The sequence below is a fragment of the Oceanobacillus sp. B139/18 genome (assembly GCF_055524595.1).
On record NZ_JBVFXI010000006.1, the window covers coordinates 1 to 57671 of the forward strand.

At 38.6% G+C, this 57671-nt stretch carries 59 protein-coding genes and 1 pseudogene (1 of these 60 running past the window's edge); 24 read left to right on the plus strand and 36 right to left on the minus strand.

Going from position 1 to position 57671, the window contains the following annotated elements; all coding sequences use genetic code 11:
* Positions 1-528, minus strand: a 528-nt coding sequence (locus ACZSMY_RS16610) for a LysM peptidoglycan-binding domain-containing protein (RefSeq protein ID WP_465148003.1), incomplete at its 3' end; no start/stop codon positions are given.
* A gap of 561 nt (positions 529-1089) precedes the next feature.
* Between ACZSMY_RS16610 and ACZSMY_RS16615 the strand changes: the two genes are divergently transcribed.
* The 7 genes from ACZSMY_RS16615 (at position 1090) to ACZSMY_RS16645 (ending at position 7723) form a co-directional block, all read left to right on the plus strand.
* On the plus strand, positions 1090-3153 hold the full coding sequence (locus tag ACZSMY_RS16615) for a BglG family transcription antiterminator (RefSeq protein ID WP_256705050.1): 2064 nt from the start codon (positions 1090-1092) through the stop codon (positions 3151-3153).
* Positions 3154-3174: 21 nt separating this feature from the next.
* Positions 3175-3666 carry a PTS sugar transporter subunit IIA gene (locus ACZSMY_RS16620; protein WP_256705051.1) on the plus strand — a complete coding sequence of 164 codons (492 nt, stop codon included), beginning with the start codon at positions 3175-3177 and terminating at the stop codon, positions 3664-3666.
* Positions 3663-3941: a PTS sugar transporter subunit IIB gene (locus tag ACZSMY_RS16625; RefSeq protein WP_256705052.1), complete on the plus strand. Its 279-nt coding sequence runs from the start codon at positions 3663-3665 to the stop codon at positions 3939-3941. The genes ACZSMY_RS16620 and ACZSMY_RS16625 overlap by 4 nt, the downstream gene beginning before the upstream one ends.
* A gap of 64 nt (positions 3942-4005) precedes the next feature.
* A complete protein-coding gene (locus tag ACZSMY_RS16630) occupies positions 4006-5265 on the plus strand; it encodes a PTS galactitol transporter subunit IIC (protein WP_193065475.1) in 1260 nt (419 codons plus the stop codon).
* 174 nt (positions 5266-5439) lie between these two features.
* Entirely contained in the window at positions 5440-6474 is a 1035-nt protein-coding gene (locus tag ACZSMY_RS16635; protein ID WP_341173255.1) for a zinc-binding dehydrogenase, read from the plus strand.
* A 35-nt stretch (positions 6475-6509) separates the two neighbouring features.
* A complete protein-coding gene (locus tag ACZSMY_RS16640; protein ID WP_175296999.1) occupies positions 6510-6662 on the plus strand; it encodes a hypothetical protein in 153 nt (50 codons plus the stop codon).
* Between the two features lie 14 nt (positions 6663-6676).
* Positions 6677-7723, plus strand: coding sequence for a galactitol-1-phosphate 5-dehydrogenase (locus tag ACZSMY_RS16645; protein ID WP_256705054.1), 1047 nt, complete (start codon positions 6677-6679; stop codon positions 7721-7723).
* A gap of 106 nt (positions 7724-7829) precedes the next feature.
* Here the strand turns inward: ACZSMY_RS16645 and ACZSMY_RS16650 are convergent, their stop codons facing one another.
* Together ACZSMY_RS16650 and ACZSMY_RS16655 are read right to left on the minus strand one after the other, a co-directional pair.
* Positions 7830-8405, minus strand: a complete 576-nt coding sequence (locus tag ACZSMY_RS16650) for a GNAT family N-acetyltransferase (protein WP_341173256.1) — start codon at positions 8403-8405, stop codon at positions 7830-7832.
* Positions 8406-8437: 32 nt separating this feature from the next.
* Positions 8438-9034 (minus strand): NAD(P)H-dependent oxidoreductase, encoded by a 597-nt coding sequence (locus tag ACZSMY_RS16655; RefSeq protein WP_256705056.1) that lies wholly within the window; start codon positions 9032-9034, stop codon positions 8438-8440.
* A 155-nt stretch (positions 9035-9189) separates the two neighbouring features.
* On the opposite strand from ACZSMY_RS16655, the gene ACZSMY_RS16660 reads away from it, so the two are divergent.
* Complete coding sequence (locus tag ACZSMY_RS16660; protein ID WP_256705057.1) at positions 9190-9786, plus strand: TetR/AcrR family transcriptional regulator; 597 nt, start codon at positions 9190-9192, stop codon at positions 9784-9786.
* A 152-nt stretch (positions 9787-9938) separates the two neighbouring features.
* On the opposite strand, the gene manA is transcribed toward ACZSMY_RS16660, so the two are convergent.
* From manA to ACZSMY_RS16675, 3 genes are all read right to left on the minus strand, one after another.
* Positions 9939-10895 (minus strand): mannose-6-phosphate isomerase, class I, encoded by a 957-nt coding sequence (gene manA, locus ACZSMY_RS16665; protein ID WP_465148004.1) that lies wholly within the window; start codon positions 10893-10895, stop codon positions 9939-9941.
* Between the two features lie 204 nt (positions 10896-11099).
* The gene (locus ACZSMY_RS16670; protein ID WP_341173258.1) at positions 11100-11987 is read right to left on the minus strand and encodes a protein phosphatase 2C domain-containing protein; all 888 of its coding nucleotides are present in this window, start codon (positions 11985-11987) and stop codon (positions 11100-11102) included.
* A 131-nt stretch (positions 11988-12118) separates the two neighbouring features.
* On the minus strand, positions 12119-13630 hold the full coding sequence (locus tag ACZSMY_RS16675) for a DHA2 family efflux MFS transporter permease subunit (protein ID WP_332094492.1): 1512 nt from the start codon (positions 13628-13630) through the stop codon (positions 12119-12121).
* 330 nt (positions 13631-13960) lie between these two features.
* On the opposite strand from ACZSMY_RS16675, the gene ACZSMY_RS16680 reads away from it, so the two are divergent.
* The 3 genes from ACZSMY_RS16680 to ACZSMY_RS16690 all read left to right on the plus strand — a co-directional run bounded on the left by ACZSMY_RS16680 (position 13961) and on the right by ACZSMY_RS16690 (position 16593).
* On the plus strand, positions 13961-14848 hold the full coding sequence (locus ACZSMY_RS16680; protein WP_193065466.1) for a TetR/AcrR family transcriptional regulator: 888 nt from the start codon (positions 13961-13963) through the stop codon (positions 14846-14848).
* A 166-nt stretch (positions 14849-15014) separates the two neighbouring features.
* The gene (locus ACZSMY_RS16685; RefSeq protein WP_465148005.1) at positions 15015-15725 is read left to right on the plus strand and encodes a DUF6612 family protein; all 711 of its coding nucleotides are present in this window, start codon (positions 15015-15017) and stop codon (positions 15723-15725) included.
* A 319-nt stretch (positions 15726-16044) separates the two neighbouring features.
* Positions 16045-16593: a competence protein ComK gene (locus tag ACZSMY_RS16690; RefSeq protein WP_212928907.1), complete on the plus strand. Its 549-nt coding sequence runs from the start codon at positions 16045-16047 to the stop codon at positions 16591-16593.
* Positions 16594-16951: 358 nt separating this feature from the next.
* Here ACZSMY_RS16690 and ACZSMY_RS16695 read toward each other — a convergent pair whose 3' ends face one another.
* On the minus strand, positions 16952-17740 hold the full coding sequence (locus ACZSMY_RS16695) for an SDR family oxidoreductase (RefSeq protein ID WP_212928908.1): 789 nt from the start codon (positions 17738-17740) through the stop codon (positions 16952-16954).
* A 293-nt stretch (positions 17741-18033) separates the two neighbouring features.
* Here ACZSMY_RS16695 and ACZSMY_RS16700 point away from each other — a divergent pair, with 293 nt between their 5' ends.
* The 4 genes from ACZSMY_RS16700 (at position 18034) to ACZSMY_RS16715 (ending at position 20467) form a co-directional block, all read left to right on the plus strand.
* A complete protein-coding gene (locus ACZSMY_RS16700) occupies positions 18034-18435 on the plus strand; it encodes a MarR family transcriptional regulator (protein WP_193065463.1) in 402 nt (133 codons plus the stop codon).
* 3 nt (positions 18436-18438) lie between these two features.
* Positions 18439-19194, plus strand: a complete 756-nt coding sequence (locus tag ACZSMY_RS16705) for an SDR family NAD(P)-dependent oxidoreductase (RefSeq protein ID WP_332094497.1) — start codon at positions 18439-18441, stop codon at positions 19192-19194.
* Positions 19195-19231: 37 nt separating this feature from the next.
* Positions 19232-19603 carry a nuclear transport factor 2 family protein gene (locus tag ACZSMY_RS16710; RefSeq protein WP_175296998.1) on the plus strand — a complete coding sequence of 124 codons (372 nt, stop codon included), beginning with the start codon at positions 19232-19234 and terminating at the stop codon, positions 19601-19603.
* A gap of 117 nt (positions 19604-19720) precedes the next feature.
* Positions 19721-20467, plus strand: a complete 747-nt coding sequence (locus ACZSMY_RS16715) for an SDR family NAD(P)-dependent oxidoreductase (RefSeq protein ID WP_042529828.1) — start codon at positions 19721-19723, stop codon at positions 20465-20467.
* Positions 20468-20642: 175 nt separating this feature from the next.
* Here the strand turns inward: ACZSMY_RS16715 and ACZSMY_RS16720 are convergent, their stop codons facing one another.
* From ACZSMY_RS16720 to cyoE, 5 genes are all read right to left on the minus strand, one after another.
* A complete protein-coding gene (locus ACZSMY_RS16720) occupies positions 20643-20942 on the minus strand; it encodes a helix-turn-helix domain-containing protein (protein ID WP_193065460.1) in 300 nt (99 codons plus the stop codon).
* Positions 20943-21029: 87 nt separating this feature from the next.
* On the minus strand, positions 21030-21212 hold the full coding sequence (locus ACZSMY_RS16725) for a type II toxin-antitoxin system RelE/ParE family toxin (protein WP_193065479.1): 183 nt from the start codon (positions 21210-21212) through the stop codon (positions 21030-21032).
* Positions 21185-21391: a hypothetical protein gene (locus ACZSMY_RS16730; RefSeq protein ID WP_193065459.1), complete on the minus strand. Its 207-nt coding sequence runs from the start codon at positions 21389-21391 to the stop codon at positions 21185-21187. Before ACZSMY_RS16730 ends, ACZSMY_RS16725 begins: the two co-directional genes overlap by 28 nt.
* A 593-nt stretch (positions 21392-21984) precedes the next feature.
* On the minus strand, positions 21985-22128 hold the full coding sequence (locus tag ACZSMY_RS16735) for a lmo0937 family membrane protein (protein WP_193064652.1): 144 nt from the start codon (positions 22126-22128) through the stop codon (positions 21985-21987).
* Between the two features lie 116 nt (positions 22129-22244).
* Positions 22245-23129: a heme o synthase gene (cyoE, locus tag ACZSMY_RS16740; RefSeq protein WP_465148006.1), complete on the minus strand. Its 885-nt coding sequence runs from the start codon at positions 23127-23129 to the stop codon at positions 22245-22247.
* 123 nt (positions 23130-23252) lie between these two features.
* Here cyoE and moaC point away from each other — a divergent pair, with 123 nt between their 5' ends.
* Complete coding sequence (gene moaC / locus ACZSMY_RS16745; protein ID WP_256705065.1) at positions 23253-23735, plus strand: cyclic pyranopterin monophosphate synthase MoaC; 483 nt, start codon at positions 23253-23255, stop codon at positions 23733-23735.
* A 102-nt stretch (positions 23736-23837) separates the two neighbouring features.
* Here the strand turns inward: moaC and modB are convergent, their stop codons facing one another.
* Genes modB through ACZSMY_RS16765 form a run of 4 tightly spaced genes read right to left on the minus strand, consistent with a single transcriptional unit; the run spans position 23838 to position 26422 of the window.
* Complete coding sequence (gene modB, locus ACZSMY_RS16750) at positions 23838-24497, minus strand: molybdate ABC transporter permease subunit (protein WP_193064650.1); 660 nt, start codon at positions 24495-24497, stop codon at positions 23838-23840.
* Positions 24498-24506: 9 nt separating this feature from the next.
* Positions 24507-25277, minus strand: coding sequence for a molybdate ABC transporter substrate-binding protein (modA, locus tag ACZSMY_RS16755; protein ID WP_256705066.1), 771 nt, complete (start codon positions 25275-25277; stop codon positions 24507-24509).
* Positions 25278-25291: 14 nt separating this feature from the next.
* Positions 25292-25810 carry a MogA/MoaB family molybdenum cofactor biosynthesis protein gene (locus ACZSMY_RS16760; protein WP_042529818.1) on the minus strand — a complete coding sequence of 173 codons (519 nt, stop codon included), beginning with the start codon at positions 25808-25810 and terminating at the stop codon, positions 25292-25294.
* Between the two features lie 12 nt (positions 25811-25822).
* A complete protein-coding gene (locus tag ACZSMY_RS16765; RefSeq protein ID WP_042529817.1) occupies positions 25823-26422 on the minus strand; it encodes a molybdenum cofactor guanylyltransferase in 600 nt (199 codons plus the stop codon).
* A 116-nt stretch (positions 26423-26538) separates the two neighbouring features.
* Between ACZSMY_RS16765 and ACZSMY_RS16770 the strand changes: the two genes are divergently transcribed.
* Complete coding sequence (locus ACZSMY_RS16770) at positions 26539-27261, plus strand: Crp/Fnr family transcriptional regulator (RefSeq protein WP_042529815.1); 723 nt, start codon at positions 26539-26541, stop codon at positions 27259-27261.
* 12 nt (positions 27262-27273) lie between these two features.
* On the opposite strand, the gene mobB is transcribed toward ACZSMY_RS16770, so the two are convergent.
* The 11 genes from mobB to ACZSMY_RS16825 all read right to left on the minus strand — a co-directional run bounded on the left by mobB (position 27274) and on the right by ACZSMY_RS16825 (position 40016).
* A complete protein-coding gene (gene mobB, locus ACZSMY_RS16775) occupies positions 27274-27771 on the minus strand; it encodes a molybdopterin-guanine dinucleotide biosynthesis protein B (protein WP_042529813.1) in 498 nt (165 codons plus the stop codon).
* Positions 27772-28005, minus strand: a complete 234-nt coding sequence (gene moaD, locus ACZSMY_RS16780; RefSeq protein ID WP_193064649.1) for a molybdopterin converting factor subunit 1 — start codon at positions 28003-28005, stop codon at positions 27772-27774.
* A complete protein-coding gene (locus ACZSMY_RS16785) occupies positions 28002-28475 on the minus strand; it encodes a molybdenum cofactor biosynthesis protein MoaE (protein ID WP_042529809.1) in 474 nt (157 codons plus the stop codon). The genes moaD and ACZSMY_RS16785 overlap by 4 nt, the downstream gene beginning before the upstream one ends.
* Positions 28468-29781 (minus strand): molybdopterin molybdotransferase MoeA, encoded by a 1314-nt coding sequence (locus ACZSMY_RS16790; protein ID WP_465148007.1) that lies wholly within the window; start codon positions 29779-29781, stop codon positions 28468-28470. Before ACZSMY_RS16790 ends, ACZSMY_RS16785 begins: the two co-directional genes overlap by 8 nt.
* Positions 29782-29793: 12 nt before the next feature.
* On the minus strand, positions 29794-30801 hold the full coding sequence (locus tag ACZSMY_RS16795) for a MoeB/ThiF family adenylyltransferase (protein ID WP_193064648.1): 1008 nt from the start codon (positions 30799-30801) through the stop codon (positions 29794-29796).
* A 15-nt stretch (positions 30802-30816) separates the two neighbouring features.
* Positions 30817-31827, minus strand: coding sequence for a GTP 3',8-cyclase MoaA (moaA, locus tag ACZSMY_RS16800; RefSeq protein WP_465148008.1), 1011 nt, complete (start codon positions 31825-31827; stop codon positions 30817-30819).
* Positions 31828-31944: 117 nt separating this feature from the next.
* Positions 31945-33432 carry a tetratricopeptide repeat protein gene (locus ACZSMY_RS16805; RefSeq protein ID WP_465148009.1) on the minus strand — a complete coding sequence of 496 codons (1488 nt, stop codon included), beginning with the start codon at positions 33430-33432 and terminating at the stop codon, positions 31945-31947.
* Positions 33433-33566: 134 nt separating this feature from the next.
* Positions 33567-34262 (minus strand): respiratory nitrate reductase subunit gamma, encoded by a 696-nt coding sequence (gene narI / locus ACZSMY_RS16810; protein WP_042529802.1) that lies wholly within the window; start codon positions 34260-34262, stop codon positions 33567-33569.
* An 11-nt stretch (positions 34263-34273) separates the two neighbouring features.
* On the minus strand, positions 34274-34810 hold the full coding sequence (gene narJ, locus ACZSMY_RS16815; protein WP_042529800.1) for a nitrate reductase molybdenum cofactor assembly chaperone: 537 nt from the start codon (positions 34808-34810) through the stop codon (positions 34274-34276).
* 60 nt (positions 34811-34870) lie between these two features.
* On the minus strand, positions 34871-36343 hold the full coding sequence (narH, locus tag ACZSMY_RS16820) for a nitrate reductase subunit beta (protein ID WP_465148010.1): 1473 nt from the start codon (positions 36341-36343) through the stop codon (positions 34871-34873).
* Positions 36333-40016, minus strand: coding sequence for a nitrate reductase subunit alpha (locus ACZSMY_RS16825; protein ID WP_465148011.1), 3684 nt, complete (start codon positions 40014-40016; stop codon positions 36333-36335). Before ACZSMY_RS16825 ends, narH begins: the two co-directional genes overlap by 11 nt.
* A gap of 350 nt (positions 40017-40366) precedes the next feature.
* Between ACZSMY_RS16825 and ACZSMY_RS16830 the strand changes: the two genes are divergently transcribed.
* Positions 40367-41878, plus strand: a complete 1512-nt coding sequence (locus tag ACZSMY_RS16830) for a nitrate/nitrite transporter (RefSeq protein ID WP_042529794.1) — start codon at positions 40367-40369, stop codon at positions 41876-41878.
* A 57-nt stretch (positions 41879-41935) separates the two neighbouring features.
* Here the strand turns inward: ACZSMY_RS16830 and ACZSMY_RS16835 are convergent, their stop codons facing one another.
* The 4 genes and pseudogenes from ACZSMY_RS16835 to ACZSMY_RS16850 form a co-directional block, all read right to left on the minus strand.
* On the minus strand, positions 41936-43330 hold the full coding sequence (locus ACZSMY_RS16835; RefSeq protein ID WP_465148012.1) for a serine hydrolase domain-containing protein: 1395 nt from the start codon (positions 43328-43330) through the stop codon (positions 41936-41938).
* Between the two features lie 121 nt (positions 43331-43451).
* Positions 43452-44400 (minus strand): annotated as a pseudogene (locus ACZSMY_RS16840) (ribose-phosphate diphosphokinase).
* A gap of 332 nt (positions 44401-44732) precedes the next feature.
* A complete protein-coding gene (locus ACZSMY_RS16845) occupies positions 44733-45542 on the minus strand; it encodes a cytochrome c oxidase assembly protein (RefSeq protein ID WP_226895061.1) in 810 nt (269 codons plus the stop codon).
* Positions 45539-46024 carry a DUF2243 domain-containing protein gene (locus tag ACZSMY_RS16850; protein ID WP_193064643.1) on the minus strand — a complete coding sequence of 162 codons (486 nt, stop codon included), beginning with the start codon at positions 46022-46024 and terminating at the stop codon, positions 45539-45541. The genes ACZSMY_RS16845 and ACZSMY_RS16850 overlap by 4 nt, the downstream gene beginning before the upstream one ends.
* A 550-nt stretch (positions 46025-46574) precedes the next feature.
* Here ACZSMY_RS16850 and ACZSMY_RS16855 point away from each other — a divergent pair.
* The 5 genes from ACZSMY_RS16855 (at position 46575) to ACZSMY_RS16875 (ending at position 50751) form a co-directional block, all read left to right on the plus strand.
* Positions 46575-47426 carry a MurR/RpiR family transcriptional regulator gene (locus ACZSMY_RS16855; RefSeq protein WP_256705074.1) on the plus strand — a complete coding sequence of 284 codons (852 nt, stop codon included), beginning with the start codon at positions 46575-46577 and terminating at the stop codon, positions 47424-47426.
* A 167-nt stretch (positions 47427-47593) separates the two neighbouring features.
* Entirely contained in the window at positions 47594-48268 is a 675-nt protein-coding gene (locus ACZSMY_RS16860; RefSeq protein WP_193064641.1) for an RraA family protein, read from the plus strand.
* Between the two features lie 16 nt (positions 48269-48284).
* Positions 48285-49148: a DUF1932 domain-containing protein gene (locus tag ACZSMY_RS16865; RefSeq protein ID WP_193064640.1), complete on the plus strand. Its 864-nt coding sequence runs from the start codon at positions 48285-48287 to the stop codon at positions 49146-49148.
* Between the two features lie 22 nt (positions 49149-49170).
* Positions 49171-50520, plus strand: coding sequence for a TRAP transporter large permease subunit (locus tag ACZSMY_RS16870; protein ID WP_465148013.1), 1350 nt, complete (start codon positions 49171-49173; stop codon positions 50518-50520).
* A gap of 3 nt (positions 50521-50523) precedes the next feature.
* Positions 50524-50751, plus strand: a complete 228-nt coding sequence (locus ACZSMY_RS16875; RefSeq protein ID WP_193064638.1) for a hypothetical protein — start codon at positions 50524-50526, stop codon at positions 50749-50751.
* Positions 50752-50923: 172 nt separating this feature from the next.
* Here the strand turns inward: ACZSMY_RS16875 and ACZSMY_RS16880 are convergent, their stop codons facing one another.
* The gene (locus tag ACZSMY_RS16880; protein ID WP_465148014.1) at positions 50924-51880 is read right to left on the minus strand and encodes a helix-turn-helix transcriptional regulator; all 957 of its coding nucleotides are present in this window, start codon (positions 51878-51880) and stop codon (positions 50924-50926) included.
* Positions 51881-51991: 111 nt separating this feature from the next.
* Between ACZSMY_RS16880 and ACZSMY_RS16885 the strand changes: the two genes are divergently transcribed.
* Complete coding sequence (locus ACZSMY_RS16885; RefSeq protein WP_193064636.1) at positions 51992-52471, plus strand: GyrI-like domain-containing protein; 480 nt, start codon at positions 51992-51994, stop codon at positions 52469-52471.
* A 171-nt stretch (positions 52472-52642) separates the two neighbouring features.
* On the opposite strand, the gene ACZSMY_RS16890 is transcribed toward ACZSMY_RS16885, so the two are convergent.
* From ACZSMY_RS16890 to celB, 4 genes are all read right to left on the minus strand, one after another.
* Positions 52643-54565, minus strand: coding sequence for a BglG family transcription antiterminator (locus ACZSMY_RS16890; RefSeq protein ID WP_193064635.1), 1923 nt, complete (start codon positions 54563-54565; stop codon positions 52643-52645).
* 298 nt (positions 54566-54863) lie between these two features.
* The gene (locus ACZSMY_RS16895; RefSeq protein ID WP_465148015.1) at positions 54864-56252 is read right to left on the minus strand and encodes a glycoside hydrolase family 1 protein; all 1389 of its coding nucleotides are present in this window, start codon (positions 56250-56252) and stop codon (positions 54864-54866) included.
* Between the two features lie 10 nt (positions 56253-56262).
* Positions 56263-56571, minus strand: coding sequence for a PTS sugar transporter subunit IIA (locus tag ACZSMY_RS16900; RefSeq protein WP_193064633.1), 309 nt, complete (start codon positions 56569-56571; stop codon positions 56263-56265).
* A gap of 316 nt (positions 56572-56887) precedes the next feature.
* Positions 56888-57671: the 3' portion of a PTS cellobiose transporter subunit IIC gene (gene celB / locus ACZSMY_RS16905; RefSeq protein ID WP_193064632.1), read on the minus strand. Its footprint extends 500 nt past the window's final position; only the last 784 of its 1284 coding nucleotides appear in the window; the start codon falls outside the window, past its right edge; it ends in the stop codon at positions 56888-56890.

A 57671-nucleotide genomic window follows, 5' to 3' on the forward strand; every position in this document is an offset into this window, starting at 1 on the left:
CTCTGCTTGCGCCGCTTCTTCTGCTTCTGCCTCCGCTTGTGCTGCTTCAGCTTCCGCTTCTTCTTCTGCTTGCGCTGCTTCTATATTTTCACTTGATTGATTATTTTCATTCAATTCATCTTCATTAGCTGATTTATTATCAGGTACTTGTACAACTGGTGCACCTTTTTGTTCAACATTTGATTTCTTTATAGTTAACATTTGATCAATAAAAATAAGATCTGATTCAAGATTATTCCATTCTTTCAAATCAGTAACCGTTACACCTAGTTTATATCCGATACTAGATAATGTATCGCCCTTTTTTACTTTGTATTGTTCGTTAAGAATTAATTTTTGATTTGGATGAATAAGAGATGACTTTAAATTATTTAAATCAAATAATTTGTCAACAGTCGTTCTATGTTCTTTTGCTATATTCCACAAGTTATCGCCATTTTGAACCTGATATTCCGCTGCTGAAACATTTGAAAGACAAGAGCCGCCTAAAACGACACCCGTAGCAACTGTAGCTACTAATTTTTTCATTATGTAGTCCCCCTATAAATATTCGACAAATTCAATAATAGCACATTTTACCAAACAATAAGTTACAAAAATATTAATAGTTTATTACAAACGATATCGAAATAAGTAATAATTTAATGTTAACATCCTAAACCTTGCCATTTTATTGCGTCATTCTTTTACCTTAATTCTATTTTTCTACTTTCAATCTGATTTAAATCATTCTCCAGCTGATTCACACAAATTACTCCCCGTCTTTTTCCAAAGCATTCAATACACCTACCTTTTACATTTCTTGTTATGCCACCTCCTCCAAAAAGAGTGATATTTCCTCTTTCTATCAAAACCAAACGTCATTTTACAGGTTTTTTTACGGATGGTTCTCTATGATAAATTCCTTTTCCGGTTAAAATAAATTATCAGTTTGTTTTCCTGTTACTTCTAGCATTTCAAAATTTTAAGTAAGATAGGACAAGATGGATTATCACAATATAATACAAAGATAATTCTCTATTTTGTGATGTAAACGCATTCATTTATTATTTAGCAATTGTTATGATTTTAATCAAAGGAGGCGGCATTGTGTTAGGAGAAAGAGAAGAGATTATTTTTAACGCATTGATTAATGACACATGTATTACAAGCTCAGAGCTCGCAGATAAATATAATCTTTCTCGCCGACAGCTGGGCTACACCTTTCAAAAAATAAATACGTGGTTAAAAGATAGCCGTTTACCCGAAATTGAACGAACCAAGAAAGGTCAATTTATTATTGATCAATCTATTTTAACTGCAACCGTGAAGCAAGACGCTGTTGCAGACTCCAAATTCCAGGATGGAATCATGTCAGAGCAGGATCGGGTAAAATTTCTTACCATGGCTATATTAGGGCGAACAGAAACAATTTCATTAAACGGGTTAACGAACCTGTTAGACGTCAGCAAGAACACTATTCTAAATGATATGAAGCATGCGCAGAAGCTGTTGAATGCTTACCAATTGGAAATCCAGCATACAAGAAAAGACGGATATCAGATTACAGGAAACGAATTTCAAGCCCGTAAAATGATGATAGGACTCGCAAATGAATTAATCCTGCATGATGACAACAAGAGTAAACTGCAGGAAGTTCTGATGCTTGAGGATGAGCTGCTTGCACAGTTCGAGCGCCGTTTAGAGCGGGTTGAACAAAAGCTTACCATTCAGTTCACTGATGAAATTATGATGACACTTCCAGCTATTTTTGTCTTAATCCTGAGAAGAATTCAAAAAGGATATTCGATTAAGCCTTTATTTATCCGCTATGATGAACTCTCCAATACAAAGGAGTATCAAGCAACGGAAGAAATACTATATGACAAAAATCTGCCGACACCTGAACGCATCTTTATTACGCTCAATTTGTTAACCGGAAGCGTCCACCGAAATTCATGGATGGCCGAGGATTACATTCCTGACCTGGTACCAGCCATTGATAAAATGGTCCGGCTCTTTGAAAAGAATGCCTGCATCAATTTTCACGATCGAAAACAGTTGATTGATAAGCTTCTGCAGCATTTAACACCAGCATATTATCGGATCAAATATCAGCTGACAGATTCCATTCTTTTTGAAGATAACGATAATGAAGAATTCGAACAGATCCGCCATTTGGTCCATTTAGCAATTACACCGCTTGAAGAAGTGATAGAAAGCAAGATTCCCGAAAATGAAATCACTTATATTGTTATGTTGATTAGCGGCTGGATGCATAAACAGGGAGAAAGCATGGCTCAGAAAATAAAAGCACTGGTCGTATGCCCGCGGGGAATTTCCGTTTCCCGTTTAATGTTCCAGCAGCTTCGTGAGTTGTTTCCTGAATTCGTATTTCTGGATTGGCTGTCTGTCAGAGAGTTTTTACATTACGAGCTGGATTACGATATTGTTTTCTCGCCTGTTTCATTAGAAACAGATAAAAAATTATTTATCTGTAAACCGATTCTGCGTACGGAAGACAAACAGCGTATTCGTAAACAGGTCATGCTAGAGGTGTATGATTACATCCCGAATGAAATCAATGTAGATGATTTGATGGCTAAAATTCAGCTGTATGCAAATATTTCCGATAAAAAGAGTCTGCGGAAGGAACTCTATGCTTTTATCCACAGGGATAAAAATGCTTCCGTTACAAAACAAGACGCTGCAGCAGAAGAAAAGGATTTACATGATTTTCTGACAGTGGATCATATTACGCTGAGAGAATCTGTCGCTTCTTTTGATGAGGCCATTCGGTTATGCGGAGCTCCATTGCTTACAAATGGATACATTACGCCGCATTATATTGATGCAGCCATCCAGCATTCGAAAGAAGATTCGTATATTGCGATTGGCGAACACGTGGCTATTCCACATGCTACACCGGAGGAAGGTGTCAAAAAAGTTGGCATGAGCCTGTTAAAAATTCGTAACGGCGTGCCGTACGGGGAAGAAAATCATCAGATTCACTTGATGATTATGATTGCTGCAGCAGACAAAAAACAGCATATTCATGCACTGATGCAGCTGATGAAGATTGCTTCCTCGCCCAGTCTGTTACCTAAACTGACGCAAGCGAGTTCCAAAGAATATATTCACAAGTTGATTCAAGATTATATCATTGATCAATAGTTAAGGCAGGAGTGTTATTTCATGAGTGAATTACGTTTTGATAAAGAAGTTATTTTAATGCATTTAGAGGCAGCTGATTATACAGAAGTTCTTCAGCAAATGGGAGAAAATTTAGCAAAACATCAGTATGTCAAAGACAGCTTTATTCCAGCAATTGTAGAAAGAGAGAAAGAATTTGCAACGGGATTACCGACAGCTGGAGTATCTGTGGCTATTCCGCATACAGATGCTGTTCATGTTAATCATAAAACCATCAGTATAGCTACCTTAAAAAAACCAGTAGATTTTGTCATTATGGGAGAAGAATCGGAGACCACTCCTGTTCAAATCGTATTTATGCTGGCAATGGATGAGCCTCATTCACAATTGAAGCTTCTGCAGGATTTAATGAAGATTTTTCAAGAGGAGAACTTTCTCAATCAATTACTTCAGACAGATAATGCATCAGAAATGCAGAAACAACTGGCTGACAAGCTGGACCTGCCAAACTTTAAAGGAGGTGAGAAGCTATGAAACAAGTACTTGTAGCTTGCGGAGCAGGAATTGCTACATCCACTGTAGTGAATAATGCGATTGAAGAATTAGCAAAAGAAAATGGCGTAAAAATAGATTTAAAACAAATCCGGATTGCAGAAGTAAGCACCTATGAAGATACAGCAGATCTATTGGTTACTACTGCAATGACAAAGAAGGAATATTCCTTCCCTGTTATCAACGCCCGTACGTTCCTGACAGGAATTGGTGTAGAAGATACAAAGAAACAGATTTTAGAAGAATTATTAAAATAATATCTTGCTGCTCTGTTCTTGTTAAGGGATAGAGCAGCATCCTAACCCATAGGAGGGAAAACTAATGCAAGGATTTGTTGATTTTATACAAGCATTTCTAGGCTTGGGAGCTACTGTCATTTTGCCCGTTGTCATCTTTTTACTTGGACTTTTATTCGGCCAAAAGCCTGGAAAAGCTTTTCGTTCTGGGCTGACGATTGGTGTTGCATTTGTAGGTATTTTCCTTGTCATCGACTTATTGACCTTAAACCTCGGCCCTGCAGCACAAGGAATGGTAGACAGACTCGGCGTCAGCTTAAATACCATTGATATTGGCTGGCCGGCTACTTCATCTATTGCATGGGCATCGACGATTGCTGCTTTTATTATTCCTTTAGGATTAGTTGTAAACGTCGTCATGCTATTAACAAAAACAACGAAAACGATGAACGTTGATATTTGGAACTTCTGGCATTATACCTTTATGGGCGCGATTGTTTATACCGTATCCGGCAGTATCGTGCAAGGACTGATTGCGGCAACTTTATTCCAAATTGTCTGTTTAAAAATAGCAGACTGGACGCAGCCGATGGTACGTGATTTTTATGAAATGCCAGGCGTCTCCGTGGCGACAGGAAGTACGATTTCGTATGCGCCTTTTATTTTTGTGGTTAAAGGAATTCAAAAAATTCCTGGTCTCAATAAACTTCATGCCGATCCAGACTCCATCCAAAAACGTTTTGGGGTATTTGGGGATTCCATGGTTATCGGTTTGATTCTTGGTGCTGCGATTGGCGCTTTAGCCGGCTACGGTGTCGGTGAAATTATCAATATCGGGATTTCGATGGCTGCCGTTATGGTACTGATGCCGCGAATGGTAAAAATCCTGATGGAAGGATTAATGCCTGTATCCGAATCAGCACGTGCATGGCTCAATAAACATTTCGGCGACCGTGAAATCAATATCGGTCTGGACGCTGCTGTTCTTCTGGGACATCCGTCAGTTATTGCTACGGCTTTGATTTTAACGCCAGTCACTGTTTTGATTGCTGTTATTTTACCAGGTAATGCCGTGCTTCCTTTTGGAGACTTGGCAACCATTCCATTTGTTATAGCTTTTGTTGTCGGAGCTTCTAAAGGAAATATTATTCACTCTGTTATCGTCGGCTCGTTCATGATAGCGGTTTCTCTCTATGTAGCAACGGATATCGCTCCATTGTTCACGGATATGGCAATGAGTGCAGACATTAATCTTCCGGAAGGTTCTGCACAGGTGTCCAGCATTGACCAGGGAGGTAATATCGTTAACTGGGTAATCTGGAGATTCTTTGACTTATTTAATTAATGAAAAGATTGATTCGTATCAGTAGTTACTTTTGATATGGAACTAGCAGAAAATAATAGTATTACGAAATATTATCCAGGTATCTTCATTCTTTCATGAAACGAGATTCTATCATCTTTTTTCTGCTTTTCTATATAGTTGATTTGAAAATATATAATACGAGGAGAATAGATCATGAAAGCTCTTGTAAAAACAGAACTGGGACATGGGAATTTACACATGCAAGATGTAGAGGAACCTGTTGTATCCAGTCATCATGTGAAAATCAAAGTAGCTTGGGCAGGTATCTGCGGATCCGATATCCATACCTACGAAGGACATTATAAAGTCGCGGCTCCAGTTACCTTAGGACATGAATTTTCTGGAGAAATAGCAGAGATTGGAGATGGCGTTACCAAGTTTAAAGTAGGAGATCGCGTGACATCAGAAACTACCTTCTATATCTGCAGAGAATGTAAGTATTGCCAATCAGGAGACTACAATTTATGCAATCACCGTAAAGGATTGGGAAGCCAAATAAATGGCGGCTTTGCTAAGTATCTTATCGCGCGTGAAGAAAGCCTTCACCACCTGCCAAAAGAAGTGGATGACCAGTCTGCTGCAATGACAGAGCCTTTGGCGTGCACATATCACGCTATCCAAAAAACAGAAATTCACGAGGGTGATTTAGTCATTGTTCTCGGGCCGGGTCCAATAGGCTTACTCGCAGCTCAAGTAGCCAAAAGCAATGGTGCATCCGTTTTAATTGCCGGCCTGACAAATGATCAGATTCGTCTGGATAAAGCAAACGAAATTGGCATCGATTATGTCATTAACCTTCAAAAAGAAAACCTGAAAAACAAAGTAAATGAACTGACAGATGGGTACGGTGCAGATGTGCTTTTAGAGTGCTCCGGATCGATTCACGCTGCCAATCAAGGTCTTGATTTATTAAGAAAAAAAGGACACTATGCGCAAATTGGTATTTTCCCGGAAGCTCAGGTTTCCCTTGATATGGAAAAAGTCATTCAAAAGGAAATAAAGGTAGTCGGAAGCAGAAGTCAAAAGCCTGCTGACTGGGAACCCTCCATCCAATTAATGAAAGAAGGCAAAGTAGATGCAAAAAGCCTCGTAACACATGAATATTCTATCAATCAGTGGGATGAAGCTTACCAGGCAATAAAAAGCGGGAAAGCCATAAAAGTCATGCTCACCCCTCTGGATGATTAAAGTGTCTGAAATATAAATCGAAATGAGGTTTTAATATGGTTGATATGTTTTTAGATTTTATGCTCGGTCCAATGCGCGGCATCAGTCAATTTTATTTTGAATACCAGGTTATCTTCAATTCCATTGTCGTTGGTATTGCTGCCTATTTCTTAGTAAAAAGAAGTAAGAAATCAAATCAATCGCATTAGAGAGGAGTTCTGACTTGAAAGCTCTAAATTTATACGATACAGAGGATTTACGTTATGAAGAAGATACACCTATTCCTCAAATTATTCGTGAAGAGGACATTCTTATTCAGGTACAATCCGCCGGCATATGCGGTTCAGATTTATCCCGCTACAAAAAGCTTGGTCCTTATGTTCCAGGAACCACTTTTGGCCATGAATTTTCAGGAGTGGTAGCTGCTATGGGCAGTGCGGTAACACAATGGAAAGAAGGCGACCGCATAGCTGCTTGCCCGACCTTTGCCTGCGGGAATTGCATCTACTGCAGACAAGGATTTCCAACCCGCTGTACAGACCTGACGGTTATTGGCGCAAAACAGCCGGGAGCTTATGCCGAATACGTGGTCTTGCCTGCATCTCACGCGCTGCCGCTCCCGGATGAAATTGATTTTGACACTGCCTCCCTGCTGGAACCATCTTCTGTCGTGCTGCACGGTTTTTACCGTACCTCTATCCAGCCAGGTGCAGCAGTAGCAATCATGGGCGTTGGCAGTATTGGGCTTCTTTCCGTGCAGTGGGCAAAAATTTTTGGATCGGCAACCATTTTCGCCATTGATATGGATGAAAACAAACTAAAAATCGCTAAACAGCTGGGCGCTGATATTCTGATTAACCCGCTGAAAGAAGATACAGAAACGGTTATAAAAAAACATACCGCTTCCTCTGGTGTTGACCTGGCCGTAGAATCAGCAGGTTCTCCCCTGACAAGCGAGCAGGTGCTAGCACTCCCTAAAAAAGGTGGAGAGGTTTTATACTTAGGTATTCCCTATGGCGATATTACCCTCCACCGCTATTATTTTGAAAAGATCGTCCGAAATGAATTGCAGATTTTAGGTGCCTGGAATGCATTATCTGCACCTTTTCCAGGGAAGGAATGGACTACGGGACTCTATTATATGAAAACAGGACAGCTAGATGTAAAGCCGATGATTTCTCATCATCTTCCGCTGGAGAAAGGTCCTGAGATTTTCCAACAGCTTATTCATAAAGAAATAGACGCTGCGAAAGTTCTTTTTCATCCTTAGACTGTGAAATTTAAAAAAAGAAGCCGGAAACAGAGCTCCGACTTCTTTTTTGCTGCTAATCAAGCTGTACACAGTTCTTTCTTTCATTTACCTGCATGATGGCATATTACCGATTCTCCTTAATAAATATACTCCCTAACGGCAATCTCAAAATACGATTATACAGCTTTTGATAAAAAGAAATATCATAAGCCTCTGTCCCACCTAAATTATCCATCATTCGAAATGGGACAAAAAACGTATTTACCTTCATATCCGGATTCACAACCAGCCCATTTCTTTCATAAAAGCGGATTCGCCGAAGCCTCGTTGCCTGGTCCTTCTCATCCTTCGCAGCGTCCGGATCCTCCACCTCCAGTAAAATACCATCAGGAAACAACGCATTTAACTGACGAATGAGTTCACTGCCAAGGCCTTTTGATTGATATTTTGGAAGAATAGCCAGATATGCAATAAAAACACCTTTAAACCCAGGCGCCTTCTGATAAATAGCATAGCCATATTTTTCCTGCCCATCCGTAAGATAGACAGCTTCCCAAATGCTCTTTTTGAAATTATGCCGTATCACAAAACGGGGAAATAACTCCCCCCGGCCAAATTCCTGTTCTAAATAATTATAAAGAACCTTTATATTGATATTCGTTACATTCATTTTTTCTAAATAGTATTTCGTCGATTGCATGATAATCCTCCAGTTTCTATTTCAAGCATTACTTAGATTTTTTGCGCTTCTTTTGTCATTCGCTGTAAAAACCTTTTTCTGCTCTTTTCTTTTGTATATCTTAAAAAAGACATGGTATGTACTGTTGTTGGTGTAATGCCGCACATTTTAAGCACTTGCTTCTTTAACACTTTTCCATAATCTTGCTGTACGAGATTCGCATAAATTGCCGGTGTATCGTGCGTCGTAATAATCCATGCTGTTTTATTTTTCAACAGACCGATTGGTACAATACCTTTATATTCATATGCAAATCCTTTTGCAAAAACACGGTCGATAAATCCCTTTAAAATAGCTGGCATTCCGCCCCACCAGATTGGAAAAATGAAAATAAGATGCGTGGCCCATGACACTATTTCTCCATATCCTTTTACTTCTTCATCGAACTGTAAATTTCTTCTTTTATGTGTATCATCAAAGTATAAAACCGGATTATACTTATCTTTATATAAATCAATAACCTTCACATGATGCTTTGATGAAATATTCTTTTCTACGGTTGAAAAAATAGCGGAATTAAATCCGTTATCATTTGGATATGCATAAATAATTACAATATTTTTTGCTGTAGAACGTTTATTTTGAACCATGTTATCCGCCTCTTCTTACATACTTTTATGAACATCTGTTTATTAATGTATACATGTATTATATAATCGCATTAATAAAGGAACAATATTCAATTTCTGTTCATCTGTAAATAAATAAACAGTTTCTCAAATAGTGTTTAGAAAGGATGAAAAAGATGGCAGACCGACGTACGAAAAAAACACAAAAAGCAATTAAAAATACCTTTTTAACGCTCCTGGAAGAAAAAGAATTAACGAAAATAACCGTTTCAGAAGTTTCCAATTTAGCGGATATAGGACGGGGAACCTTTTATTTACATTACCAAGATATATTCGACCTTTACAACCAGTTAGAAAATGAATTATTACATCAGCTTTTGCAGTGGATTGATGAACTATACGGCGGCAGTCAGTCTATTACGCTAACAGAATTTATGGAAAAAGTAGCAGAAGCTATTCTTCAAAACCAGAAGATTTTTAAACTATTTATGAATGAGCAAAGAAGCAGCCTGCTGCTGTCAAAAGTAAAAGAAAAAATTACAGAAAAAGAACTGGAAGACAGAAAGCGGCATGGCGTCCTTCAAAATGCTGATTTCGAAAAGTATAATGTTTCCTTTCAAGTTTCCGGTACGATAGAAGTATTAAATGAATGGATAAAAACTGGAATGCATCAAAGTCCGAAAGAAATATCAGAAACGATCTCGCGCATTATTTGTGATGCGGACGATATTGCCAGAACAGTCACAAAGATAAAATCTACTTCGCATACATAAGAATGTAAAAGAAATGGAGCTGCATACAGATACAGGAGTGTACAGCTCCATTTCTTTTCTTCATTTATTAATTACCAGGAAATGTTTGTTTCCCCTTCATTCACTTCAGACTGCTCAATAAACACAGGTTGTTTTTCAATGCCCTTCACCTGCTACGTATGAGACACAACCATCTCCGCATTTCCTTTTAAAGAAAATGCTTTTACCGTATGAGGAATAACAAAATGATCTCCTTTTTCAATAGCAAAGGATGTATCATCTATCGAAATCGAAGCTTCCCCTTTGATCACACTCACCTGCAGAAAATCTTTATCTCTTTCCATCATGGCGTCTCCTTGTAAATCCCAATGATAGACCGTAAAATAAGCTTCCTCAACAAGTTTTTGGACTGTCAAATCCTCTATTGCTTCCTGAAGTGTTCCCACACTCGGATCTTCATGAGGTACATTGGTTACTTCAGCAGCCTGTTCGAGATGTAATTCCCTTGGCTCCCCGCTGGTATCCGTGCGGTCATAGTCATAGACACGATACGTAATATCCGAGCTTTGCTGTGTTTCTAAAATGACAATTCCTGCACCAATGGCATGAATGGTTCCGCTTGGCACATAGACAAAATCTCCTGCAGTTACAGGTACGCTTTTCAACAGCGTATCCCATTCACCGTTTTCCATTGCTTGCTTCAGCTCTTCCCGGCTGTCGGCATGATGGCCCAAGATTAATTCTGCTCCTTCTTCCGCATCCAGTACGTACCAGCATTCTGTTTTTCCATAAGGAACGCCCTCTTGTTTCTGGGCATAGATATCATCCGGATGAACTTGAACAGAAAGATTTTCATTCGCATCCAGGATTTTAACTAAAATCGGGTACGTCTCTCCTGCAACCTCTGCTCTATTAAATAATTCCTTATGGTTTTCCCACGCATCTTGAAGTGTCCTGCCCTCGAGCGGTCCATTTTTGATTTGGCATGGTCCGTTCGGATGAGCGGAAATAACCCACGCTTCGCCCGTACGTTCATAAGGCGTCGAATAACCGAATTCTGTTTGAAGCTTCGTTCCTCCCCAAATTCTTTCCTGCAAAACCGGTTCTAAAAAAAGTGGTTCATTATACATACAGATCCTCCTCAGAAAAATCTTGCTTCCCCTAAAATTTCTTATTGTTACCTGTTGCTCTATTCTTTTAAATGAAGCCTGCTTCCTTTAGTATAGCTTCTTTTATTGAACTTCCTCAAGCAGTTTCCCTATTCCTTCGCTTTGCACTTCTCTTGTTGCATATTGTAGCGATATCACTTTCCGGGGAAATGAACTGCTGCCAGGTTATTTCGATTTTTCGATGAAACCTCTCTCTTCATCGCTGCATTCCAACAGTATTGCCGTTTTGTCATCAGCATACTTAAACCGCGGATACCTTTGCAGATAGATATCGCTTTCTTCTTGCTGTACAACATATTTCAACAACCGTTCAATGCCATACTCCATCGCATACATTGCCGTATCTCTCCAAACATCGCCATCCACTCCATAGAGCTGCATCCCATCTGTAAGCAGCAGAACCTTTTCCACCTGTTGAAGCGGAATTCTTCCATAACTTAAAAAATCCATCGCTTCCGCTGTACCATCCATAATGCTGTAACCCTGAACTGTATTTAACTTCCTTCGATTCGCTGCCAATGCAGGAATAATCTGTTCTTTCTCCTCTTGATAGACCTTTTGAAAAGCTTCTCCACTGACATCTGCGCCGATTCTCTCGGAAATAGCTTCATATAAATCAGAGATTACCTTTTCATCCAGTCGCATAACATGATCATAGGAAAGCGCCTGTATTCCGCCATCCTGATACTTTACAAAAATCATGCAATCCCCGGACTGTGCATACTCCATATACGTTTCATGTATTTGTATTGCTGCAATCCCGCAGGTGCTGCGTTTTTCTTTTGAAATGGCATTGATTTCCTGACCCAGCTCCTGTTTTGTCCTCTCCGCTAAATCTCTATTTCCTTGATGAATCAAGTCGATGAACGAAGCACCAGTATTCGTGTTATCTAAGCGATGCTGCATGGTTTCTGCTGCTATTTTCCCTGGCAAGCCTCCTACTCCAGTTGCCCCGTCAATCACTGCAAACAGCTTTCTTCCCAAATTTTCTACATAGGCATCTTCATTTGTCGGAGCACTGCCTTGCTTATGTACTTTTGATATGTGAATCATTCTATTCCTGCTTTCTTTGTTGATCAGATTTTAAATCAAATGAATAACCCTTTCCTTAGTTTAACATGCGAAAAACGTCTCCATGCATAAAAAACTATCACCCGTCCATCAGATGATAGTTTTCTGCTTTCTTATTTTGCTCTTGATTTTGTAATGATTTTCCCGTCCGTGCCTACTCTCCGGATAAACAGCGCCAGAATAAATGCTAAACCGATAATCAACAAGGAGATAAAGAACGAGAAGTTAATGCCGTGAAGCATTGCCTCATTCATTATTTCTGTCTGCATCTGCTCTGCTGCTGCACCAGTCGGCATTTGTGACGGATCTATATTTTTCATTGCTTCCTCAGCAAGCGATTCTGCCTCACTGTTCGTCCGGCTGTTCATCACCGTAATCAGCAAGGCCGATCCGATAGCTCCAGATACCTGCTGCAGCGTATTGTTCATCGCCGTGCCGTGCGGGTTTTGATGCATCGGCAATTGGTTTAGCCCATTTGTCATAACAGGCATCATTACCATCGACATTCCAAAGGAACGAAGCGCAAAAATGACCATAAGCGATGTGATCGTAATCTCTAAATCCAACTGTGTAAAGAAGTACGTTGTCACACCTGTAATCGTAAGCCCGACAAGCGTTAATGTACGGGCACCGAATTTATCGAATAAACGTCCGGTAATCGGCGACATAATCCCCATCACAAGCGCGCCAGGAAGCATGAGCAGCCCTGCTTCAAATGGTGTAAATCCGCGGACAGTCTGCACATATAACGGAATTAAAATCATTCCTGAAAATAATGCCATTGCCAATACAACAGAAATGGCTGAAGATAAGGCAAACATCGGGTAACGGAAAATACGGAACTCAAGCATTGGATCTTCCATACGTAATTGACGAAGAATCAGCGCGACAATACTAATTACACCGACAATCAATGTCATATAGACAGCCGGATGACTCCATCCCATCTCTGAATCTCCTGCTGAACTAAATCCATACAATAAACCGCCAAATCCTAAGCTGGACAAAATAATTGATAGAACATCCAGCTTGATACCACGCTGGGGCGTAATATTTTTCAGCTTGAATACGCCGATTAATAAGGAAATCACAGCAATTGGGAAGACCACATAAAATAGCGTTCTCCAATCAAAGTGCTCCACAATCCATCCAGATAATGTTGGCCCAATCGCCGGCGCCACAATCATTACCAGACCGAAAGTTCCCATTGCCGTACCGCGCTTTTCAATTGGAAAAGCAGTCAGCATGACATTCATAAGCAATGGCATCATTACTGCTGATCCTGCTGCTTGAATCAACCTTGCCAGTAAAAGAATGGAAAAGGTCGGTGAAATAGCCGCTATTAATGTACCTAATGTAAACAATGTCATTGCGGTTAAAAATAACTTTCTATTTGTAAAACGCTGAATCAAAAACGCACTTGCCGGAATAAGAATTCCGTTCACAAGCATATATCCATTCGTCAGCCATTGAACCGTAGTCGGACTTACTTCAAATTCTGTCATTATTGAAGGCAGTGCTACGTTTAATAATGTTTCATTTAAAATAGCTACAAACGCCCCGATAAATAAAATAGCAATCATCCCGTAAGGCGGTTGTTTATGCATTTCTTTTATGTCTGTCATTATATACCCTCACTTTCTCTCCATAGGAAAAATCATGTTTCCTTCTGTCTGTTATGTTAAAATTTTTGTTGCACTGAAATACGTTTCTATGCTGCGTAGTGCTTTTCTGACATACAAATAACGGCATTAAGAAGAGGGTTAAAAAACATTTATTTGTTGTTTCAAAGCAGCCTCTCACTTAAGACTTAACTATTTTATACCTGTTGTCCAATAAATGCAACATAAATCTTTCAATGATTTTAAAATGTTGATATATCAAGGGATGTAGACTATCATAAATATTGTACACCTATTCTATTTTCGCAAAATTTTATATAAAGGGACGGTTACATGAACAAGAAAAAGAAACAAATTATTGAAGCTGCACAAACGCTTTTTATTAAGAAAGGGTTTTCTGCGACTCCAATCCAGGATATTTTAGAAGCAGCCAATGTATCAAAAGGAACATTCTATAATTATTTTTCTTCCAAAACGGAATGCTTAATGGCCATTTTGTCATTTATCAAGGAGGAAGTTATCCACGACCGCCATCAGCTTGCTCTTGGAAAATCCTCCTCAGACAAAGAGGTTTTTGTTAAACAGATTGCTGCCCGTTTTCATATTGATAAAAAACATAACCTGATGGCCTTGTTCGCTTCTTTGGCCAGTTCAGATACAGCACATCAAGAATTAAAAGAATTCCTAAACCAGCAATACCTGGAGGAAGTCACGTGGATGGCTGAACGGATTTGTGACGTGTTCGGTGCTAAGAAACAAAAACACGCCTATGACGATGCGGTTACCTGCTTCGGCACCATCCATTTAACCTCTAAAATATTAATGGATATCAACAAAACAGAAATTCCGATAGAAGAAACAATTTATTTTGCTCTCGGGCAGATTGAACGAGCAAACTTACATCCCCCCTTTTTACAGGCTGACTATTTTCTCCCCTACCATCAGATAAAGGATGCTGGAGAGCAAGACAGCAAAGTGGAATTACAGCAAATATTAACAGCGTTAAACTGCAGAGTAGACAAGCTGAAAAATGATAAACTGACATATTATCATCACTTTTTACTAGAACAGCTCAAATTAGAGAATCCCAATTTATTTTTGATGGAAAGCGTCATGAATTCCTATCAGAACGCCTTATTGCATACCGAATTAGAGGATAAGGGAAAATATATTCAAATACTGTTTACGCAATTCATGGAGGAGAAAAGGGAAAATAGCTAACAATTGTTTTCCTTTCCAGAGTTAGAAAAGGTTTATTTTCCCAAAATAAAGAAAAAATCGCATACATTTTGATGTTGCAGCTAATTTACAAAACCTTTGTGAATGGTATAGACTATAAGTTAGAGTTTGAGATAATTTACCCATATTTAAGAAAGGTGGTGAAAACGTGAAAAAGATATACACTTTGCTTGCTATTTCCCTGCTATTCTTTTTGATTGCTTGTTCTCAGGAAGCAAGTGAAGATGAGGTTGTTGAAAATGTACTAAGTTCCCATCGTGATGTGAATCAATACGCAGCTGACTTTACAATTGATACATCTGACCTTACCAGAACGACAAGCTATAACATAGAAGTTCAAGTGACAGAGGACCCTGCAGCACTGCATCAGATTTCTACAGCGGAAGCGGATGGAGAAGAAACCTCCATCGAAACGTATCGTGCCGGCGAGGAAATTTATACACAGGAAGCAGATAATCCTTGGGTAATGAGAGAAGCGGAAGAAAATGAACCTTTATTCAGCCCATCCTACAGAGAGGTTGTTTCTGTCCTGGAAGCTGTCATTGATTATGCTGAATTTGATTCGGAAGGCGGAACCTACACCTTTCATTATGATGGCTTTGAACGGGATATTTATGAAGCATTTGAAGGCCCATTCAATATTCTGTTAGGCGGTTCGGATATTGCTGATGAGGACATGACTTTAGATTACACCTTTGAAGTAAACAAGAAGGATTTCTATATTGAGAATTTAGAATACAACCTCTCCGTTGAAAATGAAACCGGCAATGTAGATATAAATATTCTTGTAAACTATGATGATGTAAATAATGTTGATGACATTGAAATACCTGATGAAGCGATTGAAGAAGCATCTTAACCAGATGCAGTTGATACCGGTATCAGGTTTCGTTGAAATAGATGTGCAATAGAACCTCTTCGTAATGCGCTAAAGCTTTATGAGGGGTTCTTTTTATGCAGGCAAATTCTAGATTGGCCTCTTAGAAGCACACAAATTAGACAGGTCCAGTAATTTTTCTGATTGCATAGAAATAATTATAAAATTCATTTTTAAAAAATAATAATTATTAATTTTTGAAAAATAAAAACATTTTATGTTTATTTATTATTTTGAATATGGTAAACTATTTTTATGAGATACATAATATGTTAAAAATATAAACATAAGGAGGGTTGTCATGGCACCTATTTATGAAATAACCGGGAAAACCATGGCAATATTGCCAGGAACAACATCCAAATCCGCATCAAAAGTCCTTGAATCAAATAATGAACATATGCTTACTTTCAAAGAAAAACCCTTTGAAATCATTGAGCAGAACTGCATAAAAAATCTGTCTTCTTATGCTGGAAGAAGAGCTTCTGTTCTTCATTACACAAGTTATACACAAAAAACCCCTGTCCCCGTCAGCGTTGCCCGGGGAATTATTGTATTTCCGACGCAGGGGCTTTCCAATAAAAAGTGTGTATGGATTTTTTACCAGCATGTTTCCAAAATCATAAAAAAAAGCGATGGAAGTGATATCATATTCAAAGATGGTACAACGTTATTTTTAAAAATCTCTAAAAAGCAATTAAATAATCAACTTTCGCGCTGCAAGCGGCTAAATGGAATCATTGAAAACATCGAAGAAAATGGGGTGCCGCCTTCAGAGGATCCATCTGAAGCATTAGGCAGGATTCTTAGTACGCTGATTCAAAAAGAACCTGTTGAGCCTCAGAAGTAAGCGTGACGTTTTTTAACAATCTCACAGCAAGACAATCACTCACAGGAATCATTCTTCTGAGTTTTTCACCTCATAAGTCTGGTTGCTCTTGTTCTGTGTATTGTTTGATATTTTCTAAATCAGAACGTTCACCATAGGAAATTGCTATATCCCGGCCTTCATAACAAGGATATCCTTGCCTCCTCTACAAAATACCCCCCTCTTTTTTTAAGCTTATTAGCAAACCAACAGAAAAACGCTCCTACCTTCAGGTTAAAGGAAAGAAGCGTTTTTACATTCGTTATAAATAGAATAGCCTTGTCCAACAGATTATTTTTTCTAGCTGAATTAAAACCATTAAAAATGATAAATCACATCATCAATAAGCCTTAACCACACCACCATCTATCAATAATGTCTGTCCGGTAACATACGTATTTCGATAGGAGCCTAAGAAGACGGCCGCATCTGCAAATTCCTCCGGCGTGCCGTATCGGCCGATTGGGATCGACGCCTGGACTTTATTTTTCCAATCCTCTAATGCAACCTGATTCTTTTCCGCATTTTTCTCATCGAGGCTCCGTAACCGGTCCGTATCAATTTTTCCTGGTCCTACGATATTAATTAATATATCATTTGCCGCATAATCCGCTGCCAGCGATTTGCAAAGAGCCTGGACACCGCTTCGAAAAATATTAGACAGCAACAGCTCGCTGATCGGCTCTTTAATAGAAGTAGAGGCGATGTATAAGATTCTCCCCTGTCCATTCGTCTTCATCAAAGAAATCGCTTCTTTCATCGCCCGGACAGCACTCATCAAGGTTAACTCAAAGGCATCATACCAGTCCGTTTCCTCACTGGATTCAAAATCAATAACCGGCGGTCCTCCTGCATTGCTTACCAATACATCAAGCACGCCAAACTGTTCCTTCACAAAAGCAAATAAACGGGCGATATCTTCCTTTTTCGAAACATCTGTAACAAATGGAATTACTTCGCTGCCCGTCTGATTGGAAAGCTCAGCTGCTGTTTTTTTCAGAGTATCTTCATTTCTGCCGGTAATTATAACAGAAGCCCCTTCTTCCGCATACCTATTGGCAATTTCTCTGCCAATGCCTCTGCTGGATGCTAAAACAAGTACTTTTTTGTTTGTTAGTTTTAAATCCATTGAATATCGCTCCCTTTCATTGTTATTCATCATAATATCATATACGGTGCAAGTTATAGAAGGCTGACGCAGGTATTCATTAAATGGGCAAAAGCCCAGTTCTTATGTGAAATTAGCTTTGTCTGAAAAGCAAAAATATGTAAAGGGAATCCAATTAATTGACAGTAAAAGCAAATAATTCTACACTAACAAATAAATAGTTAAACCTTTTAACTATTAAAAGCATTAAGTATTGGAGGTGGAAAATTATTAACGAGGAAAATAAAAATGAACTTTCCAAACTGCTTTCCACGATGGTTCATAAATTTATTATCGCTTATGGAAAAATACTGGACAGCGATATTTCCGGTTCGCAGGTTTATATGTTGGAAATTTTAACAGCAGAGGGAGCCAAAAAAAGCTCCGAGCTGTCAGAAAGAATTGGGATCAGCTTGCCTGCTATTACGAACCTTACGAATAAATTGGTACAAAAAGGGTATATTGAGCGGAAAACATCGGAAAACGATCGGCGGATAACCCTAATGCAAATTACTCCCTTAGGTTCCGAGGTGCTTGACCAAATCAATGAAAAGTATTCCACTCTGACCGATTCCTTATGGAAAAATTTTTCCGATGAAGAATTACATGAGCTGCATGGATATTATAAAAAAATGGTAGATAATCTAAAAGAATACAGAATAGATAAGGAGAAATGATGTATGTCTGAAGCAGAACAAATTGCAGTTATCACTGGTGCTGGAAGCGGCATGGGACGTGCTTCCAGCCTTAAATTGGCTGAGCAGGGCATGAAATTAGTCTTAGTTGACTTCAATGAGCAAACCGGAGAAGAAACACTCCGCCTGGTGAAGGAACAAGGAGGAGAAGGCATTTTTGTCAAAGCGGATGTTTCCAAAAGTGAAGACGTGCAGAATTATGTACAAGAAGCCGTTAAAGCCTATGGCCGCATTGATGTCTTCTTCAACAATGCCGGTGTCATCCAAAAGCCTTATTTATTGGCGGATATCCCGGATGAAGAATACGATCGCGTCGTTTCTATCAACTTTAAAGGGGTATTCCTGGGAATGAAATATGTATTAAAAATCATGGAAGAACAAGGTTCCGGTGTAATTATCAATACATCGTCAAGCTCAGGACTGCGCGTGGAACACAGCTTAGCAGTCTATTCTGCAAGCAAGCATGCCGTGGTCGGCTTGACAAAATCAGCTGCAAAAGAATATGCCGATAAAGGAATCCGTATCAATGCAATCTGTCCTGGCGGTGTGGAAACAAACTTGGTATCCGGCTTCCAAAAAACATGGGAAGAAACCGGAAACACACCGAAAATTGACTTTCCGATTATAGGACGCATGTCCGAACCAGATGAGATTGCTGATGTGGTTGCCTTTCTGGCTTCCCCAGGTGCCAGCTATATGACTGGATCTATCCTTGCCGTTGACGGCGGGTTGACTTTATAAAAGGATCATTCCAATTAAGCAAAGGAGCATCGTATTGATGGACAACGCCACCATGAAAAAAGCATTACACGCATATGTTGATGCTTTCAACGCAAACGACATCGAACGTTTAATAGCTTTATTTTCAGATGAAGCAAGTGTGGAGGATCCTGTTGGCACACCGCCAAAAACAGGACGTAAAGAAGTGGAAGCATTTTACAAAGAAAGCATATCCGGCGCCAGGTTGGAGCTATTGGCGCCGCCGCGCGGATCTTATCGTAACGCAGCAGCCATTACATTTGCGGTTCACACAGAAAAGGAAGGCCAGCCAATCCGAATCGACGTCACCGATGTCATGACATTTGATTCCAACGGGAAAATTGCAACAATGCATGCCTATTGGGGGCCGGACGATATTCAGCAGCTTTAATGCTGCTGATCGCATGGAATAAAATAGATATTACTACACTCTCCTATCAGGCAAGACAGGAGTGTGTAACAAGCTTGCATGGACAGAGTATATAATTTATGGAAAAGGATGATTACAATGGGACGATTAACAGGGAAAGTAGCAATTATCACCGGGGCAGCTAATGGGATGGGAGCTTCAGAAGCAAAGCTTTTTGCACAAGAAGGAGCAAAAGTAGTCGCAACAGATATTAATGATAACGTATTAGATGAGGTAATCAACGAAATTAAAGAAAATGGCGGAGATGCCATCGGCCTAAAACATAATGTGACATCAGAGGATGAATGGAAACAAGTTATCCAGGAAGCTGTAACACATTATGGAAAAATTGATGTGCTCGTAAACAACGCAGGTGTATCCAGTCCGAAAACCATCGCACAAATGGAGATGGACGAATGGAATAAAGTCATGGATATCAATTTAAACGGCTGTGTTATCGGGATGAAATACGTTATTCCGGAAATGCAAAAAGCCGGTGGCGGCTCCCTGATTAATATTTCCTCTATCGGAGGCATTGTTGGGATGGCTGGTTCAAGTCCATACACTGCTGCTAAAGGCGCTTTACGATCTCTATCAAAATCTGCAGCTGTAGAATATGGCAAAGATAAAATCCGCGTCAATTCCGTTCACCCTGGTATCATTGAAACACCAATGACGGCAGATTCCTTTGCGGATGCAACCCCTTATTATCAAACATTCACCCAGCTTCCTTACTTCGGAAATCCGGAAGATGTGGCATATGGTGTGCTGTTCCTTGCATCGGATGAATCACGCTTTATGACTGGAGCTGAATTGGTTATTGATGGCGGCTGGACTGCGCTTTAATACCGTTTAGTATTTACAGGAAAGAAGTTTTCAACTAGAAAAAGAACCTCTTTATATGGAAGCTCTGATTTTTCAAAAATCACATTCCATATAGAGAGGGTGTTTTTCTTTAGGCGGATGAAGAGTGCTTCAAAGAAGAGATATCCAAAGACTACCATAGACGCTGTTATCTGATTTATTGTACGAAAGTTGAAATGGTTGCTGCTTGTTCATCATTAATTTCATTATCTCTCAGGGATAGCTCTAGTCCCAATACATTTGCTAATTTTAATAGTGTGATTAATTTAGGGACATCTTTTCCGCTTTCCATCCGACTGATTGTTTTTTGCGGAACATTAGATAATCTGGATAGTTCACGTTGAGAAAAGCCTTTTCTATCTCGGGCAGCAATTAACTTCCCTACAATTTCCAGTGAGATAAACAACTCCAAATCTTCTTTTGCTAAGTTTTTTCGAACATCTTCAAAGTTGTGCATACTTTCACCTCTTTCATTATATTTATGTTATATAACACCTATTTCCACTTAGGAATTTTCATTTTATTTATTACTTATTTTAAAAAATTATAATTCATGATTATTTATCCAGTCATTTCTTCGATTCTCTGCTCGGATAATTTCATTCTCAGGAGTTTGATTTGATTTCTTTTTAAACTGATTTGTAAAGACAATGTTATCCTCTAAAAAATAAAAGAATAAAACTCGATTATTGTTTAATCTTAGCTGCCATATTTTGTCCCTTTCAATTTCTTAATATCTTTTCTTTTTATTTCACCTGAGTGTATTTTCTTTCCATTTTCTTTCAACATAATTTGAAGTTGGTAAAATTTACGCCAAGTAATCTGGTCATACTTCTGAATTTCTTTAAGCCATTCATAAACTGGCTGATGTCCGTTACTATCCTTATAATAATGAATTTCCATCATGATAACCTCTAATTTTAAGAGATACTTTTTGATACCTTTATGTTATCAAGATGTTTATATGATAACATAAAGGTATCAAAAAGAGCAAACCATTGCATTTTTTACTTTTCATATAAAGTGAAAGTTCCTTCAGCGGGGGCTTTTCGATGATCCTCCATGATAAACTTTTTCTTTTGTGAGGTTATTTTATAATATATTTAAATCGTAATCAAAACAGTGAATTTCTATTTTAAGGTATATATATATGTTTAAATATCTTTTTTATCTAGTATATTCTACTTTTTTGAGTTATAAATCATATTAAATTCTAAAATTTAATTGATTTTAATATTAATTTGCTTTCCAGATATTACGATGTATTAAACCATTTTCCCGAAGATATTGAAGTATTGTTGATAGAGATGTACGTAAAATATCCATTACATAAGCTGTTATTCCAAGAAGCAATCAAAACAAAATTGTTTATGTATCGTATCTGATTATATAACTGGGGACATTATACTAAATAGGACGATCTCGGTAATTTTAATATAATGTCCCCACAGTATTTATCTTCTAATATCAATTATGAAAATAAGTTTCATCCAATCCAGCTAAGATTTACGGCCAGTTATAAGTCGATAAATCAGGATGATTAAAGCCACAACTAATAGGATATGCACAAGGTTTCCTGCAATGTCTCCGATGAATCCAAGCAACCATAAAACTAGAATAACGATGATAATAGTCCAAAGCATAATCTGACCTCCTCCTTTCTTCTTTCAAAGCTATTCCCTTTTCTTATTTTTGGTAAACAAAAATGTCATTTTTTAAATGGGAGGTCAAACAGCCCGTAACGGACTGATCGGTTCGACTAAAACAAAGTAACCAAGATAAGTAACATAAATATAATCATTAAATAATTAACCGAATATAAGAAATTCCATTGCGCCCATTTTCGAACATCCTTCATCCAAAATCCAGCAAGCGCTAATATAATCCAGCTAACGTTAAGAATGGCAGCAATAACGATAAAGAGAACTCCTAATTGTGCTATAAGAAATGGTAACGGCAGCAGGCAGGTGACATATACAAGCATTTGCCTTTTTGTCATTTCAAATCCATATACTACAGGGAGCATCGGAACTCCTGCCGCACGATACTCCTCACGTCTTTTTATTGCGATAGCAAAGGTGTGTGGAATTTGCCAAATAAATAGGAATAAGAAAATCGTCAAAGGAACCGGATGAATCGCCGAATCCACAACCGCCCAGCCAATCAGCGGCGTAACAGCCCCAGAAATACTGCCAATAATCGTATTTAGCGTATATTTTCTTTTCGACCACATTGTATATAAAACAACATACGTAAACCAGCCGATAAATGCATATAAAGTGGTTTCCAAGTTAACAGCAAGAAGGAGGATAAATCCCAACGCAGTTGTACCAATACCAAGTGTTAATACTTGTTTGTCCGTAAAATGTCCTGTTACCGTCGGCCGCTTTTTCGTTCTCTCCATTTTGGAATCAATATCGGCATCAAACCAATTATTTATAATCAAAGCTCCGGCCATTACGAAAGTCGATCCAATGAGAGCAAGTATAAAGAGAAACCAATAATTATAGAATCTGGCATTTGTTATATAAATAGCCAACACAAAGCCTGTTATTACCGGAAGAACATTTGCGGCTAGTACATTAAATTTTATAAGTAACTTAATATCATTTAAGAAATCAGATTGTTTTTTTCGTTCCATCATTCATCACCCTTTTAAACGTATTCCACCTTTATATTCCGGGTTCCTTTTACTGCCTATATTGAATTTAATAGTAGCTTAAGCTAAACTTATTATGAAATCTAAAAGAAAAGTCAGGTGACGAACATGGCAAATTTCACTCATTTTAATGACGATGGACGAGCAAAAATGGTCGATATTTCTAACAAAAATGAAACAGCTCGAAAAGCCATTGCAAGATCCAGTATACAGATGAATCAAATCGTTTATGAAAATATTACACAGCAAAAAATTAAAAAAGGAGATGTATTGTCCGTTGCCCAGGTTGCAGGAATTATGGCGGCGAAACAAACTTCCTCTTTAATTCCAATGTGTCACCCAATTCCTATTAGCGGCGTTGATTTATCTTTTGAATGGGTTCATACGGATAAGGAAATGTATGAGCTTCTCATCGATGCTGAGGTAAAAACAGTGGGAAGTACCGGGGTCGAAATGGAGGCATTAACCGCCGCTTCCGTAACCGCATTGACCGTTTACGATATGTGCAAAGCAGCAGACAAAAGCATGGTTATCGGCCAAACCTACTTACTTGAAAAAAGCGGCGGTAAAAGCGGAGATTATAAAAGATAATTCAGAGGAGAACTCCGCTTTCCTTTTTCCCTATGCGTAAAGATGATTATTTACTCCAATCCATAGAGCCTGTATTGCCAGCTTACGGTCTCTGCCAGCGTTTTAATCATTTGGTTTCATTCGATTAATGATTAACAGCAGTAAAAAAGATAAACCAATGCTAATTAAAACATAATACCAAGCAAGTGTTGTTTCTCCTGTTTCTATTGCCAAATAAATCGCGGTTGGGATGGTTTGCGTTTTTCCAGGTATATTTCCAGCAAACATCAATGTGGCACCGAACTCCCCAAATCCCCTTGTAAATCCAAGCACCGCACCTGTAGTAAGGGAACGATACGACAGCGGAAGGATTACCTTTATAAGCGCAGCCCAATCTCCCGCACCATCCACTTTCGCAGCCCCTACGATATCCTTATCAACCGCTAAAAATCCTGTTTTGATGGATTGATAGATTAATGGAAAGGCGACAACGATTGCTGCAATGATTGCTGCTGTCGATGTAAACAATATACTCTTGCCAGCTATATCCTCTATGAATTGACCAATCCAGCTATTTGTACCGAATATCATAATAAGAAAAAAGCCTACAACTGTCGGCGGCAGCACCAATGGCAGAAAAAAGACTGTCTCTATAATTGCCTTCCCTTTTCTATCTTTACGAATGATCCAAAAAGCAGATAAAATGGCTAAAAGAAATGCAATTACAGTTGCGATGGTTGCTACATAAAATGATAATTGAACAGGATGCCATGACCATTGCATGCTACTCACCTACTCCACTGGTTGAAATCCATTATTTTCAAATACTTCATTAGCTGCTTCACTAGATATAAATTGGTAGAAAGCATCTTTTGCCTGCTCCACGCCTTCTTCCTTTTCCTCACTTTGAAGCGCAGCAATATAATACTCAATTGGAGAGTGCAGGCTTGAATCAAAGGTTTGGACGACTGTTACATCTTTTTCGTCATTTACATCACTGGCATACACAATTCCAACGTCTGCAGCGCCTTCTTTTACCAACGTAAGCACCTGCGTAACATCTTTCGTATATATAAGCCGGCTCTGCTCTTCCAACTGCTCCCATACGTCTAATTCTTGCAGCGCTTCTTCTGCATAGGAACCTGCTGGAACTGCATCTGGTGTGCCGATTGCCATTACCTGATTTCCTGCCATAAAATCATTCAGAGAGGCTATATCCCCTTCTTTTGGTTTGATTAGAACGAGTTGATTTGTAAGTATTGCTTTTCCATTATCCACACTGTCTTGATCAGCTAATTTTTCATAGTCAGCACTTGACGCAGAAAGAAAAATATCAACCGGAGCTCCCTGTTCAATTTGTTTCCGTAATGAACCAGAACCGCCATAGTTATAAGAAATGTGAATGTCAGGATATTCCTCTTCAAACATTTCCGTCAGTTCTGTTAAACTTGCTGTCATACTTGCAGCAGCAGAGATCGTTAATTCGGTTTCACTTCCACCCCCTTGAGAGCATCCTCCAGCAAGCAAAATTAAAATAACAATAAAAATAGAATACTTTCTCATATGAAACATCCTTCTTATCTCTGTTCTAAGTCCTTATGGATTTCTCTGACCATATGTCCGACTTCCGGCAAAATGATTTTTTCCATTGCTAATGTTACCGCACCAGTTGACCCTGGAATGGAAAAAATAACGCAATGGTTACGAACCCCGCAAATCGCTCTCGATAAGATACTGGCCGTTCCAATATCATATTGGAAACTTAAATGTCTGAACAGTTCTCCAAAGCCTGGAAGCTGTTTTTCAAATAATGGCTCAATCGATTCGATGGTGACATCTCGGTGAGATATACCTGTCCCGCCATTTACAATAACCGCCTCGATTTCCCCGCTGAAAACCGTTGTTTCTACTGTCTTCCGAATATGATCTTCATCATCTGATATAATTTCATAAAAGTTCACTTGATGTTCATGATTTGTTAATAAATCAATGATTTTCTTTCCACTTTTATCGGTTTCTTTTGTTCTTGTATCGCTAACTGTGATAACAGCACACGAAATATGTTTAGCTGCATGTTTTCGATGCGTTGTCAGCATTTTAACCCACCTCTAATTATTTTCATTTTTTGGACCAGCAATCCACTTATAATAATCCTCCCGCAGATTAATATTATAAAAGCATTTTTCCTCTTTCATCGGGATGTATCTTACGTTTAAATTCTCCAGTAATCGATGAACGGATAATATTTCTTTTTGAAGCTGCTCCAAAATAACTTCTTTTACACTATGATGATAAATAGAAATAAGCGGTTGGATTTCCCCTGAAACTACTGGCACGACCGCATCGATATTCTCTTTTTCATAGGATAATAACGTATGGAAAATAGCCGTATTTATAAACGGCACATCGATTGGTGCCGTTATATACCAATCTGCTGACAGATATTCCATTCCCGTATACATCCCAGCTAGCGGACCTGCTCCTTTAAAATACTCGTTATCTGTTATGATTGCTAAATCATCTGCTTCCTCATCGAATAATGCTTTCAGTTCTGTATTGGTTATCATCACAATGGAGACCGTGATTTCCCTCAATGAATCGACAGAATACTGATAGAAGTATTTCTCATCCATCCGAAGAAAAGCCTTGGGACTGCCAAACCTTCTCGATTGCCCCCCTGCCAGCAGGAGACCAGCTATGTTTCCCATACAATGCACCTCCTTGTGGTAAATTTCACAAATTCGTAAAGGAAAGAAAACCAACTAAAAAGATACGAGTGTTAAAATAGAAATAAGATGTTACATCCATAAAGGAGTTGATTGCTATGCAAACAAGCGCGTTATTACAATCAAAAACGGGAAAAGACAGTATCTCAGAAGAGCTTAGAGCAGTTTTACATTCAATCGGCACGGTAAAAAGTATGGAAAAACACATGTATCTCTTTCATGAAGGCACAGAATCAGAACAAATATTTATTATTAAATCCGGACTGGTCCAAGTTTCCAAATTAACAGCGGACGGGAAAGAAATGATTCTTCGTATTTGCAAACAGCAGGACATTATTGGCGAGTTAACAATTTTTAGTGATGATTCCAGATATATGCTGAGTGCTAAAATTATTGATAGCGGCGAAGTATTAGTTATTCAAAAAGATCAATTAGAAAAAGCATTAATGTCAAACCCGCATTTAACATTTGAATATTTAAAATGGACGAGCAGCCATATGCGTAAATACCAATCCAAAATTAGAGATTTATTGTTGAACGGAAAAAAAGGTGCATTATATTCAACCATCATCCGTCTTTCGAATAGTTACGGCATAAACAAAAAAGATGGCATACTAATCGATTTGGTCCTCACCAATCAAGAATTAGCTAAGTTTTGTGCTGCGACCCGGGAAAGCGTTAACCGGATGCTCGTCGATTTAAGAAAACGTGATATTATATCTATGGATAAAACTGGCCGTATTTTTATCAAAGACATCGATTATTTACGAGACCAAATTGGCTGTGAAAACTGCCCAATTGAAATATGCAATATCAATTAGCTGGTGCACTATTTATGCTTTCTTTTTTAACTGTTCCTCTAACCACTTACAAATTCCGTTATAATCATGTTGCTGAAAAACTGGAAATGGATAAGCATTTTTTTCAAGGGCTACTCGAGCGATGATAGCTTTTACATTTTCCACTTTATCTAATAGTTCAAGATCTTTTTCATCGCTTATGAGTACCACCTTTGGAAAGGAGTATGCTTTAAATCCCTCTATAATCAATAAATTTATTTGCATCCATTCATAAATTTGAATCATTTCATCCAATGTCCAATTTTCCTTAGACAGCTGAAATACACCGTCTCCTTCCACTCCTGAAATAAGCGATCCTGCTTGTTTATGTTTTTCACTGTCTGTATCGGATATTCCCTCTGGAACACCGCCATGACCATGATGCTTTAAAGAGGCAGTACGGAATCCTTTTTTAGCTGCATGTTCGATTAATTTGCATGCAAGCGATGTTTTCCCGCTGTTTTTATACCCCACAACCTGAATAATATCCATTTACCCACCACTGACTGGCGGGATGAAAGCAACAGTATCTCCAGATTTCACGATATCATCCTCCATTGCATATTCCTCGTTTACTGCCGTCATGACGTGATCGATTTCGAATAATCCAAATGCCGTTTTAAGCTGCTCTTTTAATGCTTTAATCGTTATGGAATCACATTCATACGCTAAACTATCTTTTCCCATTTTTTCCTGTAAGTCTGCAAAAAGTAAAATACGAATCATTTCTTCACATCCTTTACATCTGGACTTCCTTCCGGATAAGCAACCTTTTCTAATTGGTCTCCTACCCAGGTCTCTCCGTCCTCCCAATGTTCTTTTTTCCAAATAGGCACCATTTGTTTAATTCTTTCTATCGCATATTCATTTGCTTCATAGGCTGCCTTTCGATGTGGAGAGGAAACACAGATAACCACAGCGATATCTGAAATATCCAACTCGCCAATCCGATGTGTAATAGCAGCTTTTGAGTTTGGCCATTTCTTTTCAATCTCTGCTCCAATTTTTTGCAGCATTTTTACAGCCATCGGTTGATATGCCTGATATTTTAAATACATGGTACGTTTCCCGTTTGTCCACTCGCGCACAGTACCAATGAAAGTATTGATTGCTCCCGCTTCTCTGCGCTCTACTTTCTTGATGATTTCATTTACTTCTATCGGCTCCTCAACAATCTCGTATAATGAATCAACCATCGTTTCTCTGATCCTTTCTGGAATCGATATCCTTATCCAAAAATGGTTCCATCGTTATTCCTTCCTGATCTTCTAATAAAATGACGGATACATCCATTCCGGCTTCATAGCCTCTGGTCCCTCCCGGAAGCAGAATGAGAATATTGGCTTCCGCTAAAGAGGAAACAACATTTGACTTATCCAGCCCAACTGGTGTGGCGACTAAACAACCGTGCTGATAGCTTACATATCCTCTTACAAAACGATCAAATGGATTGGATTTCAGAAAATCCGCCCCAAGCTTTGCTGTTTCTTTCTTTAAAAATGGGTGGCTGCTATGCAAATATGTCCGGATAGCGGGCCGGGTATACAGTTCAAAACCGACATAGCATGCGGATGGGTTGCCGGATAGGCCGTATAATAATTTCCCGCCCTTTTCAGCTACTGTTGTCACACTGCCGGGTCTCATTTTGATTTTATTAAATAAAACATTGCACCCAAGCTTGGCATAAATAGCTGGTAAATAATCATAATCACCAACAGACACTCCGCCAGTAGTGATCAGCATATCCACCTTGACGATAGCATCCTTCACTTGGTTATAGCACATGTCAAAATCATCACTAAACTGTCCAAAGTACAGTGCTTCTCCACCTGCACGAGTAATTTGCGATTGAATCATATAGGCATTGCTGTTCCGAATTTTTCCCGGCTCCAGAGCTTCATCTACCTCTAATAATTCACTGCCAGTTGCAATCACTCCAATCTTAGGCCTTTTTGCGGCTGGTACTTTTTTATAACCAAATGTTGCAAGCAATGCTACAATTCCAGGTGTGATATAGGTTCCTTTTTGGGTAAGTATGCTTTCTTTTTGAGTGTCCTCCCCCATAAAGGAAATGTTGGTTCCTGCTTTGATATTTCTTTTTATCTGGATATATTTTTTTCCGTTTCTTTCTATCTCGTTTACCTCTTCAAGCATTACGACCGCATCACAGCCATTAGGAATCTGGGCCCCCGTCATAATCCGAACTGCTTCTCCTGCTGTTACCGGACGTTCAAAGACACTCCCTGCACCAATTTTTCCTGCTGCCTCCAGTTCAACCGGATGATTACGGGATGTATGATCCGTATCTGCTGAACGTATCGCAAAACCATCATAGGGAGAACGGTCGAATGGCGGCACATGGTGGTCAGCAATTAAATCTTCTCCCAGAAAACGGCCATAGCTTTCTTCGATTGGAATGTATTCGACGCTTCCCGCCTTTGCAAAATGCATCGTACGTGTGATGGCTTCCTTTACGTTAATCGGTTTTCTTCTTTCTACCATAGTGATTCACCTTCATCCTGCTAGTTGATAATAAATGCTTTTTGCCTTTTCGATTGAATTCGTTCCATGAATCAGGGTTCTTCCATCTTGAAAGAAAACCAGACGATAGGACTCGTATTCCACGGATATTAAAAAATCATTGGCTTTTACAGCTCCCATTCTTTTTAACCGTTTCTTCAATATTTGAAAATCAGGCGCTTGGGTGGCTCTGATTTGAACGGTATTTCTGCCGCAGAGTACCTCTGATTTTGTACGGCATTGATAATTTAACGATGGATAGCTTGGATTCTCCCCGCATGAAGGACAAGTCTGTTTCTTCGCCCGCTCCACTTTCATGGTATGATACTGATTATTCCATAAATCAAAGCTGAGAAGGGACGTACGGAGAGCCGCTTGATCCTCTACTAGAATTTTCAACGCTTCTGTCGTTTGATGGGCGGCCACCATCTGTACAGCTGATGAAATAATTCCTGCAGAATCACAGGTTGCACCGTTGACAGGAATGGCATCGAGCAAACAACGTAGACAAGGAGATTCATTTGGAAAAATAGTGTAGCTCATTCCCGTACTGCCAACACAGGACCCAAATATCCATGGTATCGAAGCTTTCTGCAATAAATCATTTAGCATAAAACGGGTATCAAAATTATCTGTAGCATCCATAACTAAATCGATTCCTCGTAATAAGGGCTGTAAAGTGATTGCATCAGCATCCATCACATAGGCTTCTATCTCCACCTCTGAATTGATTTCATGTAATCTTGCTTTAGCTGCAACAGCTTTTGGGATTTGATTTTCCACATCCGCTTCCGTATAGAGCTGCTGCCTTTGAAGATTACTCCATTCCACATAATCCCGATCAACAAGTACCATCTGCCCGATGCCTGCCCGGGCCAGGTTTTCAGCATTTGCTGAACCAAGTGCCCCGCACCCAATAATCAGTACACGCTTCTCCGTGATTTTTCTTTGCCCCTCTTCCCCAATAGGCATAAATAACATTTGCCGGGAATATCGCTCCATCTCTATCACTGTCCTTTAACCGCCAATGTAAGACATTTCAATTTTACTTCTGTTTTTTGCAGATTCTTCAGTTCGTTCATCAGAATAGCGATCTGCCCGATGATTCCATATGTGTACAACTTCATCTTTGATTTCTTTATCACGCATACCGGAACGCAGCATTTCTCTGAAATCAATACCTTTCTCCGCAAACAAACAGGTATACATTTTCCCATCTGCAGCAATCCTTGCCCTTGTACAAGTGGAACAGAAGGATTCTGACACGGAAGTGATAAATCCAACCTCTGCACTCGTGCCCCGGTAACGGTAGCGCTGGGCAACTTCACCGAGGTATGCCGGTTCCACAGGCTCCAGATCAAAATGTTGCCTTAGTTCCTCGAAGATTTGTTTCTTTGTGATGACCTTGCTAAAATCCCAGCCGTTTGACTGGCCGACATCCATAAATTCGATATATCTCAACGCAATTCCCTGCTCTTTAAAATAGGCGGCCATCGGAATGATTTCTTTATCATTCATTCCTTTTTTTACGACCATATTCACTTTCACTTCCAGACCTGCTTCTTTCGCTTTCCCGATTCCTTTTAGGACACGCTCCGGTTTGACCCCACTATCATTTATTGATTGAAATAATTCTTCATCTAATGCATCTAAACTGACATTGACACGCTGAAGACCGGCTTCTTTTAACCTCTCTGCCATATGTCCCAATAACGAACCATTTGTCGTTAAACCGATATCTTCTAACTCATCAATTTCTGTTAATTTTTTTATTAAATTGGGTAAATCTCTTCGTAAAAGAGGCTCTCCCCCAGTTAATCTTATTTTTCGAACACCCAAACCGACATAGATTTTGGCTATGCGTTCGATTTCCTCAAAGCTTAATAGCTGCTCTCTTGGCATAAAGACAAAATCCTTGCCAAAAATCTCTTTCGGCATACAATACGTACATCTAAAATTACAACGATCGATTACGGAAATCCGAAGATCCTTCAGCGGGCGGCCCAATTTATCTGTTATAACGGACACGTTGGCTCCCTCCTTTTATCTATCATAGGGCAAGTTTACATGATTCGACCGGGATAGGTTGTGAAAAACATCACTCACGTGTATATTTGTACATATTTATTTTTTCAATAGATGAAGCTATTGGTTCTTATTCGTCAGCTGTACAAATTTTTCTTCATATATTTTTCTTTTCTCTGGCTGGTCATTTCTGCTGTAGAAGTCAATGATACCGGCTAATGCTTCTTCCAGCAGTTCTTTATTAGGCGTTTTTTCGATTTGTTTAAACCCTTTTTCATAGCATTGTTCCGCTTTCTTTCGATTAGGTTCTTTCCTATTTTCATAACAGTATCCCAGCCGAATGAGAGTCAGGCCCTTTTCCTCTTTGCAATTGGAAATGTTATCGTAGGTGGCCAAGGCTTCTTCGTACAGTTCAAAAGCTTTTTCAATTTGATTTTGGTCGATATAGTTAAACCCAAGCGCTTGCAGTGTATTTCCATACGCCATCGAATTTTTACGGTCTTCCTTCTCCAAATTTTCTAAAAACGATGCAAAAACCGCTTCCGCTTTGTCATAGCTTTTCTCATCCGAATAAATTTTTCCTAATGCATATAGAAATTGCATACGAATTTTTGGAAAGGGATGAGATAACGTTAATCCTTCTTCTAAATATTCTTTTGCCTGGCTAATTTTAAACGTCCGAATAGAGATGGTTCCAATTTTTGAATAAATATAGACAATCATAAAATGATTTTTCTCATAAATCTTTATTAACTGCCCCAGCGCTTGTTTATAATAATTGATTGCTCTAGGGAAGTTCCCCATATTTTCATCAATTTCAGCTAGCATCAACACAGCTTTAGCTATGTCTAAAGGAAATTCCTCTGGTAACGACGCAAGCGTTTTGATTGATTTCGTTATCACTTTTCTTGCTTCTTTTAAATCGATATAAAAGTTTATTTCACCAATTTTTAAGAGTTCTCTCGCTTCGGAAAGCTGATCTTTTTCCTTCTTATGAGCATTCCAGATTTGCTGATGCAGCTCCAGGGCTTCCGCATAATTTTCAATCTGCACCAATACATCAGATAATGTGTATTTAGCAGAAATTAGAACGGGGTGTGTTTCAGGCAGCGCCTCACTGTAATAATGCAATGCTTTCTCATACTGTTTCATACCGCTTTCTATATTTTCTTCATGTAAGGATACTTTGGCTAAACTGCTGTAAATCACACCATATGTGTACGCATCCTGATAATGATTTGTATCCAGAAGAGCCAATAATTTTGCAAGCTCTATTCTTCCATTGGACTCCTGGCCATATTCTATTTCTAAATGAGCATAATCCAGGTACGTATCAATTACCTCTCCTAAATAATCTTTCCCGATATTTTTGGAAAGGCGAATAGCACTGCGGCTGTACTCTCCAGATTTGTCGTAATTTTTCACTTTACGATAATACTTTCCCAAAACACTTCGGACAAAGAACTCCTCTGTTACGGAGAATTCTTTACCTCCCAGCCGACTTTCTAATACTTTGACCGATTCTTTCACTTCGTCTAGCTTTCCATTAATAATGTCTTCCTTTAATTCTTGATAAACAGATAAAGGAAATTCCACATTTGTCGTCATAAACACTCACCACCTAAATTTATTATTGACTTTTTTGTAAGATGAGTAACTACGTCAAAGTTGTCAGGTTAATCCGACAACATGGTTAACCATATTCTCATTGATATAAATTAATAGTCAAAAAGAGAGCATGTTTAAAAGCTCTCTTTGGTTGTATTCCTTGGGACACGTTTTTTGTAAATAACATAGCTTCTGCGTAAATAGCGTAATGGGAAGCTAAAAGCGTGCACCAATCTGGTAAATGGCCAGATAACATATAATGCGAATGTACAGTAGATGTGTATCTTAAACCAAATTGGGACGGATTGCATCAGCTCTGGCTGCAGGTTAAAAATAAATAATCCTCTTAACCATGGCGCAATGGTTGTTCGATAATCAAAACCCTGAGCATCTACATTGAATGAAGTTGCTATCAAACCGGACAGGAGTGCTAAAAGAACAAAAATTAAAGCTGCCCAATCACCGGGAGAAGTGGTCGCTTTGATTCGTTTTACACTAATCCTTCGATAGGTTAACAGAAGGATTCCTGCAAATGCGGCGATACCAGCAGGCACTCCGAAACCGATGGCAATCATATGGTATTGATGCTCTGTAATCCCTAAGGCATTATAGAAGCCCACCGGAATAATCAAGCCAAGGACATGCCCGCCAAACACGAATAGGAGCCCCCAGTGAAATAAAAGCGAACCAACTCGTAGCTGTTTTTTCTCCAAAAATTCACTTGATTTGGTTGTCCAGCCGAATTGATCCTTTTGATAGCGATAAATATGTCCTAAAATAAAAATCGTTAGTACAATATAAGGAAATACGCCCCATAATAATAGGTCCATCTGTTTCCCTCCTAAATGGCGTCTTCTGTTACGACATGTAGTCCATGACTCTCCATCTGTATGAAAAGAGCCTCAAATAAAATATGATAAAAACTATTTTCCTTCTGTAATTTCTTTTGGATTTCAGCAATTGCTTTTCCATGCATATCTAGTATCTCATTGCTTGTTTCTACCGGGACATGGGCACAAAATTCTAATAGGATCGGTAAGTAATCTGGTAATTCCTTATCTGTTACCTCAAACCCATGTGCCTCATAATATTTTTTTAGTTTTAATAATTCCAGTCCTCTTTCCCGCTGTTCCCCTAATTTCAAATACGTTACATAAAGATTGGTTAACCTGCCGAAGTCAAAATGGTTAATATAATGCGCCACCCAGTCATCCAGCGACAAACGGTCAACCTCATGAATAAACTGCTGCAGATTTTCTTTGACACCATCTGTTGATAGTTCTTCTATCTCCTCACTTATTTCCGGCAAAAATTCTTTCATTTGTTGATTTGGATAGGTTAAAAGAAAAGAAATCAGCTGATAGATTGATGGATTCATCGTCTTCACTCCTTATTTGAAACCAGGATTGGCAAAGCCTTGTTTACCAATCCTATATTCTTATTGCAATACACCACAGCTTCCTGGTCCGCCTGCGAAGTCCAAACCGCATGCTCCCTGTTCTTCATAAAGGTCGGCAACTTCTTCTCTATGGCTTCTAGGAATAACAAATCGATCATCATATTTCGCAATCGCTAATAAACGATACATTTCTTTAATTGCTTTTTCTGTTAAGCCAAGTTCGGTAATCAAATCACTGTCAAAGTCCTTTCCAGTTTGCTCAGCCCGCATATAGCTGCGCATTACTGCCATTTTCTTAAGCACCTTACGAATATGACCGGTATCTCCAGCGGTTAACAAATTAGCAAGGTATTCGATGGGAATACGCATGTCATCAATTGCCGGGAAAATGTCCGCTGTATCTGCGGTACTCCCTTTGCCTTCAATCATGTTCATGACCGGGCTAAGCGGCGGTACATACCAAACCATCGGCATGGTTCTATATTCTGGATGCAATGGTAAGGCAATTTTCCAATCAATAATCATTTTGTACAGCGGTGATTTCTGTGCTGCTTCAATCCAATCCATTGGAATACCATCTTTTTTTGCTTGCTCAATTACTTCAGGATCATTTGGATCCTGGAAAATATCCAGTTGTGCATGGTATAAATCCTTTTCGTCTTCCACAAAAGCTGCTTCCAGTACTCGGTCCACGTCATACAGCATGATTCCGATATAACGGATCCGTCCGACACAAGTCTCTGAACAAATCGTCGGCTGGCCATTTTCAATTCTTGGATAACACATCGTGCATTTTTCTGCTTTATTGGTCTGCCAGTTAAAATACACTTTTTTATACGGACAGGAAGTCGTACAGTGTCTCCAAGCACGGCATGCATTTTGATCAACAAGCACGATGCCATCCTCATCTCGTTTGTACATCGCACCTGATGGACAAGAAGATACACATGGTGCATTAATGCAATGTTCGCAAATACGCGGGAGATACATCATAAATACTTCTTCAAATTCCGTTTTAATGGACTCTTCCATCTGCACCACGTTTGGGTCACGGAGTCCGGTAATATGACCTCCAGCCAGGTCATCCTCCCAGTTTGGTCCCCATTCCAAATCCATAAATTCTCCAGTGATTGCTGATTTTGCCCGGGCAACCGGCTGATGATTTTTTTCCGGACTGTTGGTCAACGTTTCATAATCATAGTTCCAAGGTTCATAATAATCATCCAGCTCTGGTTGGTGAGGGTTATAAAACAGGTTCATTAATCGGTTTGTTTTGGAGCCTGATTTTAAACGTAATTCACCCTTATGCAGCTCCCAGCCGCCTTTATATTTCTCCTGATCTTCCCATTGTTTTGGATAACCAATACCTGGTTTGGTCTCTACATTATTGAAGTACATATATTCAGCACCTGGGCGATTCGTCCATGTATTTTTACATGTCACACTGCATGTATGGCATCCAATACATTTATCCAAGTTCATGACCATCCCGACTTGCGCTTTAATCCTCAAGCCAATCCACCTCCTTCATTTTTCGTATAACCACATTTAAGTCACGCTGGTTTCCTGTTGGACCATAATAATTGAATCCGTAGCTTAATTGACCATATCCGCCAATCATATGCGTTGGTTTTACATGGATTCTCGTTGGACTATTGTGCGTACCGCCGCGATTCTTTGTTAAGTTTGTCCCCGGCGTATGGATATGACGATCTTGCGCATGGTGCATAAATGCCATGGTTCTCGGAATCCGGTGAGAAACAACTGCTCTTCCAACGACAACACCATTACGGTTGAAGCATTCGATCCAATCATTGTCCTCCACATCAACCTCTGCTGCATCCTCGTTATTCAGCCAGATCGTCGGCCCTCCACGGAACAGCGTCAGCATCGGCTGAGCATCAAAGTACATACTATGAATAGACCATTTATTATGCGGCGTTAAATAATTTAACGTAATTTCCTTTCCTTCTACTTCCGGCCGTTTTGAGCTGAAAGGTTTTTGATTCAAAATTGGTTTAAATATCGCAAAGGATTCTCCAAATTCCTTCATTGTTTCGTGATCAACAAAGTAAGATTGACGACCGGTAATGGTTCTAAATGGAATCATTCGTTCAATATTCGTCGTAAAAGGAGAATATCTTCTTCCACCCTTTTCCGAGCCGCTGAATGCAGGAGAAGTAATAACCGTCTTCGGCTGAGCATTAATTTGTTCAAACGTAAATAACTCCTCTTCCCGCTCTTCCGCCAAATCCTTTAATTCGAGATTAGTTTTCTCTTCTAATGCTTCCCATGCTTTTACAGCGACCTTTCCATTGGTGGTAGAAGAAAGCATTAAAATGGCTTCACAAGCATCCTTCGCGTCGGTAATATCTGGATGACCATCAGCAATGGATCCATTATCAATTGTTCCAAAGGTATTTTTCGCCAGATTATATTCCTCTTTCATGGACCAGTTAATTCCTTTTTCTCCATAAGGCTTATTAACAATATTTGGTCCGAGCGATGTCATTTTATGATAAAGGTTTTTATAATCCCGTTCGACCACATGGATTTGCGGCATCGTCTTTCCGGGAATTGGATCGCATTCCCCTTTGGACCAATCCTTTATTTCTCCATAAGGCTGAGCCATTTCAGCTTTTGTATCATGATTTAACGGGGTAGCAACCACTTCCTTCATCGTATCCATATCGATTTCTTCCGCTAAATTGGAAACGCCTTTTGCCAATGATTTAAAAATATCCCAGTCTGATTTTGCTTCCCATGGAGAAGAAATAGCCGCATTGAACGGATGCACAAATGGGTGCATATCCGTACTGGATAAATCATATTTTTCATACCAGGTAGATGCCGGTAAAATAACATCGGAATACAAAGCGGTTCCTGCCATACGGAAATCCAAATTGATAAGAAGGTCTACTTTACCTTCTGGAGCTTCTTCGCGCCATTTTATTTCCTCGGGGCGAAGACTGTCTTCATCCGTATTGAGTACACCATGGGAAGCACCCAGTAAATGCTTCAAGAAATATTCATGGCCTTTTCCAGAACTGGAAATCAAGTTCGCTCTCCAGACAAATAAGTTTCTCGGAAAGTTTACGGGATTATCCGGGTCTTCAATCGCAAATTCCAAGTTTTTATCCTTTAATTGCTTAGCGACATAATTTCCAATTTGTTCCGATGTTTCATTTCCTGCTGCGTATGCTTCGTTGTATAAATCAATCCCATTTTTATTAAAGGTTGGGTACGACGGCAGCCAGCCTAAACGTGCTGCCAATACATTATAATCTGCCAGATGATCATATCTTGACTTATCAACCGTTGGACTTGCCAGCTCGTTAATCGATGTTTCTTCATAACGCCATTGGTCCGTTGCAAAATAGAAGAAAGAAGTACCATTTTGCAATCTTGCTGGTCCGCCCCAGTCTTTTGCTGATTGGACCGTTGTCCAGCCTTCTACAGGACGTAATTTTTCCTGGCCGACATAATGTGCCCAGCCGCCGCCATTGACTCCTTGTGCTCCAACCATCAGAACAAGGTTGACAACAGCTCTGTAAATCGTATCGGAATGGTACCAATGGTTGATTCCGGCTCCCATGATAATCATGGAACGTCCATTTGTATCAATGGCATTTTGAGCAAATTCACGAGCAATTTTAATTACTAAATTGCGGTCCACTCCGGTAATCTGTTCCTGCCATGCAGGTGAAAACGGCGCAATCTCATCGTAGGACGCAGCCGCCTCCCCTCCCAATCCGCGGTCGATTCCGTAGTTGGCAAGCATTAAATCATACACCGTTGCGATATATTCTGTCTCACCGTCTATCTCGATTTGCTTTACAGGTACGGTACGAGGAAGTACTTTCTTTGTCTCTGCATCAAAGTACGGCATATCTACAGAAACAACTTCATCTTCCCTGCCAAGAAAACTTAAAACCGGCTCAATTTTTTCGTTGGTTCTTTCATCAAATAGTTTTAAATTCCAGTTGCCTTTTTCGTCCCAACGAGATCCCATCGTGCCATGCGGGATGGAAAAATCCCCGGTAAGATCGTTGTACAACGCTGGTTTCCATTCATTGTTCTCTGATTCTATTCCAAGGTCTTTTGCATGTAAAAAGCGATCTGCTGTAAACCTTCCATTTTCCTTTTTCAAACGTACGGAAAATGGAAAATCCGTATATTGCTTCGCGTAGTCTTCAAAATAAGGCGTTTTATTTTTATCATAAAATTCATTTAAAATAACATGCCCCATTGCCATCGCAACTGCGCCATCCGTGCCTTGTTTTACCGACAGCCAGTCATCCGAGAATTTGGTGGATTCTGCATAATCCGGACTTACCGAGATGACCTTGGTACCTTTATACCTTGCTTCCACTAAAAAGTGTGCATCAGGTGTACGAGTTAACGGAACATTCGAACCCCAGGTAATAATATAGCTTGAATTAAACCAGTCAGAGCTTTCCGGCACATCTGTCTGATCTCCCCAAATCTGCGGGGATGCCGGCGGTAAGTCTGCATACCAATCATAGAAACTCAGCATTTGACCGCCGAGAAGGTGCATGAAGCGGCTGCCTGATGCATAACTGATCATGGACATGGCAGGAATCGGAGAAAATCCAACATTTCGATCCGGACCATATTTGATGGCAGTATATAAGCAGGAAGCTGCAACCAGTTTGTTTACCTCTCCCCAATCAGCACGGGCGAGGCCGCCTTTTCCTCTTGCTTGTTTATAGGATGCTGCCTTTTCCTTATCCTCTACAATGCTTTTCCAAGCTTCTAATGGATTTTCATGGGTTTGCAATGCTTCTCTCCATAGCGTAAGTAATTTTTTTCTTACATAAGGATATTTCACACGTAAAGGGCTATAAATGTACCACGAAAAACTGGCTCCTCTAGGGCAGCCGCGAGGTTCAAATTCTGGCATATCCGGGCCAGTTGTCGGATAATCCAACGCTTGCCCTTCCCATGTCACGATGCCGTCTTTTACATAGATGTTCCAGCTGCATGATCCCGTGCAGTTAACCCCATGGGTAGAACGAATAACGGTGTCATGCTGCCATCTTCTTCTATAAACATTTTCCCAATCACGGTTTCCTTCTTGCAGTTGACTATGGTTATTGGAATATTTCTCTTTCGGCTTTAAGTAATTCAATCTTTGCCAAAGCGGAGATGGTTTCTTCGCCATCTAAATCCCTCCTAATAGAATTGCTAATCAATCTATGACCTATTAAATCATTTCTTATTTCGGCTCGTTGTGAAAAACATCACACGTAGGACAGAAATTAAAATGGATTCAAACGGATAGCATATTGCTTGTTGTTGAGTGTTTGAAAAAGACTGCTATTACTGCCAAAAAGAAGTTCCAGCAAAAAAATCTTCTTTCTGTCTTCAAAAAAATGACACAAATCATGTGATTTATTTCACTACGTATTTGTGAAAGAAAGATTAAAATTTTCAACGTAATCAAATGAATAGAAATAGAAGCATCGAAAAAAACAAATGAAAGAATTACCTCATCATGGAAGGAGAATAAAAATGAAAAAACCCGGATTACAATTAATCTTACAGACTTCAAATCTATTTATCGGATTTATGGTGTGGGTACTGATTTCATCGCTCATGCCATACATTACAATGGATATTTCATTAACATCCGGTCAAGCATCTATTATTACGGCCATCCCTGTTATTTTAGGATCTTTACTGCGTATTCCAATTGGTTTTTATGCCGATCGCTTTGGGGCACGAATTATTTTTCTCATTAGCTTTTTGATTTTACTATTCCCTGTTTTCTTCTTAAGCATTGCCGACTCTTTCACAGATTTAGTCATTGGCGGCTTACTATTGGGGATAGGCGGAGCGGTTTTCTCCATCGGAGTGACATCCCTTCCAAAATATTACCCAAAGGAAAAACACGGTTTTATCAATGGCGTATATGGGATTGGTAACGTTGGTACAGCAATTACATCCTTTGGCGCACCTGTACTCGCTGGGGCAATTGGATGGCAAGGTACCATCCGAAGCTTCCTGATTATCTTACTTGTTTTTGCCGCACTTGTTTTTATCTTTGGGGATCGTTCAGAAGAAAAAGTGAAGAAATCAATGGCGGAACAAATCAAAGGTGTGTATAAAAACACAACCCTATGGTTCCTAAGCCTATTTTATTTCATCACATTTGGTGCTTTTGTTGCTTTTACCATGTTCCTGCCAAGCTTTTTAGTAGATAACTTCAGTTTAGAACCGGTAGATGCCGGCATTCGAACTGCTATCTTTATTGTGATTGCTACAGCATTAAGACCAATTGGAGGTTTATTGGCTGATAAATTCAATGCATTTATCATCTTAATGTTTGTATTCATTGGGGTAGCTTTCTCAGGCATCTTATTATCCTTTTCACCAGGTATCGAGTGGTATACCGTTGGTGCATTGGCCGTTGCGGTAACCGTAGGGATTGGAAATGGGACAGTCTTTAAATTAGTTCCCTTATATTTTTCAAAACAAGCTGGTATCGTCAATGGGATCGTTTCTGCGATGGGCGGATTAGGCGGATTCTTTCCACCATTACTATTAACAGGTGTAGCTAACCTCACTGGACATCATGCGATTGCATTTATGTTAATGTCTGAGTTTGCTATCGTCAGCTTTATCATCGTTATATTTATGTATTATCAAGACCGGGTAAGTATCGAAGGAAAAATCATTGAAGGCGTTGCAGAGGGCATGATGATAACGAATAAAAATAAAGTCATTCAGCATGTCAATCCTGCTTTCACAAGAATTACTGGCTACCACCAAGAAGAAGTCGTTGGCAAAACTCCTAAGGTGATTAGTTCTGGGAAGCATGATAAAGCATTTTATAAAGACATGTGGGAATCCATTAATAACAAAGGCTTCTGGCAAGGAGAAATCCAAAATCAGCGAAAAAATGGAGAAGTGTATAAAGAGCTGCTTACCATCAGTCCAGTTAAAAATAATGTTGGTGAAATAATACAGTATGTCGGCGTGTTTAATGATATTTCTAATATGAAGCAATCTTCTATAAGCTGAAAAAATCCCTTGGTTTCCGGTCCATTCATGACAACCAAGGGATTTTTTCCTCTATTCTCATTCCACTTTTTCCAATACCCTCTTTCCAACAAGAACCGAATGTACACAATCTCCATTCTTTGCAAAATAAATCCGCTCTCCCGTTTCCGCGATAAAATCATTTTCAGATATCGGGGAAAAGCATGTTATTTGTTCATTCCGATTCAAATAAAGCAAATCATCCTGTATCGATATGGAAGCTTTATTCCCTTCTCCTGATTGATACATGCCGGAAAACAGGTTTAAATTCAATGTTTTTCCAGATAACACATCATCTTTCTTGAAAGGATTCTCCGCTGATATCCCTAAAAGAATATGTAGTGCAGAAACCAATATCTTTTCAGCCGGGACATCGGCCATATTGATTAAAATGGAAGCAGATATTCCTTTTTCCTTAATGATTTGAAAATTAGAGGAAACTCCCTTTATACTGCCGCCATGACCAAACCGGATGTATTCCCCAATCGGATTTATTTCTATCCCGAAGCCGTAATCACCGCCATTAGGTAACGAAAAAGCGGAGGAAGTCATTTTTTCAAGTTTATCTTCTGAAATAAGACTTTGCCCCTGTATCCTGCCATTTAACCGAAGCAGCTCTGCATACTTCATTACATCGTCAGCCGAAGCCTTCCAGGACCCGTTCGTGTAAATAGCTCCTACATCCCACCAGGCTGGCGAATGAAAAATACCTGACTGCTTTTCTTGATAGGCATATAATTCCGTTACATTTTCTTTGTTAATAATGGATTCAGTCAGAAAAAAGGAGTTCTTTAGCCGCAGCGGGGAAAATAATTTTCTCTCCACATAATCGATAAACGTCATTCCGCTCGCCAATTCAATAATTTTTTGCAGCATCCCATATCCTTCATTAGAGTAATTGAACACCGTTCCTGGAGGACCTGACAATGCAAAGTCCATCCTGCTTATTTGTTCAATCAATTCATTCGCAGTTTGAATGGCAGAGTTATCCTCCCCCTGCCATTTTCCAAATAAAAAATCGCCATCCGGATCCTTCCTAATGCTTTTCATGCGGGCGTGATGAATAGAGGGCAATCCCGGTAAACCGCTGGTATGGGACATAAGATGCCTAATCTCCAGCTGTTTCAAGTAATCCTCTCTTGGCAATTTCAAATTGGGAAGCCATTCGGTTACTCTATCACTGCTATGCAGCCGGCCTTCTTCCTCCAGCTTCATAACCATCAGACATGTCAGGGATTTGGTGATGGAAGCCAGGCCGAATATTGTATCCTTTGTAATAGGAAGCCTTTCTTTCATGTTTCTGTATCCATAATATTTTTCATAAATGCTGTTGCCGTGTTGGTAAATAGTTAGTGCCATGCCGGGGATTTTTAGCTCTTCACAGGTTTGATTGATTTCATTATTCAATTTTTCTTGTGTAGATTTGGATAACATGATTTGAACCTCCCTCTATATAAAACACCCCAAACGTCAGTTGCTTGCTCTCACATTTGGGGTGTTGTATCTAAACTGAATCCTTTTGTCATTAATACAGGTATTTCTAAATGCTAAAAACTTATTCAAACAGGACACTGACAGAAGCATTGTTTATGAACTCTCAGCACGGCATCAGCTAATAACGGCGCAATGGTCAAGGATGTGATTTTATTAATTTGTTTCTCCTCTGGCAGATAAATCGAATTGGTAATCACTAATTCCTTGATAATGGAGGATTTAATCCGCTCCACTGCCGGCCCGGATAAAACAGGATGTGTACAGCAAGCATATATTTCTTCCGCTCCTCTATCAACCAGCGCATCAGCAGCCGATATAAGCGTTCCGGCAGTATCAATCAAATCATCGATAAGGATGACCTTTTTCCCTGCCACATCGCCAATCACATTCATTACCTGTGATACATTCGGTTTGGGACGCCGTTTATCTATGAGCGCAATAGGCGCGTCTAATATCGTTGCCATCTTCCTGGCGCGACCTACGCCCCCATTATCCGGCGCAACAACAATAACCTCTTCCGTCGGTAATTTCTTTTTAAAATACTCCGCTAATACAGGTACTCCCATAAGCTGGTCTACCGGCAAATCGAAAAAACCTTGAATTTGCCGCGCGTGCAGATCTAATGTGATTATTCTGGAGGCCCCTGCTGTTTCGATTAAATCAGCAATCAATTTGGCAGTAATCGGCTCTCTGGCCCGTGCCTTCCGATCCTGTCGTGCATAACCGTAATACGGAATGATCACATTGATGGATTCAGCTGAAGCTCTTTTCATCGCATCAATCATAATCAATAGTTCCATGATATGCTCATTTGCCGGTTCAGAAGTAGATTGAATCAGATATACTTCACATCCTCTGACACTTTCTTCAATATTGATTTGGATTTCACCATCACTAAAGTGTTTCACAGAGCTTTTCCCAAGAGGAACATTTAAAATATCAGCGATCTCTTTTGCTAAGGTATAATGGGAGTTCAATGAAAATAACCTTAATTTGGGACTACATTTCATTTTTTCAGCCTCCTGAATAATCCATCTCCGTCCACTGGGATAATTGCTTCTTTTCAACCAGCTTACGTGTACGATTATAATAAGTTATATTTATATTAAATCCTTTTGCTCGCTCTATCAAGGATTTCTGACACGATTCTTCTTGATTATCTTTAAATTTTGATTTATTTATAGGTTTGGATAGTGAAAAAGTTTAGCAGGAGAGAATAACAATACTCCATTTCAAAACCTTTCAAACAAAAAAACTATATATTGAATAAACCAGATAATTTTCCGATTATATTCAATATATAGGAATAGAGAGCATAGACCCTGTCATTTCCGTTCATTATTTACCCCGTCACAGGATAACGAACTTCTCTTGTTCTTTTTGACTGATACCATTGATAGCACAAAATAATAATAATTACGATATCAACAGCGTCCCCGCCATAATACATTAACATGCCCCCGGCTTCAGCCTCCGCTCTGGAAACTCCTTCAGGAGGATAAGCATAAATGACTTTGGAAAGAATCTTATGTCCTGCTAAAGCAAGTATCAATACCAAGGAACGATGGATATAACTGTATCGATATGGAATCGGGTCAATATATAACAGCGTAGCCGCAAAAAAGTATCCAGCTAGAAAAACATGCAGGTGGACAAGCACATGGACCCACATGAGTGTCTCCATCATGCTGTACAAACCCGTCGTATAAAGCAGCCAAAGTCCGCCTATATTTAATACTGCAGGAACAATTGGATTGGAAAGAAAATGAAAAAACGGACTTCTTAGAACAGCTGTTACTTTTTTAGCATAACGTGTCGGCAGTGTTCGCAGAAGCAGTGTCATTGGTGCAGCCAGTACCATGAATAACGGGCCGAGCATGCCTAAAAGCAAGTGGCCAAACATATGCATGGTAAAATTCTGATGCGCGATAGAAGCTAACGGATTTACAACGGTGATAATGCACAAAACACTTCCTGCTGTCCATAAAACTGTGCGGTATATAGGCCATGCCTTATTCTGTCTTTTTGAAAAAATAACTGCAGTAATGTAAAGCAATAGGCCAATGATAAAAGGGAGGCTTAAAAATATTTGTGTAACAGCATCAATCGAGTGAGCAGTATGCGCCATATTTTCATGCTGATGCCCCATCATCCCGGCTCACCCTTGTGCAGCTTTAGCTGTTTTTGCGTTTGGTAAACGACAATTCCTCCGGCGATTACCATTATTCCAGCAAGAATATTCCATGTTAAATCATAGGGAAGCAGGTTAACGCCATAACGAATCTGGTGCAGCTGCATCAGTTTATGCTGAACGATACCATCATACAAATTAAACACACCAGCCCCCAGCGTCATACCGCCTAGCCACCGCTTTTTCCACCAAGCTCCCCGCCGCCTTAAATCAGCCAGCATAAAAAGCGCGCCGACAGTTGCAAACCAGCTAAATGCGTGAAACAGCCCATCGGAAATAAGACCAATTTCTGTAGTCGAACGATCATAAAAATGATGCCAGTGAAGCAATTGGTGAAAAATAGCTTCGTCAATAAAAGCAACCATCCCAAGCCCAAATAAAAAACCAGATAAAACGTTTCTGCCTGAATAGCTGAACTGTTCTTGCGTCAGTTCTTTTTTCATTATAGAAACCTCCTCTATTGGATAAAAAGCTGAAACAATGTGAATCCACAGATTTATGACAACATTTTCAAATAAATTTTCACTCTTCCTATAAAATTCCTTATTAAAAAAGAAATATAACGTACAGGCTTTCCTGAAGCCCTTCTTTCTTTTAAATAGTCATTCCCATTTCTTTTTTTTGATAAACAGATTTTTATAATTGGATGGGGGGGTAATTCTTTATTTGATGTACGTTTATAATGTTTTGTTTTTCTGTAGAGACAGCTGGGATCTCAAGAAAAGAAAGCCTAGACGGATTTAACAACCATTTTGATAATACTATTCATCAGATTTACCGATTTTTATATCCCCCTTTTATTCCAATGTGTGTTTATAAAATTTTTTCTAAGCTCTTTTCATCTGTGTCATCTTGTTGTTTTATCGTAAAATTGGTATGCTAATATATACTAGCTTGACGCGGGGTCACGGATAATTAAGAAAGTAGCGTAATATTCATGAATACCTGATTTAGTAATACATGTGAATAACTACAAATATTGATGGTGATATGATGGAAAACGTGATAAATAAATTAAAGAAGAACATTGTAAATCTCACGAATTCGGAAAGAAAAGTTGCTGACTACATAATTAAAAATTCATCAGAAGTTTCTTTTGATACAATCAATCAATTAGCAAAAAAGGTCGGAACGAGTACAACTACAATAATGAGATTCACGAGTAAATTGGGATATGTGGGATATTCAGAATTTCAACATGATTTGCAAGATAATTTAAGAGATAAGGCATCTCCTCACGCCCGATTAGAATCTAATCTAAAAAATGTAGAAGAAGGAGAACTCTGGGCACAAACAATTGATTATTATATTAATCAGTTAAGAACGCTTAGCAGCCACGTTGATAAGGCCTTATTGGATGATATTGTTCAATTGATAACGCAAGCCAGACATGTCTATTGTACCTGCGTGCGCAGCGGGCTTCCTGTCGGCCAGTTTTTAACTCAGAACGTAAATCGAATTAAAGGAAATTGCAGGCTTATGGTAGCGGATACGTCAGATTGGGTAGATGAAGTAGTTTCTATGGACGAAGATGATTTACTTATTGCCATAAGTTTTCCGAGATACGCAAAACGGATTAATGATTTTATAAAAACGGCTAAAGCAAGAGGTGTTAAAATAGTTACAATTACAGATAATTATTCTTCTCCAATTGTTGACTATGCTGATGTGGTCATAACATGTGATGCAAATAGTTTAGCATTTCATAATTCACCGATTGCAGCAGCTGTAGCTGTAGACTACATCATAAACGCATTAGCTATTCAAGCATCTAATAGAGATTCAGATCGCTTAGATAAAGTCGATGAAATTCTTAAAAGTATCCATTACCATGCTAAGGATTAACAATTCATAACCTAAAGCTTTTCACACTATTTTTTATATGGTGTGAAAAGCTTTTTTTATTTTTAATTTATTGAAAAGGTTTACACAAATAATCAGACATGCTATATTGTAATAAATATTACTATTTTAATTTAAAATGTAATAAATTTTACTAAGGGGTTTTGATTATGTCTAAACAGTATAATGAGAAAGAAACGATACTCACTAAATTGAGAGAATTAAGTTCTACATTACTTGCTGACAGTATGAATTATGAGAATGTAATGGATTATCATATCAAGCCTGTAAATTATAAAGAACCGCTGGTTGGTCAAGTAAGAACCGTGTCCGTTTATCCAGGAGATAATTTATATTTACACTATGCGATTTATGAGTCTAATCCCGGCGATATACTGGTCGTGGATTGTAAGGGTTCTACTTATGCAGCATGCCTAGGTAATTTAATGGCTGCAGCAGCTGAAAAAATGGGAATAAAAGGAATAATTGTTGATGGACTAGTTAGAGATAAACAAGATTTATCGGATATGGATATACAAATATATTCTAAAGGATTTGTGCCGACTGGTCCGCGTAAAAATGGACCTGGAACCTTCGATGACACAATCAGCTGCGGGGGCATCCAAGTTCACTCAGGTGATTTTGTAATAGGTGATGAAGATGGCGTTGTCATTATTCCTCACGAAAAAATAGAAGAATCTATAATATCAGCTGAAAAAAAGCTGGCGTATGAAAACAAACGATTACAAAAGATTATGGAATTTAATTTAAACGAACAACATAATGATACTTCTGCGCTAGAGCCCGCTTGGTTAAGAGACGCAATAAAAAATAATAGTCAATAGAGATGGAGTGTTGGATTTGAATATAGGATTTATTGGATACGGTGAAGTCGGTCGTGAAATCACGAAAAGTATCAGTGAATATAACGTGGATACTATTTATGCTTTTGACCCTTTATTTCATGGATCAGAATCAAAGGATATTTCAGAAGTTACAACGTTAAGCTTTATTAATACGCCTAAAGAGTTAGTCAGAAAATCTATTGATATTTTATTTGTGGCAGTTCCAGCTAACAATGCAGTAGAAGTCTGGAATTCTATAATAGATTCTTTAGACACATCCACTTTATATGTTGATTTGACAACAGCGAGTGCCGAAGAAAAAAAGACGATAGCTGAAAAGCTGGATAAAAAAGGATTAAATTTAATTGATGCAGCTATTATGGGCGCTTTAAAGGTATACGGACATAAAGTACCTATGTTAGTTAGCGGAACTAATGGGAACGAATTTGTTAATTGGGGGCAAAAATTCGATATGAATTTAACCTGCATTAGCGAAAAAGTCGGAGATGCAACAAACTTTAAATTTATCCGCAGTATTTTTACCAAAGGCCTTTCCACATTATTGTATGAAGTAATGGAGACAGCTGAAAAACTGGAACTGGAAGACGAAATACTTGATTCAATTACTTCAACAATGGACAGAGATCCGTTTGAAGAAATTGTAGAGAGATATATAAAAAGCAATGTACCGCATTCTAAACGAAGAGAAAAAGAAATGGAGAATGTAATAGAATTTATGAAAAGGAATGGCGTAGAGCCTTATATGACAAATGGTACGAAATCTAAACTTGAATATATTACACGAGCAAAATTAGATGAAAAATTAAAGTCTGAAGAAAAATTGGATTGGAAGAAAGTTATCCATGCATTAAATAGTTAACCTTAATCGAAGGAGGTTTAAAATGGGGATATTAGCATTAGTGATATTTGTTGTAATACTTATATTATGGAGTGTTAAATTAAAGAGAAATTTAGGGGAAGCTGCTTTAATAGGGTTTTTGGCAATACTACTATTAGGCGGTAAGGACGCTGTTAACTTATTTGTACAGGGAATTACGTTTGCTTCGACTTTTTCAGTATTATATGCTGCCATTGCATTTGTATTTATGGCCTATGTAATAGATAAATTAGGAATTGTAGATAAATTACTTGGGATATTAAATTCACTTGTAGGGAGACTGCCGGGGGCACCTGCCTTTATGGATGCTATCGGTTCCTCCGCTCTAGGAACCCTGTCTGGTGGAGATTCAGGGAATACCGCTGCAACTGGGTCAATTACAGGACCATGGATGATTAAAAATAAATGGAACAAAGAAATAGCAGCAACCGTCATGGTTGGTAACGGAGGAATGGCTTCTGTCCTGCCTCCTACTACATCGATGTTTATTGTTTTAGGATTTGCCCCAGTTGCAGCAGCTGTTTCTGTTGGTGAATATTATATTGCTCTCTTTATAGCTGGGGCTTATCAGTTTATTCATAGGGCAGTTATGATAACATTCTTTGTTAAAAAACAAAATATAAAAGCTTTCCCTTCTGAATCGCTTGAACCATTGAGTGTTTCGTTAAAAAAGGGATGGTCATCCATATTTATCTATTTAGGTGCAATTATTCCATTAATGCTTACTATTGGGCCTTTATCAGATAGCTTGATTAATAACCCTTCTATAGGAGAAGAAGCAATCGATAGTATTGATATTGTTGTTTGGATACCAACCCTGATGATTGCTATCGCTTTTTTATTAGGAAGGAAAGCGTTACCAAATTCCAGCCAAGAGTTCATGGAATTTATACAAAAATCCATACCTCGATTTACAGTAATTGGTGCACTTATTTTCTTTGCTGTAGCAGCAAGCGAGGTTTTAACGAAACTCGGACTCTCTGATAATATCGCACAATTTATTGATGCCCTAAATTCTCCAGCATGGTTAACATTATTACTATTGGGCATAGGAATTACGATTATAGCAGGACCTTTAACATCAACGGGTACTTTAACAGCTGTAGGTTTAGTTTCATATGAGATATTAGTTGCAAGCGGATTCTCACCTTTAATTGCTGCTGTTGCAGTGATTACGTTTGCTTCAACATCAGCACAAATGCCGCCAGCTTCGGGATCAATTTATATTGCATCTGGCATAGTAGGTGCGAAGCCTGAAAAAACATTTGGTATGTTAATTCTTTATTATGCCGTTCCTGTTGTAATAATAGGATGGTTAATAGGAGTGGGAATTTTACCAATTTGGGGAGGATAAAAATTGCAAAAATTTCTAGAAAAAGCTTTTATAGTAAGTCTAATACTATCCATTTTGACTGCATTGATTATGGTTTTAACACAATTGTTTGGATTAATAATTGGTAATGGAGAATTAATGATAAATGTCAGCGATTTATTACTAAGAACCGCAATTATATTAGCTGCAGTATTTTCAGGTATTGCATTTATATTGGGTTACTTTCCAAAATATAAAGGGAAATCGGATTAATCTCGACAAAGATGATGAGAAATCATTTGTGTAAATGAATTGGAATCCCAAAAATGAGGCAGGCTATCCTTAAAATCGGAGAATTTAATGAGGAAAGGAAAACCTGCCCTGTTTTAAAGAAAATATGATGAGTAAGCACCTTAGCTATATTCTGTATTAATCTTTTCTTTCATTACCACATCATCGTTCTCCTCCGCACTTCCTCTAAAACCTTTCTTGGTGCTTCCCTAACCTCAACATCATCCCCCAAAAAAAGCAGCCAATTCACCATCTCACTAACCTCCTCCTCATTCCTCACATCAACAAACGTGTTTAAACGCGCCCGAGTCTGGTAAGGATTAGTATAAGAAATAGAAACAGTCAGCGGATGATACTTTTTAAATTGAGCAATCGCCTTTGGCCCCAGTTCAAGCACGAGATTAATCCCTTCTTTCTGGCTGCGCTGTTTTTCCAAAATCTTTTTCCTGCTCATCCTATGCTTAACAGGATAGGTGCGAATATCCGTAAGCTGATCCACAGGAATAATCTGTGTCTTTTCCTCCTCGAAATGAAAGCCTTCCATCAACCAGTAGCTTTTCTCCCGGTAAAGATGCAGAAGATAAATCGGATAGGATTTACACTCCTCCCCTTCCTGTACAGTAATCCACAAATAGCTATCCATAAGGATGTGTTGGATAAGCTGCTCCAACATTGGATGAGGCAGATCAGACAAATCAAGAAGATCAGGATTATTCGGATTGGTCCCTTCAAATAGGAGTATTTGATTTAAAAGCACCAGATCGTCCTGTTGATTTTCAGAGATAAGGCCAAGTAGTTTTTCAGCCAGGGACTGGCGGCTTTTCAAATAGGGAAGCTGCTGATTTCTGGTAGCCATAAACGCAAGAAAAAGCGCTTTTATCTCATTATCCGTAAAACGGACCGTTGGCAAGACAGAGTTATTCATAACAAAATAACCTCCGTCCCTTCCAACTTCAGCAACAAGCGGCATTCCCATCGCTTCAATTTCTTTGATATCTCGAATAGCAGTCGAACGAGAAATAGTAAATTCATGCATGATTTCTGATATAGTAAAACGTGAACGATTATTGATATAGCGCATGATAGTATTAATTCGCTCTACTTTTCTCATGATATCCTCCTAAACAGTATCATTTTTTGACATGATTTAAGGTTAGTATAAACTTATCAAATGAAAAGACAACACATTTGATACAATTTCTAAAAAAGGATGGTTTTAACTATGGCAAATTATACGTTAGAAGAAAAAGACAGCTTTGTTGTGTTAGGCTTTGGAACAGATCTAAAGAGTGATTATACAGATTACATGGGCATCAATCAGGAAAAAGCGGATTTCTGGAATAAAGTAAATGAGGATGGAACGCTTGATAAGTTAAAAACCGTTGCTGAAAATGAGTATGTTTTTATTGTCAATGAAGCAGTGAATAACAAGATGATGCATTATGTCGGTGTGCTGACAAAAGAGACTTTACCTGATGCGACAAGGGTGATTCAATTTCCTCAAGGGGAATATGTTGTTGTAAAAGGAGAAGCGGAAACAGCTGAAGTCCTGCATGAGACACTTACTGGTATGGCTTTTGGCGAGGCTCTGCCGGCAGCACAGGATGTTGCGTATGTCGGCGGACCAAATACCTCTGTTGAGATGGGGCAGCGTGACGGTAAGGTATTTGGTGAAATGTGGATTCCTGTAGTGCGGAAGTAATAGCGTTCTGACAGCTTAGATTCCAAACAACCTGCCTGTGTATACAGACGGGTTGTTTGATTAATTATTACTTACCTATACAAAAGCATTCTTCTTACATTTTCTCTCTACAATCTTTTTTCTTTAATCTTATCAATGTTAATTTATAATGAGATACATTAATACATCCCATTACTTCAAATTTTCAACAAACTCTTTATAATTTCTGGCTTTTATCAATCTCTTAACCAACGTACTATTATCAATTATCTCTCCAAGCATTTCATACATTCCCTGCAGGTCTTCCTGAGAATATTTTTTGACACATAAAAGGCAAATAAATTGTACTGGTTTATCTTTCCATTTAATCGGTTTTTCTAACGTACATATAGTTAAAAAAGTTTTCTCCGTTTTCGGAGTTATTGGATGTGGTATAGCTACTAAATTGCCGTATGAGGTAGGGGCAACCTCTTCTCTTTCATAAACTGCTTCTATAAATGTATCGTCTACGAGGCCCTTCTTAATCAATTCATTGTTAAGAAAGCTTAAAACTTCATCCATTGTTTGATACTCTTTTCGAAAAAACATTAAATTTTCATTAAAATAGGTATTTATAGATTGGCTTTTCTCCTCTACAAATTGTCCAATTTTAATTAAATCATTTTCCCCTAGAATAGCATTTACCTGAATTACCGGCACCGAAATTTCACCAGAAATCGGAATAGAACTAACAATAAAATCAATATTATTTAAATTATAATTACGTAATTTATAATACTCCGTCGTGCCAACAACATCCAGTTCTTTACCAAATTGATTTTTCAATTTATAATAAATTAATTGAGCTGTACCAAAGCCCGAAGCACAAACAATTAAACAACGCTTTGGTCCAGACATCAGCTTTCTTCTTTCTATCGCCGCCCCTATATGAAGTGCAATATAGCCGACTTCATTCTCATCTATTTCTGCTCCCATTTCTTCGCTAATTGTCAGCCCGGCTGAAATAGCTGCTTCAAATGCCAGCGGATAATTCTTTTTTATCTCTTCCAACATCGGATTGCGGATATTCATACCGTACTTATATCGATTTACTGCTGGTTTTAGATGAAGGCTTAACCCAAAAATCAATTCTTTATCGTCTTTTATTCCCAAATTAAATTCTTGATCTATTTTATCCAGCGCTCTAGAAACATAACAGAGAATATTCTCATCAATCACTTCTTCTACCGCGTTATTTGCTTGAGAAAGCATTTTTGTCCCGAGCAAATGAAGTGTAATATAAGCTACCTCAGCTTGAGGAAATGTAATCTCTAACTTTTCCTCTATTTCCTTAACAATCTCCTGAGCTACTTTATATTCCTTCTGTTTCAAAATATCCTGTACGTCCATATTATATAGTTTTACATAATGTCCACTTTTAGTTCGTTTATAGGCAATAACAATATGCACTAGCAAATTATTCAATGCAATGTCTGAAAGAGTGATTTGATGAAAATTAATTTGATTCATAATTATTTGCAAAAATACATTTAACAACTTTTGATCAAAGCTTGTTAAATGTAAATCTCCCAATTGTTCACCCATTTCTTCCTTTCGGTCAAATATATATTCAGACATACAAAAACGAATCTTCATTTCATCCCCTTTCACCTTCAAACCATAATTCGGACGTACATCTAAGTCAATTTCATATGCAGACAGTATTACTCTCACATGCTTTAAATCATTTTGAATGGTAGACCTGCTAATATACATTTCTTCTGCTAGATCGTCTAACTTAATATAATCTTGATTAAGTAAGAGACGAATGATAATATATTTTATTCGTTCCTCAGGTGTCCGCGGAACATACTCGCCAACGGTTTGATCATGACTTGATATTTCTTTTAAAAAGTTACGAAAGTATTGTTCATCGATAACCTTCAGCTGATAACCCTTCCCTTTTAACGATTCAATCGTTCCACCATGCTCTTTTAACAAGCTAGAGAGGGCTTTCATATCTTCCCTTGTTGTTCTGACTGTGACATGATTTACGGCAGCAAGATACCTCCCTGCTACAGGAGCTTCTGCTGCCATTAATTCTCGTAATATCATTTTCATCCTATTTTCTAACATCTTTTTACTTCACCTTACTTTCGGGTGTGTAAATATATTTATTTCTTCTATATAAATTATTTTAACAATAAAGGTCCTGACTCAAACATAGAACCAGAACCTTTACCTATATTTTTTTTTAGAACCACATAGCAAACTTTAAAGTTTTCACAATCTCAATTATAAATGCCAAACAATTATCTGAGAAAAAGCGTTCCTGATTCCGTATTTAAATCCACAGAAAACATTTCAAAGTGGACACTTACAAACAATCTAAAGAAAGCGGACCGCTGCGTCGTTTTTTAATAGAGTTCTCTTACTAAAAACCATTATTTTCGGAAACCTCTTTAATCCAATGTGCACTTTTCTTCGGTGTACGTTTTTTAGTTTCTAAATCAACGGAGAAGAAACCATAACGGTTTTTATAACCATTCATCCACGACCAGTTATCCATAAAGGTCCATAAATGATATCCCTTAGCATTACATCCCTCTTGAATTGATTCATGCAGCCATTTTAAGTGTCCCTGAATAAATTCAATACGATAATCATCCTGAATTTCTCCATTTTCCAAGAATCGTGCTTCATCTTGAACTCCCATTCCATTTTCAGAGACAAAGGATTCAATGTTTCCATAGTTCTCCTTTAAGTTAATCATAATATCATAAATTCCTTTTTCGTAGATTTCCCATCCACGGTATGGGTTCATTTTTCTACCCGGCATTTCATAGTTATCGAAGAACCAGTCTGGCATAAAAGGACTATATGGATTTGGTAAATGCTCTTTCGCTTTCACACGGCGTGGTTGATAATAGTTAACACCTAGAATATCAACAGTGTTAGCTTTGACAAGTTCCTTATCACCATTTTCAGTGATGGGTAATTGACCATACTCCTTTAATATTTCAATTAATTCCTCAGGATATTCTCCCAACACAGCCGGATCTAAAAAACTACGGTTAAAAAATAAGTCTGCAATACGTGATGCTTTTATGTCAGCAGGATGTTGACTTCGCGGGTAAGATGGAGTCAGATTTAAAATGATACCTATTTTTCCATCTCTCATTCCTGAAGCACGGAAAGCCTCAACTGCTTGAGCATGAGCAATCATCGTATGATAAGCAACCTGTACTGCACGCCTTCCATCTACTATATTAGGATAATGGAAATCATAAAGATAACCGCCTTCTACTGGTACAATAGGTTCATTGAATGTAAACCATTTAGAAACACGATCACCGAACAACCGGAATGCTTCACGGGCATACATTGTATATGCATCAACAACTGATCTGCTTTCCCACCCTCCTTCTTCTTGTAACTCATATGGCATATCAAAGTGGTATAAATTCACAAAAGGTTCAATACCATTAGCAATTAATTCATCAATGACATTATTATAAAATTTCACAGCTTCGTGGTTTACTTCCCCACGTCCACCTGGGATTAGACGAGACCAAGAAATAGACAGACGAAATGTATTATGCCCAATTTCCTTCATTAATTGGATATCTTCTTTATAATGGTGGTAAAAGTCTGAGGTGGTCTCTGGTCCTACCCCTTCATAAAAACGATTGGGTTCTGTTTCATACCAATAATCCCAGATGTTTTTTCCTTTTCCATCTTTATTTGCAGCACCTTCCGTCTGTGTTGCTGATGCTGCACTTCCCCACCAAAATCCTTCCGGGAACTTGTATTGTACAGTCATGATATACCTCCTAATTATTATGATGATATAATTCAATGATCTCTGTTGCTAAATCACGAACAGTCATAGCATTCATTAAATGATCTTGTGAATGGATTAAAATAATATTGATTTCAGTACTTTTTCCATTAGCTTCTCCTTGAAGCAGGTTTGTTTGAAATTCATGTGCTTTATTTAGTTCCTCACCCGCTTCAATTAATTTACTTTCTGCTTCTTCAAAGTTTCCTTCTTTCGCTTCTTGAATGGCTTCCATTGCACTAGAGCGACCATTTCCTGCATATAAAATAATTTGAAATGCAATTTCTGTAATATTTTTCATGCACTTTCCCCTCTTTTCAATAGCTGACATCCTATATTTTATAAATAGGATTGATCCCGTTTTTACCGCTAGGACCATTTTCTTGTTAGATTAATAATTTATATTCATTTTATATATAGCGACGTACATATCCAGCATTTAGTAAATTTCACCCTCTTTCACTATGATAAAGAAGATTGCTCAATTGACAATCAGCTGGATGTTCAGTCGCAATTATATTCTTATAGCGATAATCACTTCTGCTTGTGATTCTCTTTATGCTCCAAAAAGATTGCTTTAATCCATTTTTTAATAAATAGACAATGGTGCTTTATTTTTATTTGCTGCTTTTCTTCTCATTTTCATAATAGCTTTTATCAATAATCTTAAGGAAAGGCCACCAGATTATCATTACGACTATTAAGTTAAATGCTTGCAATACTGCCCCCTGCCACGCATTTCCTGTCGCCAAGAATCCACTGAGAAGCGGCGGCGTAGTCCATGGCACAATAATTCCTGCTGGTTTTGGTACGATACCCGTTGACATCGCAAAGTACGTTATAATCGTTACAACAACTGGTGCAAGAATCCAAGGAATGAGAGATAACGGATTCATAACAATTGGCAGCCCAAAGATGATTGGTTCATTTACATTAAATATACTTGCTGGTGCACCTAGTTTGCCAAGTTCTTTCATCTGCCTGCTTCGACCTATTATTAAGATTAAAATGATAACTGCTAACGTCATACCAGTTCCGCCCATACCAACTAAGAAGGTATCAATAAACTGTTTGGTTACAACGTTTGGTATTTCTTGACCAGCTTGGAATGCTTGTAGATTTTCATTATTTAAAGCGTACCAGATTGGGTCAAATACAGAGTTTATAATAATCTGACCGTGCAATCCAAAGAACCAAAATACTTGAATTAAAAGAACAGCAATAATTGTTGCTGGTAAACCGCTGCCCAGAGCAGTCAGTGGCTCTTGAATAAGCGTATAAATAAAATTCTGTATCGTATCAAACGGAGTAAAGCTGAATACAATTCTGAGAACTAAAAAGATGGATAATGTCAAAGCAACCGGAATCAATGCACTAAATGATTTAGAAACCTGATCTGGT

What these genes read in the sequence shown, in the direction of transcription:
- ACZSMY_RS16650 (WP_341173256.1), bottom strand. Translation starts at nt 8,405, where the DNA reads ATGCAATCGACGAAATACTATTTAGAAAAAATGAATGTAACGAATATC.
- narJ (WP_042529800.1), bottom strand. Translation starts at nt 34,810, where the DNA reads ATGAATCCATCAATCTATCAGCTGATTTCTTTTCTTTTAACCTATCCA.
- ACZSMY_RS16805 (WP_465148009.1), bottom strand. Translation starts at nt 33,432, where the DNA reads ATGACGACAAATGTGGAATTTCCTTTATCTGTTTATCAAGAATTAAAG.
- ACZSMY_RS16680 (WP_193065466.1), top strand. Translation starts at nt 13,961, where the DNA reads ATGAACAAGAAAAAGAAACAAATTATTGAAGCTGCACAAACGCTTTTT.
- ACZSMY_RS16830 (WP_042529794.1), top strand. Translation starts at nt 40,367, where the DNA reads ATGAAAAAACCCGGATTACAATTAATCTTACAGACTTCAAATCTATTT.
- cyoE (WP_465148006.1), bottom strand. Translation starts at nt 23,129, where the DNA reads ATGATGGAACGAAAAAAACAATCTGATTTCTTAAATGATATTAAGTTA.
- ACZSMY_RS16675 (WP_332094492.1), bottom strand. Translation starts at nt 13,630, where the DNA reads ATGACAGACATAAAAGAAATGCATAAACAACCGCCTTACGGGATGATT.
- ACZSMY_RS16790 (WP_465148007.1), bottom strand. Translation starts at nt 29,781, where the DNA reads ATGGTAGAAAGAAGAAAACCGATTAACGTAAAGGAAGCCATCACACGT.
- mobB (WP_042529813.1), bottom strand. Translation starts at nt 27,771, where the DNA reads ATGGATATTATTCAGGTTGTGGGGTATAAAAACAGCGGGAAAACATCG.
- ACZSMY_RS16795 (WP_193064648.1), bottom strand. Translation starts at nt 30,801, where the DNA reads ATGGAGCGATATTCCCGGCAAATGTTATTTATGCCTATTGGGGAAGAG.
- ACZSMY_RS16845 (WP_226895061.1), bottom strand. Translation starts at nt 45,542, where the DNA reads ATGATGGGGCATCAGCATGAAAATATGGCGCATACTGCTCACTCGATT.
- moaD (WP_193064649.1), bottom strand. Translation starts at nt 28,005, where the DNA reads ATGATTCGTATTTTACTTTTTGCAGACTTACAGGAAAAAATGGGAAAA.
- ACZSMY_RS16765 (WP_042529817.1), bottom strand. Translation starts at nt 26,422, where the DNA reads ATGGGAAACATAGCTGGTCTCCTGCTGGCAGGGGGGCAATCGAGAAGG.
- modA (WP_256705066.1), bottom strand. Translation starts at nt 25,277, where the DNA reads ATGAGAAAGTATTCTATTTTTATTGTTATTTTAATTTTGCTTGCTGGA.
- ACZSMY_RS16785 (WP_042529809.1), bottom strand. Translation starts at nt 28,475, where the DNA reads ATGGTTGATTCATTATACGAGATTGTTGAGGAGCCGATAGAAGTAAAT.
- modB (WP_193064650.1), bottom strand. Translation starts at nt 24,497, where the DNA reads ATGCAATGGTCATGGCATCCTGTTCAATTATCATTTTATGTAGCAACC.
- ACZSMY_RS16760 (WP_042529818.1), bottom strand. Translation starts at nt 25,810, where the DNA reads ATGCTGACAACGCATCGAAAACATGCAGCTAAACATATTTCGTGTGCT.
- ACZSMY_RS16720 (WP_193065460.1), bottom strand. Translation starts at nt 20,942, where the DNA reads ATGCACAACTTTGAAGATGTTCGAAAAAACTTAGCAAAAGAAGATTTG.
- ACZSMY_RS16825 (WP_465148011.1), bottom strand. Translation starts at nt 40,016, where the DNA reads ATGGCGAAGAAACCATCTCCGCTTTGGCAAAGATTGAATTACTTAAAG.
- manA (WP_465148004.1), bottom strand. Translation starts at nt 10,895, where the DNA reads ATGTATAATGAACCACTTTTTTTAGAACCGGTTTTGCAGGAAAGAATT.
- ACZSMY_RS16715 (WP_042529828.1), top strand. Translation starts at nt 19,721, where the DNA reads ATGGGACGATTAACAGGGAAAGTAGCAATTATCACCGGGGCAGCTAAT.
- ACZSMY_RS16770 (WP_042529815.1), top strand. Translation starts at nt 26,539, where the DNA reads ATGCAAACAAGCGCGTTATTACAATCAAAAACGGGAAAAGACAGTATC.
- ACZSMY_RS16690 (WP_212928907.1), top strand. Translation starts at nt 16,045, where the DNA reads ATGGCACCTATTTATGAAATAACCGGGAAAACCATGGCAATATTGCCA.
- ACZSMY_RS16870 (WP_465148013.1), top strand. Translation starts at nt 49,171, where the DNA reads ATGGGGATATTAGCATTAGTGATATTTGTTGTAATACTTATATTATGG.
- ACZSMY_RS16730 (WP_193065459.1), bottom strand. Translation starts at nt 21,391, where the DNA reads ATGATGGAAATTCATTATTATAAGGATAGTAACGGACATCAGCCAGTT.
- ACZSMY_RS16855 (WP_256705074.1), top strand. Translation starts at nt 46,575, where the DNA reads ATGGAAAACGTGATAAATAAATTAAAGAAGAACATTGTAAATCTCACG.
- ACZSMY_RS16700 (WP_193065463.1), top strand. Translation starts at nt 18,034, where the DNA reads ATGGTTCATAAATTTATTATCGCTTATGGAAAAATACTGGACAGCGAT.
- ACZSMY_RS16900 (WP_193064633.1), bottom strand. Translation starts at nt 56,571, where the DNA reads ATGAAAAATATTACAGAAATTGCATTTCAAATTATTTTATATGCAGGA.
- ACZSMY_RS16890 (WP_193064635.1), bottom strand. Translation starts at nt 54,565, where the DNA reads ATGTTAGAAAATAGGATGAAAATGATATTACGAGAATTAATGGCAGCA.
- ACZSMY_RS16630 (WP_193065475.1), top strand. Translation starts at nt 4,006, where the DNA reads ATGCAAGGATTTGTTGATTTTATACAAGCATTTCTAGGCTTGGGAGCT.
- ACZSMY_RS16625 (WP_256705052.1), top strand. Translation starts at nt 3,663, where the DNA reads ATGAAACAAGTACTTGTAGCTTGCGGAGCAGGAATTGCTACATCCACT.
- ACZSMY_RS16620 (WP_256705051.1), top strand. Translation starts at nt 3,175, where the DNA reads ATGAGTGAATTACGTTTTGATAAAGAAGTTATTTTAATGCATTTAGAG.
- moaC (WP_256705065.1), top strand. Translation starts at nt 23,253, where the DNA reads ATGGCAAATTTCACTCATTTTAATGACGATGGACGAGCAAAAATGGTC.
- ACZSMY_RS16860 (WP_193064641.1), top strand. Translation starts at nt 47,594, where the DNA reads ATGTCTAAACAGTATAATGAGAAAGAAACGATACTCACTAAATTGAGA.
- ACZSMY_RS16835 (WP_465148012.1), bottom strand. Translation starts at nt 43,330, where the DNA reads ATGTTATCCAAATCTACACAAGAAAAATTGAATAATGAAATCAATCAA.
- ACZSMY_RS16850 (WP_193064643.1), bottom strand. Translation starts at nt 46,024, where the DNA reads ATGAAAAAAGAACTGACGCAAGAACAGTTCAGCTATTCAGGCAGAAAC.
- ACZSMY_RS16895 (WP_465148015.1), bottom strand. Translation starts at nt 56,252, where the DNA reads ATGACTGTACAATACAAGTTCCCGGAAGGATTTTGGTGGGGAAGTGCA.
- ACZSMY_RS16695 (WP_212928908.1), bottom strand. Translation starts at nt 17,740, where the DNA reads ATGGATTTAAAACTAACAAACAAAAAAGTACTTGTTTTAGCATCCAGC.
- ACZSMY_RS16885 (WP_193064636.1), top strand. Translation starts at nt 51,992, where the DNA reads ATGGCAAATTATACGTTAGAAGAAAAAGACAGCTTTGTTGTGTTAGGC.
- ACZSMY_RS16655 (WP_256705056.1), bottom strand. Translation starts at nt 9,034, where the DNA reads ATGGTTCAAAATAAACGTTCTACAGCAAAAAATATTGTAATTATTTAT.
- narI (WP_042529802.1), bottom strand. Translation starts at nt 34,262, where the DNA reads ATGGACCTATTATTATGGGGCGTATTTCCTTATATTGTACTAACGATT.
- ACZSMY_RS16735 (WP_193064652.1), bottom strand. Translation starts at nt 22,128, where the DNA reads ATGCTTTGGACTATTATCATCGTTATTCTAGTTTTATGGTTGCTTGGA.
- ACZSMY_RS16670 (WP_341173258.1), bottom strand. Translation starts at nt 11,987, where the DNA reads ATGATTCACATATCAAAAGTACATAAGCAAGGCAGTGCTCCGACAAAT.
- ACZSMY_RS16710 (WP_175296998.1), top strand. Translation starts at nt 19,232, where the DNA reads ATGGACAACGCCACCATGAAAAAAGCATTACACGCATATGTTGATGCT.
- ACZSMY_RS16705 (WP_332094497.1), top strand. Translation starts at nt 18,439, where the DNA reads ATGTCTGAAGCAGAACAAATTGCAGTTATCACTGGTGCTGGAAGCGGC.
- ACZSMY_RS16880 (WP_465148014.1), bottom strand. Translation starts at nt 51,880, where the DNA reads ATGAGAAAAGTAGAGCGAATTAATACTATCATGCGCTATATCAATAAT.
- ACZSMY_RS16640 (WP_175296999.1), top strand. Translation starts at nt 6,510, where the DNA reads ATGGTTGATATGTTTTTAGATTTTATGCTCGGTCCAATGCGCGGCATC.
- ACZSMY_RS16635 (WP_341173255.1), top strand. Translation starts at nt 5,440, where the DNA reads ATGAAAGCTCTTGTAAAAACAGAACTGGGACATGGGAATTTACACATG.
- ACZSMY_RS16660 (WP_256705057.1), top strand. Translation starts at nt 9,190, where the DNA reads ATGGCAGACCGACGTACGAAAAAAACACAAAAAGCAATTAAAAATACC.